The organism is Microtetraspora niveoalba, assembly GCF_001570405.1.
GTDB classification, from domain to species: Bacteria; Actinomycetota; Actinomycetes; order Streptosporangiales; family Streptosporangiaceae; genus Microtetraspora; species Microtetraspora niveoalba.
On the sequence record NZ_BBYM01000016.1, the window covers coordinates 54059 to 111729 of the forward strand.

The following is a 57671-nucleotide window of genomic DNA, read 5'->3' on the forward strand; positions in this document are numbered from 1 at the left end:
ACGAGCACCCTGATCGCCGCCGGGGCGCGGCGGCACAGCGGCACGAACGGCAGCGCCTCGGCCGCGATGTCGGCGACCAGCACCAGGAGATGGTGCCGCCCGCGCATGTGCGCGCGCTCATGCGCGAGGATCGCGTCGCGCTCGCGCGGGCCGAGCAGGGCCACGCCCCGGGTCGCCACCACCGCGCCGCCGCGCCCGCCCACGCTGTAGGCGACCGGGGTGTCCTCGTCCACCCACAGGACGGAGCGCTCCCGCCGGCAGACCGCGCGCAGCAGCGCGAGGTGCCGCCTCTGCCACCGCCTGCGCCGCCAGGACAGGCGCGCCGCCACCACGGCGCCCCATCCCGCCGCACCGAAGATCGCCGCCGCGCCCGCCGCCCGCGCGACGTGCTCCCCCACCATCCCGCCGCCCGGGCGCGCGACGTTCACGCAGGCGTGGCTCATCCCGATCAGGCCGTCGACGACGTACGCGCGGGGCGCCAGGAGCACCGCGGCCGCGACCAGGGCCAGGACGGCCATCAGGGCGATCGAGCTGACCCAGCCGGCCAGGGCGAGGCCGGGCCGTACGCTCGGTTTCACGGCGGCGCGCAGGTAGAGCGGGCCGGCGACGCCGATCACGACGGTGGCGACGAGCAGCCCGAGAGCGAGGGTCATCCGCGGCCTCCCCGCCGGTTGAGGGCGCGGCGCAGGATGTCGGACTCCTCCGGGGTCGCGGACCTGGCGAAGTGCAGCAGCACCCGCTCGGCGTCCCCGCTGGAGGCGAGCACGTCGCGCAGCAGCTTCGCGCCCGCCTCCTCGCGCGACTCGCTCGCGGTGTAGGCGTAGGCGCGGCCCGAGCGCTCCCGGCGGACCCATCCCTTCCCGTGCAGGTTGTCCAGCACGGTCATGACGGTCGTGTAGGCGAGGGTGCGCGGCGTGTCGAGCCGTTCGAGCACCTCGCGGACCCGCAGGGGTTCGGTCGCGGACCACAGGACGTCCATGACCTTGGCTTCGAGTTCGCCGAGACCGCGCATGACCTCTCATCCTTCCCGAACGGGACGCGACCGCGCGGCGGGCCCGCGCCTACGGGGGCGTGGCCGCCGCGCGGGCGGGCCGCTCCGCGCCGCCGCCGTCCGCCACCGACGACAGTAACGGAGGACGGCGACCGCCCCGCGGCCCGCCTTCCGGGGGTGGGAGCGACCGTGATGTGAGCGGACGAGCTTTTACCACGTCAGGGGAATGACGGGGAGGCGGCGGACCGGGTTCCCTGTTACGAAGGAGACATACCCCCACATTCATCCAAGCCGACGCACAGGAGGTCGTGATGGTGTGGCTGGACGTCGCGGTGGAAGCGGAGGGCCCGAAAACCGTCATCCATCCCTACGGCGAGATCGACCTGACGACCACGGGCATCTTGTGGGACACCCTCGACCGCGTCATCCAGCAGGCGTCGATCCCGAAGATCGAGATCGAGATCGACATGGAGGACGTCGCGTTCATGGACTGCGCGGGCCTGCGCGCACTGATCCCGATCAAACAGCACGTCAGGGAGCAGGGCGGCTCCTTCGTGCTGACCCGCGTCCCGCCCGTGGTCGAGCGGCTGCTCTCGGCCGTGGGCCTGGACCATGAGCTCGAACCGTGCCGGCACGCCGCCTGGACCCCGATCCGGTCCGCGCCGTCGGGGCCCGAACGGCTCAGCTGGCCCTGGACGCCCTCGCACCCCTGAGCGGCACGGGAGGCGTCGGCGGGCGGATATTGCGCGATCCGCATAATTACGGAGGAAGAAAGTTTGCGTGAAGCGCAAGAAATGGTAGGTTGCTCGGCATGGGCACCGAAGGTGAGCGTCTGGGGCTGCGCGAGCGCAAGAAGCAGGAGACCCGCATCGCGTTGAGCTGGGCCGCGATCCGGCTCGCCGTGGAGCGCGGACTGGACAACGTACGTGTCGAGGACATCGCCGCCGAGGCCGGGGTGTCCCCCCGCACGTTCAACAACTACTTCTCCAGCAAGGGCGAGGCGGTCGCCGCCCGCCACTTCGACCGGGCCCGGCGGATCGCCGAGGAGCTGCGGGCCCGGCCGGCGTCGGAGCCGCTCTGGGAAGCGGTCACCAACGCGGTGGTCGAGCGGTTCGCGCTCGGCCAGGAGGGCGCGGGCGAGAGCACGCCCGACCGGCAGTGGCTCGACGGAGTCCGTCTCATGATCAGCGACCCGGCGTTGACGGGGGCGTTCCTCGCCGCCGCGACCACCGCCGAGGCCGAGCTCGCGGCGGCGGTCGCGGAGCGCACGGGCACCGACGTCGCCGCCGACCTGTATCCCCGGCTGGTGGCCGGCGCGGTGACCGCGGCCATCAGAGTGGCGATGGAGCAGTGGCTCCGGGCGGATCCCCCCGTCTCGATCGTCCTGCTGCTCCGTGACGCGCTCGGCCAGCTCGCCGCCGGGCTGCCCACGCCGCCGCACGCCTCCTGACCCTCCCCGCCCCTCCCTGCGACACCCGGAAGCCGCCCCGGCGCCCCTCGCGCCGCGGGGCGATGGTGCCATGCCGCGCGCCCCTCACCGGCGGGCCGTCTCCGCCGCCGCTCTCCCCTCCGTCTCCCCCTCCGTATGGGAAGGACCACCGTGGACGTCGATGTCGTCATCGCCGGAGCAGGGCCGAACGGCCTGATGCTGGCCTGTGAGCTGAGCCTCGCGGGAGTCCGGCCGCTGGTGCTGGAACGCCTGCCCGCGCCCACCGAGGAGAACCGGGCCAACGGCCTGGTCGGCCAGGTCGTGCGGATGCTCGACCGCCGCGGCCTGCACCGGCGGCTCAGCGGCAGCCCCGAGCCGCCCCGCCCCGGGCCGTCCTTCGTGTTCGGCGCGCTGCCGCTGGACCTGAGCGTCCTTGAGGACAACCCGCTGTACGGGCTGCCCGTGCCGCAGCGCCGCATCGAGCAGGTGCTGGAGGAACGCGCCGTCGAGCTGGGCGTGGAGATCCGCCGCGGGCACGGCCTCACCGGGCTGACCCAGGACGCCGGCGCGGTCACCGCCGAGGTCGCCGGGCCCGACGGGCCGTACCGGCTGCGTGCCCGCTATCTGGTCGGCGCCGACGGAGGGCACAGCCTGACCCGCAAGCTCCTCGGCGTCGGCTTCCCGGGCGTGACGAAGGACGACACCGTCTCCCGCAACGCGCAGGCGGCCGTACCGGCCTCGATGATCGACCCGGTCACCGGCGGGCTGAACGTCCCGGGGCACGGGCACGTGCCGCCGTTCATTCACCACCGCACCGAGCACGGTCTGTTCGTGTACGCGCCGTTCCCCTCTCGGGCGCCGCTGGTGGGCACGACGGAATGGGTCCGGACCGGCGACGGCCTCCCGTCGGCCGACGAGCCGGCGACGCCCGACGAGCCGATGACGCTCGACGAGCTGCGGCGCAGCATCCACCGCGTCCTGGGAGCCGACCTGCCCATCGCCCCGCCCGACGGCCCGGGACCGCACATGCTGCGCCGGCTCGCCGGCGGCAACAGCCGGCTGGCCGACCGCTTCCGCGCCGGCCGGGTGCTGCTGCTCGGCGACGCCGCCCACGTGCACTCGGCCATGGGCGGCCCCGGCCTCAACCTGGGCCTGCAGGACGCCGTCAACCTGGGCTGGAAACTCGCCGCCGAGGTCCGCGGCTGGGCCCCGCCCGGCCTGCTGGACACGTACGAGAGCGAGCGGCGGCCGGTCGCCGAGCGGGTGGTCATGCAGACCCAGGCCCAGTCGGCCCTGGTCGCGCCGGGAGCCGAGGTCACGGCGCTGCGCCGCCTGTTCACCGAGCTGCTCGGCGACCCGCGCAACGTCCAGCGCATCGCGGACCTGATGGCGGGAGCCGACATCAGGTACGACCCGGGGCCCGGCGACGCGCATCCGCTGACCGGGCGGTGGGCGCCCGACCTGGACCTCGACACCGGGGACGGCCGGGTCCGGCTGGCCGATCTCACCGCGAACGCCCGGCCCCTGCTGCTCGACCTGACCGCCGGCGCGTCGCTCGCGGCCGAGCTGTCCGGCCGGCGTGACCGGGTGGACGCGCTGGCCGCGCGGTGCGCGGCGTCCCCGGTCACGGCGCTGCTGCTCCGTCCGGACTGCTACGTGGCCTGGGCCTCGGACGCCCCGGAGCCCGGCCCCGGGGAACGGGCGGCATTGCGCGCCGCGCTGGACCGCTGGTTCGGAACCGCCACCTGAACGGCCAGGGCAACCCGGCGATGCGGCCGGTCGGTGTCCTAGGCACGGGGGAGGAACATGCGCGTCACCCTAACAGCGCGACCGAAGCGCCGCCAGGCCCGGCCTTCGCCTCCTCCCCTGCCGCGGCGGGGGCGGACGAGACCGGGCACGGTGTCGAATGCGGCGTCAAACGCGGCGATCGTCACCCGATCCCGGGAAGGAGACCGGGCCCAGGCTCCGTTCGTACCGGAGCCCCGGACGGCCGTCCAGCACGGTCTCGCCGACGGCGACGAAGCCCGTGCGGGCGAGGACGGCCCGCGACCCGGCGTTGTCCAGTGTGGTGACCGCCCACAGGCCGGTCAGGCCGTACTCGGTGGCGGACAGGTCGCAGATCCGCCGGACGGCGCTCGTGGCCAGGCCCCGTCCGGCGGCCGACTCCGCGATCCGGTACCCCAGCTCGGCCGAACCGTCCGCGACGTCGACGAGGTTCACCCGGCCGACCACCGCGCCTCCGTCGTCCACGAGCACGTGGAAGTGGCACGCCCCCGTTTCCTGCTCCGCGAGCAGGGCGGCGTGCCGCTCGTCGAACCGGGCGAAATAGTCGTCGCCCCGGTCGGGAATCGACGCGGCGAAGTAGGCCCGGTTCTCCTTCTCGAACGCGAGCAGAGCGGGGGCGTGGTCAAGGCGGAGGCGCTGGAGCTCAGGCATCGGGCGATGCTACATCGGCGCCTCCAGGCCGCGCACTCGGGACGTCCCGGCTCGGACGCCACCGCGGCTCGGACGGCGCCGCCGGCGCAGGTCGTCGAGACGGGTCACACGTCCGTGCCCTCATAGGGTGACCACGTCGGCCTGGCTGTGGTGCTAGCCGAGTGACGTGCGCAGCGCCTCGAGGCCGTCGCGGTAGATGCCGGTGAACAGGGCGACGACCTCGTCGTCGCCGGCTCCCCGGGGCACGAAACGGCCCGACCACTGGACCTCGGCGACATCGGCGTTGCCGCTGACCTCATGCACTCGCAGGGTCGACAGGTAGTCGACGACCGGGAAAGGCGCCTGCAGGATCTGGTAGCTGTAGAAGCGCTGTTCTTCGTTGAACTCCATCAGGCGTTCCACAATGGTGTCGCCGTCGGGGTTCTTCAGGTGCCGTACCCGGCCGCCTTCGGAAAACGTGCTTTCAGGGATGTACGGCAGCCAGTCAGGCAGCGATCCGAACCCTCCGATCAGCTGCCAGACGCGTGCGGGCGAGGCCGGAACCACCCGGCTCACCGATGTCGATGCCATGACGTTCCTCCACGACTCGTCATCGGACAGTGGTCGACGGGCGGCCGGGCCTACGCTCCACCGGGCAGGGGCGCCAGCGGGCTGACCAGGCCGGAGGCGCGCAGGGCGGTCCAGAAGTCGGCCGGGATGTCCTCGCCGAGAGCGGCGAGGTCTTCGGCGATGCGGCTGGGCTTGGTGGCGCCCGCGACGACCGCCTTGGAGACGGGGTGGGCAAGGGAGAACTGGAGAGCCGCGGCCTTGATGCTCACGCCGTACTCGTCGGTGAGCTGCTTGAGCCGTCGGACCTTCTCCACGATCTCCGGCGGCGCGTCCTGGTACTCGAAGTGGGTACCGCCGGCAAGGATGCCGGAGCTGTAGGGACCGCCGACGACCATGCCGACGCCCTGCTCTTCAGCCATGGGCAGCAGCCGCTGCAGGGCGTGCTCGTGGTCGAGCAGCGAGTACCGGCCGGCCAGCAGGAACCCGTCGGGCCGCGGCTCGTCCAGGGCGAGTGCGAGCTCGATCGGCTCGGTTCGGTTGACGCCCAGCCCCCAGGCCTTGATGACCCCTTGGTCACGCAGTCTGGACAGCACCCGGAAGGCGCCCGTGCGGGCCTCTTCGAACTTCTGCAGCCAGGCATCGCCGTGGAAGTCCTGGGCGATGTCGTGCACCCACAGAATGTCCAGACGGTCGACCCCCAGCCGCTCGAGACTGCCCTCGATGGAGCGCTCTGTAGCCTCGGCCGTCCACTCGTGGACGATCTTGTTGGGGCGCCCGTGCTCGAAGAGGCTGCCCTTCTCGCCGAGGTCGCGGGACTCGCTCTCGACCTCGTCCAGGATGACGCGGCCGACCTTGGTCGAGAGCACGAACGAGTCCCGCGGCTTCTGGGACAGCAGCCCACCGAGCCGAATCTCGGAGAGACCGGCACCGTAAAGCGGGGCCGTATCGTAATAGCGGATTCCTTGATCCCATGCGGCGTTCAGCGTAGCCGCCGCCTCGTCGTCCGGAACGGGACGGAACATGTTCCCCAGCGGCGCCGAACCGTATCCGATGCGCCCGGGAAGGATCTGGTCGAGCTCCACGACGATTTCCTTTCAGGAGGTGCGTGAGCGGCCTGCCTGAGTGAAGCCAGATTCATATTACTACAGCCGGGATTTGTGATCTCATAATTCCGGATCACGGCCGTTCCTCTCACCGTCGAAAAACTCGCCAGGCCCGTCCAGCACGACCATGAACTGCGGCGTCCCAATGGAAGCGCCGCCCGAATGAGCGAAGTAATAGCAAATTTTATTTCGGATAAGAGCACCTGCCACGTGGAAACGTCGTCTTGCGCATGTCCGAGGGTCTTCCGCCGAGCGACGCCCAGGCGACGAGACCGCGTTCAGCATGACGGTGCGGCGACCCGAGGAACGCGGCAGTGGCGTCGCACGGAGCACGGCCTGTGCCGGCGCGACACCCTCCGACTCCGTTCCGGCCAGCGCATTTGACCTCAACCTCGGTTGAGCTGATGGGCTGCCCGCCAGAGTCCGAGGACCAGGGAAAGCGAGCAGTATGGACACCACCACAGATACGTCCCACCTCCCGCCCGCTGTGGACCGGCCGTCCCCGCTGACGCTCCCGGTGGTCCTGGTCGGCGTCGTCCTCGTGGCGATGTCCATCTCCGGGACCGCGGTCGCGCTGCCGAGCATCGGCCGCGATCTCGACACCTCGGGGGCCCCGCTGAACTGGGTCGTCGCCGGATACAACCTGGCCTTCGCCGCCATGACGCTCATCGCGGGATCGGCCGCCGACCGGATCGGCCGTCGGCGCGTGTTCATCGTCGCGACGCTGGTCTTCGCGGCCGGATTTCTCGCGACGGCGCTGAGCCCGTCGATCATCGTCATCGACATCGCCCGCATCGTCTCCGGCGCCGGCGGCGCCGGGATCATGGCCGCCGGTGGCGCAATTCTCGCCTCCAGCCACGAGGGCGCGGCCCGCAACCGGGCCTTCGCCCTGATGGGCACCATGGCGGGCATCGGCATCGCCGTCGGCCCCACCCTGTCCGGGCTGCTGATCGACGCCACGGGATGGCGGGGCGGTTTCGCGGTCTTCACCGTCGTCAGCCTGCTGGTGGCCCTGGGCGCCACCCGTGCCCGCGAGTCCCGGGCGAACGTCAGCGGCCCGGTCGACTGGGCGGGCAGCGCCTTGTTCGTCGCCGCGCTGTCCCTGCTCATGTTCGCGCTCCTGGAGGCGCCCGCGCTCGGCCGGCTCCACCCGGGCATCCTGATCACCGGGATCGCCGGTCTGGTCGCCCTGCTCCTCTTCGGCGTCGTCCAGCGGCGCAGCCCCGCTCCGGTGCTGGCCCCTGCTTTGGTCGCCAACCGGGGCTTCATGGGCTGGAGCCTCGCGACCCTGACCACCTCGATCGGATTCCTCGGCGTTCTGGTCTTCCTGCCCACCTACCTGCAGGCGGCGGGACTGTCCACCTCGGCGGCGGGGGTGGCGATGCTGCTGCTGACCGCGCCTGTACTGGTCGTGCCCATGGCCGCCGTGACCCTGGTGAACCAGGGCGTGCCGGCTCGCCTGCTGATCACGATCGCTCTGGTCCTCGTCGTGGCCGGGAACCTGTGGCTGATGGCGCTGAACGCCGACCACGCGGTCACGGCCGTCGCGGCTCCGCTGGTGATGATCGGCGTCGGCATGGGAGCCTCCTTCGGCATCACCGACGGCCAGGCCATGGCCCTGGTCCCGGCCGACGCCGTGGGCATGGCGGCCGGATTCCTCAACACCCTGCGCGGCGCGGCCGAGGCTCTCGCGATCGCCGCGTTCAGCGCGTCCCTCGTCGGGCTCCTCGCCGCGAAGCTCGGTGACACGAGCCGCGCCGCCGCGGTCGGCGCCGGACGCCTCACCAGCGGGGCCGAGACCGAGGAACTCAACGCGTTCACCTGGTCCTGGCACCTGACCCAGCTCGGTGTCGGGCTACTCTGCCTCGCATTGTCGGTCGTCGCGGTGACCCTGATCCGTGGCCGCGCCGAGACGCCCCGAAGCACCGCCTGACCACCACCGCTGCCTCGATCACGATGAAGGAGAGATGCCGTGCCCGCCAGGCCGGACGACCACCTCACGATCGGTGAGGTCATCCGCCGGACCGGCGTACCCGCCTCCGCCCTGCACTTCTACGAACGCAAGGGCCTGATCTTCAGTGAGCGCGGCAGCGGCAACCAGCGGATCTTCCCCCGGCACATGCTCCGCCGGATCTCCTTGATCATCGTGGCCAAGCGCCTCGACATCCGGCTGTCGGACGTCGCCGAGGTCTTCACCACCCTGCCCACCGATCGGGCCCCCACCCACAAGGACTGGCAGAGGGTCTCCCGTATCTGGAAGAAGCAGCTTGAGGAACGCCGCCGAGCCATCGAGAACCTCGAACAGGAGCTCACCGGCTGCATCGGCTGCGGCTGCCTGTCGATGAAGGCCTGCCTGCTCCTCAACCCCGACGACGCTCTCGGGGGCCGGGGCCCCGGTCCGGTGCGGCTCCAGAGCGCCCCGCCCCCTTGACGGAGGGTGGCGGGGCGCTCTGCCGTAGATCAGGCCGCCGGCTCCTGTAGCGGCCGGCAGGTCCGTTCGCCGTGGTCCATAGATGGCAGGAGTCAAGCGCTTCGTGGATGTTCAGGTTCTGCGGATCGGTACGCGTCCCTGCGCCGTTCCTCCTGCCGGCCTTCGAGTGCGGCGGCGGCACATGCCGCCGGCCGACTCGGTGGCCTTACGGCTGGGTCGCCCTGAACGGGATGGGCAGGTCGGAATCGGCGACGCCTGCGGCGTTGCCGTTGCCGCCGTTGCCGCCGTTGGCGTTGGAGTTGGTGGAGCCGGCGATCGTGCCCCCGTTGCCACCGTTACCACCGCGGGCCGCGATGAGCTGGGCGAGAAGGGCGGCAGCCGGGATGTCGAAGCCCCGCTCCTCCCTGACTTCACGCTCCCGCCGCACCTCCGGCTGGCTGACCCGGATGTTGTTGATCACATTCTGACGCTGCCGCTGGTGCTGGCGCTGGTCCTCGCGCTGGTGCTGGCGGTTGCGGTTGTGGTTGCGGTTCCAGTTGCGGTTGCGGCTGTTGCCGCCGACCCATCTGGTGACGCCGACCGCCGGCGCCACCGCGACCGGCTTCGCCGCCGGTGGGGGGATGTAGCCGCCGGCCTGGACGACGGCGGCGCTCGCCGCGGTGGCCGTGGTGGCGGCGCCCAGCGCGACCGCCCCGCCGGTCAACGCGGCGCTCACGGCGAGCAGCCCGACGAGACTCTTGAACTTGGACATAGCGATTCTCCCCCGAAAAGGAATCGATTCCTCTAGACGCTCGGGCATCTCCGCCATTCATGCCGAAGAATGCCCCGGATAACCCTCGATGGGGCCATTTCCGTACCGTGTGGATCTCCGGTACCGCGAGACCACAAACGCCGCCATACCGTTCTTAGGCAGCTCTTGTGGTGCCATTGATCACGCCTCGCGAGCCGGTCGTCACATCAGCGCTGCCGGATATTTCAGGCTTCGCCATCTCATGTCATAAAGAACCACTCTGGTGGCGAACAGCCGCACAGCCCGGCAAATCATGGGCGCACACGGTCGAGCGGCCGGCGCTCTCCGGGACGCGCGGCTCCTCGTCGACCGGAAGCACGGGAGCGGCCGGGACCTCCCCCTCGTCCTGCCGCTGGACAGGATCCGCACGGGCGTGTCGAGGCCGGCGGCGAAGCCCGGAAGCGCTCTCACCAGACCAACACCGATGATCGCAAAGAGTGTGCATTCGAATGCGGTCGGTAGTTCTATCTTGAGGGCGGCGAACGCAAGATCCGTAACCCTCAGACGGGAGAGTGCATGCACGCCCCTACCCCCGGCCCGGCCACCCGCGGACCTGTCACCTCATCGCCCGCACGGCAGGAGGGATCGCGGGAGCCGCGGCAGCCGCCGGGCTACTGCTGCTGGCCCTGGCCGCCCCTGCACCCGCCTATGCCGCGACGACGAAGGCGTACACCACAGCAGGGCGGCACACCTTCGTCGTGCCCGACGGCGTGTCCCAGATCAGAGTGACCGTGACCGGAGGCGGTGGCGGCGGAGGGGGCGCCCACCCCGGCGACGACACTGCACGCGCGTGGGGCGGCGGAGGGGGAGGCGGCGCCGCCACAGTGTCCTGCACCTTCAACGTCCGTCCCGGCAATGCGCTGCTCATCAACGTTGGCGCCGGCGGCGCCGGAGGCTCCATTTTCGACGAAAGCGCCCCTCAGGGAGGAAGGTCGACCGCAACCCTCCCCGACCGCGGAAGCAGCGCCGAAGGCGGCTACGGCGGTGAGGCAGGCCGCAGAACCCGCAGCGGCGCCGGCGGTGTGGGAGACACCCTCCGTCGAGTCGCGGCTGCCCGTCACGGTCACCGAACTCGAGGCCGCCGGTGAACGGGGCCCGGCCCGGTTCCGAACGCGGAACCGGGCTTCGTCGCTCCCTCTCAGTCGGCGACCACGGTCTCGTCCCGATTGACGGCTTCGTTGTCGAGCTCGGGCGAGGGGAAGAACTCCGACGGCGGCGGAGTGGCGGGCTCCTCATGCTCGCCCAACGAGTGGCGCTGCTGAGAGAAGGCCGCGCCCACCGTGGCGGCGAGGGTCAGGTAGGCCTCGTACGTCGCGGGGTTCAGCTGGTCCAGCTCGACTTCGGAGTCTTCCTCCAGATGCGGATCGAACGGGATGCCGATCACGGTGCGGCAACGCTCGTCGAAGTGGCCGCGGAGTGCGTCCGTGTCCACGGTGGACCTGCTCTCCTGGCGCACACTCGACAGGACCACGGTCGCCGATCGCGCCAGGTCGGCATGACCGTGGGCTTCCAGCCAGTCCAGGGTCGCACCGGCCGACCGGGCGGCGGCCACGGAGGGGATGGTCACCAGCACGATCTGGTGGGCCAACTCCAGGGTCGCGGACATGGCCGAATGCAGGAGACCGGTGCCGCAGTCGGTGATGCAGATCGAGTAGAAGTACTCCAGGAGCGTGGCGACGGTCCGGTAGTCGTCGGCACTGAACGCCTCGGAGACGGCCGGGTCACGGGAGGACGCCAGGATCTCCAGCCTGCTCGACGCCGACTGCGAGGTGAACGCGCGGACGTCGGCGTACCGCGGCTTGTCCATCGTGAGAAGCTCGGTGAGCAGATCGCGGACGGTCGCGGGCGTCTCGAGTCGAACCCGGTCCGAGAGGGTTCCGCGGTCCGGATTGGCGTCAAGCGCGATGACGCGGTCACCTCTGACGCTGCTGAGCATGGCCCCCAGCCCCACTGCCGTGGTGGTCTTGCCGACGCCCCCTTTGAGGCTGAGTACCGCCACGCGATGGTGACCGCCCGCCACCGGAGTCCGAGCGAGGCCGATCAGGCGGCGACGGTGCACCTCTTCCGGCGGCTCGCCGGGGTGCACGAGTCCTCCGGTGGCCTGGTAGACCATGCGACGCCAGCCGCCCTCGGGGGCGTTCCGCTTGGGCCGGAGAAGGAGCTCCGGGGTGAGGAGGTCCGTCAGAGTGGCGGTGGCTCCATCGTCCAGCGCCACCGATCCCGCTACTGAGCCTGGTACCTGATCCTGGACCACAGCTACCTCCCCGATGATTACCGTGCGTGCGTACCGGGTTTCCGCGTACCGCCGCGAAAGATCGACCAGCTCGGGCCCCCTGTCGCGGCCGGTCGACAGCAGTAGGGCGCGGCTGTGGAACTCCCGCTGGAATCGGCCCGAGACACCCTTGATCTCGTGTCGCGTCGTACACGACACACATACGCTACGAAAAGCACCTATATGACTACTAGTCGTGACAGGCAAGCTTCGTGGAGATTGCCGGTGATGATCGGCGGTGAGCGGGCATCGCCGTACGGCGTCGATCCCCCGGCTCCGCCGCGCGTACCGACACCTGTGGCTGACGCCTCTCGGCGGGGCCCGCTGAACCGGGACGGTCACCTGGAGGCCGGGCCGCTCCAGACCTCGGCGTCGGCGAGGAACGCGTGTGTCGCGTCCCCGACCACCGGGATGCCGCCGACGGCCAGCGTGCCCGCCGGGCAGGGCATGTAGACGTTGGTCAGCAGATGCGAGACCCCGCCGAGCTTGAAGTCCTCGACCCGGCAGGCGCGCCGCTCCAGCGGGGGCCCGTCGATGGTCACGGTCACGTCGGCCGCCGACGCCCTCAGGCCGGCGGTGAGGTCCAGCTCCATGTCCACCGGCGCGACGGTGACCTCGGGCTCGGACCAGGGCAGGCCCGCCACCTCGGGGAAGTGCCGGGTGAACTCCTCGGCCAGCCAGCGGGCCAGCGCCGGGTCGGGGCCCAGCACCCTGGTGTGGCCCTCGTGCCACAGCACGACCGCCCTGCCGCTCCCGGCCTGCGACCAGTCGGCGCGCCAGACGGAGGCGAACGCCACACGCCGCCCTCCGTCGGACACCGTCAGGCCGGGGTTGGCCCCGATCAGCCGAATCGACATCGACGCTCCGTCCTCCCGCGTTCGGTCAGTAGCCGCCCGGTGCGGCGGCCGACGACCGGCATTCGGCCGGGCGGCCTCAAGGACGGTACAACGGCCGGCCCGCGCGCGGGAGGCCCAGCGCGAACCGGGTCCGCGCGATCGAGCGCGGCCGTCCGAACTCCCCGGGCCGGACGTGGTGCCGGCCTTTGCCCGGCCGGGCCCCTCTTCGACAGGGCACTCCGACCACACATGAGGAGGAAGACGCCACTCGTCAGCGACATCGATCTTTCTGGGGCCGTCTGGCGTAGAAGCATCCGAAGCAAACCGAACGGGGTCCGCGTCGAAGTGGCGGAGCTCCCCGAGGGGCACGTCGGGGTCCGTGACAGTGAGGACCAGGACGGCCCCGTCCTGGTCCTCACGCCCGGCGAGTGGGACGCCTTCATCGGCGGCGTCAACGACGGTGAGTTCGACTCGTGAGAGTCGGCTTCAGCTTCTAATGGCCGCTGCGCTAATGGTGACGGTGGTGCTGACGATGGCGCGCCTCCCAGAACTCGCGTTCCCGCTCGGCGCGACGGCGATGCTGCAGGCGCTCGCGCTCGCGCTGCTCTCCGACGTAACCGCCGTGCAGATAGCGTTCACGTTCGCGCTCGGCGCGACGGCGATGCTGCAGCCGCTCGCGCTCGCGCTGCTCTCCGACGTAACCGCCGTGCAGATAGCGTTCACGTTCGAGCTTGGCGCGATGGCGGCGACGCTCGCGCTCCCCTGCGAGACGACCGCGCTCCCGCTCGCGCCTCCCTTCGCTGCAGGTGATCCGGACTGCCTGGCCGTTCTCCGTGCAGTACATGCAGCCCTTCCGCCACCAGCAGTCTCCGTCACTGGCGGTCGAGGCGGGGCGTGCCGCCGGGGGTGCGGCGGCGGCGTTCGCCGACTGGGCGAGTACGGCCGGGGGGACGAGCGCGGAGGCCACCAGCGCACCGGTGGCGAGTGCGTGTCTGAGCATGGATATCACTCCGTGCGTGACGGTTCCCCGGCCCTGCTCGGTGACGGGGCCGGCTCTCGTGGTGTCGGGTCCGCGGAGCGGCGCGGCGAGGCCGCGGGCGGGTGCGGACGGACGGAGCGTCGAATCGGTCTCCCGGGATGACGCCGAAACGGCGTGTCGACCTAACGCAACCGTAGGTGTGCGCATCACCGGTGGTCACCCGGAAGCGGCAAAGGGCACGGTCGGGGTGAATTACCGTTTGTTCGGTTCGCCTTCCCTGGCCTCGGCTCCCGGGCCGCGCCCATCTCAGCCCGGCCCGGCTGGAGGAATCGACCGCCTGAAGCCCGGCCGAGGCCGGGCGGAGCTTCGGTGTTCCGCCCGGCCTCGGGGTTGATCGGTTCAGGTGGGTCGGGTTACGGGCAGTTGCCGATGTCGCTTTCGGCGGAGGCCAGGACGACGTTGGTCTTGGCCAGGCCGAGGGCGTCGACGGTGACGTGGACGGCGTTGACGGTCAGGCCCTTGTCGGGGGTGGTGAACGCGGTCTGCTCGTTGAGGACGAGCTTGACGACGCCCACGTCGACCTTGGTGTTGGGTTGGATATTGGTGGGTTCTGCGATGACCACCGTGTTGCCGACCTTGAGGAAGGCGATCGTGGTGGTTCCGGTGGATCCGGCGCAGGTGGTGGTGGAGCTGGAGTTGATGGTCTTGACGGTGATCACCGGGATGCCGGTGATCCCGATGGTCGTGTCGTCGATGGAGGCGGTGGCCACGGATTTGCCGGGGAATTCGGTGGTGGCGACCTTGGCGCACAGGGCGTGCGCGGTGATCAGTCCGCTGAGGGTGGCGGTGCAGGGCACCGAGGTTGCGCCGGTCGAGGTGGTGGAGATGTGGCCGGTGTCGGGGATGGGTGCGATGTTGACCAGTTGGATGCCGGCCAGGGAGGCGTCGGCGGTCAGGCCGTAGGCCCGGCCGGTCAGCCGTTGCGGCGTGACGGTGACTTGTTCGGCGCTGCACGGTGAGGTGACGGAGTTGTTGTGGGCGTCGCCGCTGTAGGTGGCGGCCCACCGGTAGGTGCCGGCCGCGCCGATGGTCACGTTGCCGGATGCGGCGGTGCCGCTGCCTGACACCGTCCCGGTACGAGTCGCGATGGGCGTCGCGCAGCCGGTGTCACCGGGCTCGAACAGCTGGAACGTGACGGTGCCCGTCGGGTGGTACCCACCGGACAGGGTCGCCGTATCAGAGACGTTCCCGCCCGCGGGCACCGGGCCCGATGGCGTCGTGGCGATCGACGGGGTCGCCTTCGGGACGTGTTCGATGATCGTTTCAGTGAAGCCCGGTGACAGGGCGCCGTTGAGCAGGAAGTCCACCTTGCAGGTAACGGTGCTTCCCGGCACGGCTCCGGCGCCGACGGAGACGGTCTCAGTGAAGGTGGCATCGTCGCCGCTGGTCACCGTCCGGCTGGCCGGGGTCAAGGACACCGACAGGTTCGGGTCGCAGTCGCGCAGCTGGTGGGTGACCGTGACCGGCAGGTTGCGCAGGGCCGCCAGGATGGTGTCACTGACCTCCGAGGGGTTGAGGCCGGAGAACAGCCGGCCACCCGTGGCGTTGGTGATCGTGGTCGCCTGCCCGGTCGAGTCCAGCCCGGACAGGTCGAACGCGAGCACGGTGATGTGGGCTGCCTGCAGGGCGCTGACCGCATCGGCCAGCGTATGGCCGTTGCTGGGGTCATGGCTGGGGGCGTCCCCGATCAGCAACACGACCCGAGAGCTGTTCGGCCGGAAGTCGACCGCCCCGGACGCGACCTGGAACAGACCGTTGATGCCGCCCTCGGGGTAGTCGCCGCCGCCCGACGCGACCAGCGAGTTGAGACCGTTGGTGACGTCGGTCTGGTTGGCGGTGAGGTTCTGCGCCACCCGGAACGACGTCGCGTCCGACACGTCCTTGTACTCGGCAACCGCGAACTGCGCGTCCGGCTGCGCCGAAGCGACGTTGGACAAGATGGCGTTCGCATTGGTCTGCACGTTCGAGATGACCCCGCCCATGCTCCCTGTTGTGTCGATCAGGAAGGTGATATCCGGCTTGGGCGGGATCGCCGGAGTGGACACGGTCTTGGCGATCTTCGTCGATGCGCCCGGGGCCAGGTCCAGCGTCACCTCCGCCGGGGTGACCCCGGGCGCGGCGGACGCCGTCCCCACCCCGGCGACCAGCATCGCACCGGCCACCACCACGCACACGGCGGCCCGTAATCTTCGCGTCATTCTCACGGTGTCATTCCTTCCGGTGTGGCTTTACGCCATAACGAATTCGGGACAGTTGACCGTGCAGAATTTCTATGATTGCGCTACCTGGAACACCCTCTCCTCACGTGTCGGCGCGAACGGATACCAAATCGCATTGGTACAACCTCGATGCCCTTTTCGGCACCGGCCGCTGATCGAAGAGGCGGGGTGTGGCCACCGCCATATGGTGACCGGTCGACGAATAGATGTAAATAGGCCGCTTACGGCAAGTTCCTGGGCGCAGTCGGCCAGTCCTCGCCGACGAGAGGCGCCCGCGAGAAGCGGTCTTCGCCAAGATATTTTTAGGTGTGCCCGATAAAATTAGCGATCCGCACTTTGCCGCTTCGAAAAGAGCGACCGTTTCCAGTCCTCCGGACCGTCTGAATTGCGGTCATGAGCATCGCCGCATAGTCGGCCGACGGCGTCCCACGCCAATTCGGCATCGGTCAGATCCGACGGATACGCCGGCTTCCGGCCATGGCACCGGCACTCGGCGAGGCACAACCGCCGGCGTCCGAAGCCGCGGGCGTGTAAACAGACACCACGGGCTCCCGGATGCCGAGTTGCGTAGACGCGCGCGAACGATGCCCGGCCGCCTGCCGGGGCCGCAGCGGGTCGAACCGGACGTCGCGCCACAGGGCGCGGAGCCCGGACGTGTCGTCGGCGGCCAGGTGGTCGCCGGGGACGGCCCAGGACCTGACTGGCGTGGTGCCGGCGGTGACCGCCGGCCAGCCAGGGTCACCGGTGGCCGCGAAGCCGGCCCAGGAGCGGAGCATACGGCGGGACAGGGCACGGTCGTGGTCGTCGGGGGCACCCCCGATGAGGAAGTCGGCGCCGACGGCGTCCAGGTTGCCGAAGGCGAAGGGGATGTCCGCGGTGTGCCAGGGCCTGGCCTCTCCGCGCCTGCGGGCGAAGCGGGCCAGGTACGCCCGGCCGCCGGCCCTCGCGTGGTGCTCGGCGAGGCGGGTGGTGTACTCGCCGAACTGCGCGTCGCCGAAGATCGCGAGGTAGCGGTCGAGTACCGGGGAGTCCGGCATCAACGCACGGTAGCCGTCCACCAGGTGGACCGGGAGGTGCAGGGCCGCGGCGAAGTCCGTCAGTTCCGCCTCGGTGATGACCTCCCGTACGGCTCCCACCGTGTGGAGGAACCAGTGTTCCTCCAGCGTGTGGCACACCAGCAGGTCCACCTCCCGCGCCGCCCCGGAGGCGAGCGCGCTGAGCGGATCCGCGGCCAGCACCTCGCCGTCGACGACGGGTTGGAAGATCACAGGGTCGAAGGCGTGGATCGCCGCCACGGGGTCGGTCCCGCAGTTCGCGGTGGCCTTGTCCGAGGCGGCCACCAGCGCCTCGGGCGGCACGGACAGCAGTCCCTCCGCCGTCGGGGCGACCCCGGCCTCCGCCGCGATCCGCTCGGTGACCGCCGCGGCGAGCTCGACTGTGAAGAACGCACTGGGCACGCTGTGGGCGATGGCCCGCCGGAACAGCCCCCGTGCCTGTTCCATGGCCATCAGGCAGGCCACCGAGCCTCCTCCGGCAGAGTGCCCGGCGACGGTGACGTTCCCAGGGGCGCCGCCGAAGGCCGCGATGTTCTCCCGGACCCAGCCCAGCGCGGCGGCCTGGTCCAGCAGCCCGCGGTTGCCGGGAAACCCGGATACATTGCCGAAGCCCTCGAAGCCCACCCGGTAGTTGCAGCTGACCACGACCAATCCAGCGCGGGCCAGGGCTGTCCCGTCGAAGTCGGGCTGGGCGGAGGAGCCGAAGGTGTAGGCGCCGCCGTGGATCCAGAAGAACACCGGCAGCCCGCCGCCATCCGCACGCTCAGGCACCCACACATTGACGGTGAGGATGTCCTCGTCGCCGGGGCGCCATACCGGCGCTCCGGGCAGCTCCGCCGACTGCGGGGCGGTGGGGCCGAAGGCCGTGCAGTCCCGGACCCCGCGCCAGGCCGGCACCGGTTGCGGCTCCCGGAACCGGCGGGCGCCGAAAGGCGCGGCTGCGTACGGGATGCCGAGCACGGCGGTGACACCGTCGCCGGCCCCTCTGCCCCGCACACGGCCGCTCGTCGTCCGAAAGGCTGCTTCAACACCGCGAGGCTGCTCACTCATCGCGCGTCAGTCTCGCTCATCGACAGGCACCAGCGCGACCGGGTTCGGACTCCGCCGGACAGGCTGCCGGACGACAGGGCGCCGTACACGGCCGCAGGTGTCGGCTTCCGGATGTCCGGCCGAAGCATCGGCGTACACAGCCGGCCCCGGCGGTAGGGCCGCGCACACAGTCGAGCGCCCCGCCCCCTGACGAAGGGTGGCGGGGCGCTCTGATGTAGATCAGCAGGCCGGCTCCGATATGAGCCGGCGGCTTCGTTCGCGGTCCTCCGCTAGATGGCAAGAGCCGACCGATTCGTGGACGTTCGGGTCCTGCGGATGGATACGTGTCCCTCCGCCGTTCCTCCTACCGGCCTTTGAGTGCGGCAACGGCGCATGCCACCGATTTTCAATTGAGCGAGACCGACTATCTCAGCACCGCGTCCCCGATGAGCCCGTCGAACCGGCCTGCCGCGTCGCCGTTGGCGCCGTTGCCGCCGTTGGCGTTGGCGTTGGTGGAGCCGGCGATCGCGCCCCCGTTGCCGCCGTTGCCGCCGCGGGCCGCGACGAGCTGGGCGAGAAGGGCGGCAGTCGGGATGTCGAAGCGCCGGTTCTCCCTGACCTCCCTGTTCTCACGCTCCCGCCGCACCTCCGGCTGGCTGACCCGGATGTTGTTGATCACGTGCTGGCGCTGCCGCTGGTGCTGGCGCTGGTCCTCGCGCTGGTGCTGGCGGTTGCGGTTGTGGTTGCGGTTCCAGTTGCGGTTGCGGCTGCTGCCGCCGACCCATCTGGTGACGCCGACCGCCGGAGCCACCGCGACCGGCTTCGCCACCGGGACCGGCTTGGCCACCGGGACCGGCTTCGGCGCCGGGGCCGGCGGGGGGATGTAGCCGCCGGCCTGGACGACGGAGGCGCTCGCCGCAGTGACGGTGGTGGCGGCCCCCAGCGCGACCGCCCCACCGGTCAACGCGGCGCTCACGGCGAGCAGCCCGACGAGACTCTTGAACTTGGACATAGCGATTCTCCCCCGAAAAGGAATCGATTCCTCTAGACGCTCGAGCATCTCCGCCATTCATGGCGAAGAACGCCCCGGATAACCCTCATAGGGCTATTTCCGCATCATCTGGATCTCCGGAACCACGCGGCGACAAACACCGCCATACCGTTCTTAGGCAGCTCTTGTCGTGTCATTGAGCACGCCTCGCGAGCCGGTCGTCACATCAGAATTACCGGACATATCAGGCTTCACCGTCTCATATCACGAAAAACCACCCCGTTGCGAACAGCCGCACAGCGCGGCGCAGTCGCGGACACCCGCGTACAGCAGAGCGACCCCATGACCGCAATTCGTGATCATGGGGCGTCATTGCGCTGGACGGCGAGACGGTTGGGTCGCTGCGTGGCTATGAGCAGGGCCGGCGGAGCTACGACCCTTCTGGCGACCTTGTCGAGTCTGGTGCGGCGTGCTCCCAGCAATCTCGTCCTTGGACCGGTGGCGCCGATAGAGGCCGGCGATGCCGACTCCGGCGCACGCGGCGATCGACGCCACCGACGCATGCGCTACGCCCACGGCCAGGACCTTCTTGGCGGCCTCCAGCAGGGCGTGGTCGTTGCGTTCGGCTTCTGCGTGCCTGAGGGCTGTCCTCCCTTAGGCCGGAGACGAGTCCTCCCTTAGGCCGCAGATGATCACCTTCTGGGAGGAGTCCGGATCGCTGTCACTGGCCGAAAATCGGCAGTGCGGCATCGGAGATTATCGGGGCATCCGGTGGCCGCCACAGATGCAGGGAAGTAACAGGAAGGATCGTCATGCGTCACGCACGTCGCCTCGTCATCGCCTCGCTACTGGCCGCCGCGTGGATAGTCCCCGCCACCGCTCCCGCCCAGGCTGCCGCCCAGGCCGAGTGCTATCAGATCTACAACAACAACTACAACGTCCTCCGCAGTTGGGGCTGGAGTCACGAGAAGGCGTCCGCTGAGGCGCTCGCCGTCTATGAGGAGTGCCTGCGCCTCAACGAGAACCCCGCGACGGACACCCCGACGGACTGATACAACGGCGAACCACCCTGCGGCTGCTTCTACGGACAGCGGAGCGTGCGTAGAAGCAGCCTCTCCCGCAGTCCTTCTACTCCTTCCGATGAGGTCTGATGACCAATTGTGGCCGTGCGTGTGACGTACGGCAGACTGAAAACATCCACCTTGGTCACGGATAGGACATCGAAGATGCGCACGCTGATCTACACGGCCTTCGTCTCGCTGGACGGCGTCGTCGACTCTCCCGGCGGCGGCACCCGCTCGGAGGCCCACCGCAGCGGCGGATGGACCTACAAGGACATCGAGTTCCTGCCCGAGGCGTACGAGCTCAAGGGCCGGGAGACGGAGGAGGCCACCGCGCTGATGTTCGGCCGGGCCAGCTACGAGGCGTTTTCACCGTTGTGGCCGGACATGGAGGATTTCGCCGCCCTCAAGGAACTGCCGAAGTACGTCGTCTCGACCACCCTCGGCCAGGACGCCCTCGTCGACAACTGGGGTGACATCACGATCCTGCGCTCCCTTGAGGACGTCGTGAAGGTCAAGGAGACCGACGGTGGCCCCATCATCATCCACGGCAGCGCCACCCTCGCCCGCAACCTCTCCGACGCCGGCCTGATCGACCGCTACCACCTGCTGGTCTTCCCCGTGCTGCTCGGAGCCGGCAAGCGGATGTTCAGCGACACCGACAAGGACAAGCAGATGCTGAAGGTGGTCGAGTCCGAGACGTACGCCAACGGCATCACCAAGCTCGTCTATGACGTCGTCCACTGAGGTGCCCCCCGCGAATCGATGACGGCGGCCCTGCCTGCAGCGTACGAATGACTGCACGCATACAGGCCGGAGTTCGGCGGCGACGAGGAGGGCAACCACGGGATGACCAACCACGGTCCGATGACCGTGGAGGTCATGGTCCGGCGGAGGGGCGACATCGTCATCGCCCACTCCGACAAGGACCAGGTCATGACACCAGCCTGCGCAACCCGCCCGTGGGTGACTTCACCCAGAACGTCCACGGACGCTCCGCCGTGCGGCTCGCGCCGGGGCAGGGCGTCGTAGAGGCGTGGGACGGGACCCACCGGGTAAACCAGTCTGCCCAACGCCGAGCAGCTCAGCCGATGGGGCAGGGAGCGGGGCCGAGGCTGAGGTCGGCCCCGGCGACAACGATGCCCAGGAGGCCCAGGAGCTGGCTGGTGGGGTGGATGTGAGCGTTAGCCCTGACATCAGGGTCGATGCAGGCAGGCGGGGCCGCGGCCGCCGGGGTGCTGGCGATCAGAATGGCGAGCCGGCAAGGGCGGCTGCGGCCGTCAGTTGGAGTCGCGTCATGAGGTTCCTTCTTTCGGTACCGAGCGGCAGAACCGCTCGCCACGCCAGACACAAAGAGTGAAAGATATATTACGTTCAGTGGTGGGCCCGGCTGGCAGTGAACGATCAATGGAGGACCACGACCTGGTCTTCCCAGGGCCGACGGGCCGGCCCTCTTCTCCGGACTGGGTGTCAGAGCGGTTCAGGACCATCGCGAAGACGGCGGGACTGCCTGTGATCAAGCTGCATGAGGCGCGCCACGCGAGGCGGAGGTGCTCACCCTGGTCGCCCACGGCCTGTCCAACCAGGAGATCGCCGAACGGCTCGTCCTGTCCGAGCAGACGGTGAAGACCCACGTGGGCCGCATCCTGGCGAAACTCGGCCTCCGCGACCGGGCCCAGGCGATCGTCCACGCGTACGAGACGGGCCTGGTGCGCCCAGGTGAGTGAACCCGGCGGCACCGCCCGATCTCCGTGCTCCTGAACGGCCGGAGGTAGGCGCCGGTCGCGTGAAGTGACGACGCGCCGTCCCCGTGCCCGACGCCGTACGAGCCGTGCTCCGGCATCTGCACGATCGTGTCCGGCCTATCCCCCGGGGAAGGTGGGGTCACGTTCTCCCGTCGGGAAAGAGTGCATGTCCTGGCAGCGCTTCCACCGCGGTTTTCGCGCGGTTGCGCCACCAGGTTAGCTCGTTGTCTTCCGCCTGTCGGCGCAAGTCGGTGAGGTGCCGGACAGCGGTGTGGTGTTCGCCGCCCGCGGAGGCGAGCAGGGCCAGGTACCAGTCGACCGGGCCCATGCACATCACGGCGGACACCGCCGAGATGCGTCCGCTGTATGGCAGCAGGGTGGTGTACCCAGCCCGGCAGTCGTCCACGTGACCGATCGCCGCTTTGGCGGCGGCCTGCAGGCAAGTCGCCGACAGCCATGACCAGTCGTGTGGTGGCATCGGCCAGCCGTTCCGGACCAGGGCGCGGGCCTCGTCGCCACGGCCTTGGGCGTACAGGTGCAGGACGCGGGCGTCGTGGTCGAGGGTGGGGTGGATCCCGGTGATGGTGTCAATCAGCGGGCCTGCGTCTGCCATGGTTTCCTGTTGCATGCGCATGACGATGCGGCCCATGGCCACCAGCGCCCGCGCATGATACACGTCGAGCCGCTCGGCTTGGCGTTCGGCCTCGCCGCGTAGTGTCTCGGCCTCCCTGAACCGGCCGTCGAGGGCGAGGCGGTTGGACCGCCATAGGATGTGCTGGAAGCGGGGCCAGGGCAGCGGAAGCCGGTCCAGCAGTGCCTCGCACCGGGCAGCGGCGCGGTCGGCGCCGACGATGTCGAACAACTCCAGCCGGTTGTGGGTGTGCAGCATCTGTGCCAGCAGTTCGAACCCCGGAGCCTGCACGCGCGCCGCCAGCTTCTGCATCTCGTCGGCAATCCGTACCAGATCACCGATATGCAGCGGCTGGGGCAGCGCCAGGTGCCGGGCGTTGAGCAGGTGCATCAGCAGGTATGGGTCGCCCAGGCGGCGGGCCATCGCCACGGCCTCGGCGGACAGGGTGTCGCAGCGGGGGTTGTTGCTTCCGTCGTACAGTTCCTGGGCCAGGCAGCCCATTAGCCGGGCCTGCTCAGGGCTGTCCCCCTCCTTCAGGAGGCTCAGTGCAGTCTCGAAGCGGTGCACCAACCGCAGTTCCATGGCCTCATAGGGATCATGCAGCGACCACAGTGACGGAGCGTCCAGTGCCGTCAGTGCCCGGGCCGCCATCTGCGGGCGAGACGGAAACCGATCTGCCGCCCGGATGGCCTCGGCCCGGGCCTGCCGGGCCCCGATCTGGTCGCCTGCCTCCAGCAGGGCACGTACTCGTCGCAGCAACAGCTCCACGTGGGTGTCCGGGTCGCCAGCGGAGGCATTATGAGCCTCGATGGCTCGGTCCCACCATGTCGCCGCCTCCTCGTAGGCCAGACGAAGACTGGCCTGTTCGGCTGCCACGCAGGCCCAGCGCGCCGCCTCACCATAGGCCGCCGGACCGGCCTCGACCGCGTGATGGGCGATCACCGCCACATCGGTGCCGGGACGTGCGGACAAAGCTGCCATGACATCGCGGTGGATAACGGCCCTGGTCAGCGGGGCCAGGTCGCTGAGGAGCGTCTCCCGGACCAGATCGTGAGCGAAGGCCATCCGGGTCCCGCGGGAAACGAGCAACCCGCCCTGGGCCCCCTGATCCAGCAGGGCGTACACGTTGCCACCGCTCGACCGGCTCCCGGCGACCTCGACCACCACGGCAGGGTCGAAGTCCCGGCCGATAACGGCGGCAATGCCCAAGACTTCTCCCATCTGCGGACCATGGGCGGCCAGACGCTGGCGGACCAGCTCGGCCACCGCCTCCGGAACCATCTCCAGAGGCCGACCCTCGACCATCAGCCGGACGCTTTCCCGGACGAAGAAAGGATTGCCCCCGGTGCGGTTGGTCAGGCGGGCGACGACCTGATCGTCCACCTCCACCCCCATCTCCTCCGCGATCTCCCGCACCGCCTCGAAATTCAGCCCGCCCAGACGGATCCGGACCCGGTCGTAGCCGGCCAGGCGAACAAGCAGCTCATCCACTGGTAGGCCGCCGGCATCACCCGTCCACGGGCGCGGGGGCATCGTGTCGCGGAAGGCAGTCACCAGCGACAACGGCAACCCATCGGCCATCCCGCCGAGCAGCACCGTCACATCCTGCAGTAGCTCCAGCGAGGCTGGGTCTGCCCACTGCACATCGTCAAACACGATGACCACAGGCTGGACTCGTGCGGCGGTCACGAGCCACTGCGCGATCACCTGATTGCGTCGCAGCAACGCCGCGGCGGTCGAGCCGGTGGGCTTCTCATCGTCCAGCAGCCCCGCCAGCGCGGAGCGATCCGGCGGCGGGTAATGTTCCTGCAACGTTCCGAGCACCTGCAACCAGGGCCACAAGGCAGGCGTGCCCTGTGTGTCGTGACACCGCCCCCACACCACCAGGTGCCCCGCGGCGGCGCACCAAGCGGCGAAGGTCTCCAGCAGGCACGTCTTGCCTATGCCCGGCTCGCCGCTCACCGCCGCCAGCGTCACCCCCCGACGCGTGGCCGTACTCGTCAGCTCCAACAGCTCGGCCAGCGGCCCCTCCCGCCCCCGCGCCCTCCTCGGTGGAAGGGAAGCCTGCGAGGTCGTGAGCGCCACCGACGAGACGACCGGCCCCAGCGACTCGACGTGGCGCAGTATGCCGTCCTCCAGTTCCCGCAACTCCGGCCCGGGATCAAGCCCCAGTTGGTCGGCCAACAGTTCTTTGACGCGTCGCAGGACGGCCAGGGCGTCGGCCTGACGGCCGGTGCGGTAAAACGCCAGCGCGAGCAGACACCACAACCGTTCCCTCAGCGGATTGGCCGCCGTCTCGGCCTCCAGGTCGGCGATCGCCGCCTGCGGCCGGCCCAGATCGAGCAACGCCTGCGCCCGCCGCTCTATCGACACCAGTCGCAACTCCCGTAATCGGCCGACCTCAGCCAACGCCCACGGCTCATCACAGAACTCTCCATACGGCACGCCCCGCCACAACGCCAGCGCCTCCTCCACCGGCGCCAGCGCCTCCATCGGGGACAGGAACTCCGCGCGATTCACCAAGTCCGCGAACCGGACCGCGTCCACATTCTCCGCCAGCAGCGCATAACCCGACGGCCGCCCCACCAGGACCCGCGGCTCGCCACGCGCCGGCCGATCAGGCTCGATCGCCCGCCGCAGATGCGACACATACGACTGCACGGTCGCGACAGCACTCGCCGGCGGCGCTTCCCATACAGCTTCAATCAACGTCCTGCTGGGAACCAGCACTCCGTGCGCCACCAGGAGCCTTGCCAGCACGGCCCGCTGACGCGGCCCGCCCAGGTCGACGCGTGCCCCGTCATCGTCGTAGACCTCCAGAGAACCAAGAACTCGAAACTTCACCCCAACCTCCTCTGTGGTACAACGAACACCGCCAGTCGCCCCGGCTCGCCCCTGACAGTCTGTGGGGCCTGGGCGTCCGGGGAGCTGGGCCTGATCAGCCTCAACGCGCGGTTTCGGAAACAGTGTGGCCGGGCCTGCCAAAGCCCTGCTCGGGGCTACTTGGCGGAACGCCCGGCGGTCCAGCCAAACTCCCGCAGATCATGGCTCGTCTTCGTCACCTGAGGCGAGCGCCTACTCGCGGGGGACGTCCCCGCCGCCGCCCCGGCCATGGCCGCCGGGCTGGCCGAGATCAGCGAACTGGCCGACAGGATGAACCGGGCCTGGGCCACCGTACTCGGCGCCTGCCGCCCCCGACTCAGGTCGTCGAACTACCTCTTGCGAGGTTGCTCCTTCCGGAACTGCTCAGGTCCGGATGGCGCAAGCGAAGCCGTCAGCGAGGATCTCGGGATGGTCGGGAGGGAGCTGTTCATGTCCATCCTCATCTGTCGCTGCGTGGATGACGAAACAGTTGTCGCATCCCCCGCTTGGACCGTGCTTGCCCCCTGCTCAGCGGTCGCTCAAGAGACCTTCAAGCCATCCTCAAGGGATATCTCGCGCACGTTGGGGCGTTGTCTTCGCTCGTTGACAGGCGAGCTGCCCGCCGGAGAGTCGGGGACGGCCCGTCCGCCCTCACCCCGCCGGGCAGGCTGTAGCTGCGCGGGGTGCTCGCGCACGCGGGTGCCGGCGCCCTGCGCAAGGTGCAGGCCGCCCGCTCCCGCCTGTATGTGCTGGTCGACCTCGCCTATCCGGAGACCGCCTCCCCCTGGCGGGCCGCGGCCGACGGCACGACCGCAATCCGGATGAGTATCGCCTACTCATGACCGCAGCCCGGCGTTCGACGACGCTGGTCGACGACAGACACCAGCGGCACGCGACCCTCTGGTCCACATGGCCTGCTCGGATGATCGTTCCCCAACATGTGAGGAAGGTTCACGTGAAGAAAATCGCGGCATGTGCCGCACTCCTCCTGGCCGCCACCCTTTCACACTCACCCGCCGCGCTGGCCTCACCGCCCCCGTCCCAGCAAGTCACGGGCGCCTCCGCCGCCGACGCCCGGGCTGCCGCGATCGACGGCTACAAGCGCCACCTCGCCGAGGGGGTCGCCCGCCAACTGAGCGAGCGGCAGTTCCGGGACGCGCTCAGGCGCGAGCTGGCAGACGATGGCGAGGCCGACCTGGCGGCGCTGCTCGGCTCGGTACCGAACACGCAGGACCTGGCCGCGTACGCCCGCAATGCCAACAGCGAGATCCTCAAGCTCAAGGGCATGCAAGCCGAGGGATCGCTGCTGCAGATCCGGATCGACCCGCAGCTGGTCAAGCGCATCTCGGCGGGCGGGACTCTGGTGATGGCCACCCCCTCGGGTGACGAGAAGACGATCCGCACCGTCGTCGCCTTCGACGGCAACGGCCTCAGTCAAGAGCTCGATGCTTTCAAGATGCCCAAGCGCCCGGTGCTGATCGTCGGCCTCGACGAGCACAAGTCCGCAGAGCTGGCGCAGCAGACCATCCGGAAGTACCTGACCGAGGCTGGCATCGGCGGGACCGACCGGTCGGCCGCTAGCGAGCCCCAGCAGACGAACGTCCTGGCGTCGCGGCCGGTGTCCCAGATCTTCCGCATCGTAAACCGGAACGACCACGAGCCGTGGTACAAAGGCGGGCCGGAGATCTACGCCTGGGTCGCGGGCGCGGGGCTCGACGGTAAGGCCCGCGTCGACCAGGTGGAGATGCCGTACATCCAGGAGGAGGGCACCGTCTACTCCCCGGGTCAGACCCTGATCGACTGGTCCAACTTCAGCTGGACCTCCGTGGATGTGATCTTCATGGAGCACGACGACAACGCCAACCTGTCCGGGCTGGTCCGCGCCATCGTGGATGGCGTGCTCGTCGTGAGCGGCAACGGCCAGTATGTCCAGGTCGCCGACCAGATCGTCGCCAACCTGCCTACCGGCTGGGTCACGGATGACGACGACTGGGTCGACTCCTGCTACAACATCAACCGCCAGACCACCGACGTATACTGCGCCGCCATCCCCACCGGAATGAGCCTCGTCCTCACCTACCGCGTGGTCTGACGAAATCGGCTGCCGACCGTGACGCAAGCGCCAACGGCGGCCCGACCCTGTGGCGGCTCCGGCGACGCCGGGGCCGCCATTCGGTGAGCTCCCCTAGTGGGCTAGCCTCTCGCGCGGGCTGGTCCCCACTCGAATCTGGACCCCTTGCGGGGCGGCAGCTGCGTCAGCACCGCGATGAGGCCGTCACGAACGGCTTGCGCAACGCAGGTAGCTCGTCAGCGCGGCACGGTCAGCGAGCAGGCTCCTGACCGCAACCGGGTACTGGTAACCCCGTGCCTGGGCGAAGGCGTCGATCCGCCGCTGCACCGGCTCCAGCGGCTTCTGACCAGGTTCGATTTCCTCGCCGACCTCGCGACCTCGCCGGTGTCGCAAGATCTGCCAGTAGGCGACCTTCACTGAGGCCTGGTCGCTGGCGCTCACCTTCGGCAGCACGTTACGAGCGCGGCGATTCAGAAACCTCCGGCGCAGGGGCGCGCGGGAAGACTGCTCGACCGCTCCGACGAGACCGGGTGCGCCATCGGAGACGACCAGCAGCGGCGAGGCGAGCACGCGCATCACCAGGCCGGTCAGGAAGTCGTTCCAGGCATCGGTGGACTTCGATCCGGCGATGGCAGACCAACGAAGAGCGTCTTGCCCTCGGTGGTGATGCCCCAGGCGGCCAGCACCGGCTCGGGGCGGGCATCTTCGTGCAGCGCGCAAGAACCAGGCGATCACGCAGATTGCTCCCGGGCCGACGAGCGCGTCGCGGTGTCCGCATTTGCGTTCGGCGTCGGCTGCTTCCACGCGCTGCTCACGGGGTTGTCAACCTCGCTACGGCGCCGCTCACGGTGACAGCAAAAGCGCGTCGGCGAGCTGCCGTCGGTCGTGGATGCCAAGCTTGTGATAAGCCCTGCCCAGAAGGTTGGTCACTGTACGAACCGAAATGCCGAGATTGGCGGCGATGGCGGAGTTGCTGAGCCCCGCCGCCGCCAGCTCGCACATCTCTCGTTCCCGGCTGGTCAGAGACGGGAGATTCCCTGAGGAGGACGGCAGCGGCGCGGAGATGGGCGGCAGCCAGGGGGGACGGTAGCCGTCGCAGCGGTCGGCGAGATCGTTCAGGTAGCGCCTCGCTGCGTGGCCGCCCCCCGGCATCGCTTGGGCGGCCTCGAGAGCCAGCCCCGCGTAGCCGAGTTCGGCGAACCCCTCGGCGAGCTCGCGCAGCACAGGGCCATTCCGCGCGACCAGCGCATCACCGTGCGCAGCGAACAGCGCGAAGAGCGGGCTGTCGCACGCCTCTGCGGCCTCGCGAAGGCGGGCGGCCGCCCTGTGCGAGGGACGGAGCCGGACATGGTAGTAGGCGCACTCGACGCCGGTTGTGAGCCGCGACTCGCGTAGATAGAGGTCGGCGAGCCGGTTGGCCAGCTCGGCGGCGTGGGCCGGCCTGCCGGAGTAGGCGAGCAACCGGATCCGGCTGAACTCCAGCCTTTCGTGCAGGCTGAGACTCCTGGGGATGAGAGCGCGGATCTGGCCGAGCTCCTCAAACGCCTCCCGTGGGCGGCCGAGGGCGGCCAGGCATACGGCGTACTCGCAACCGATGAAGACCCGCAGCGGAAACGGCGTGTGCTCGTCGACCAGGGCCCGCGCTTCGCGGAGAGGGGCGAGCGCTCTACTGGGCCGCCCCTCCCACATCCAGCAATGACCGCGCATTTGCCCTGCAATCGCGACTTCGGACGGCTCCGCACGCTGTATGGCCTCCTCGTAGTAGATCTCGACGAGGGAGAACGCCTGGCGCAGCTTCCCCGCGAGTATGAGCGCGTTGACATGACAGGCCGCGGCCGACCCCCGCATGGCCGGCCACCGGGCGGGCAGCTGCAGCGACCCGCGGTCGAAGTCCTCGGCCGCCTGGGCCGGCCTGCCGCGGAAGGTGAGTTGGTAGGCCCTTAATACCGTGGCGGCATCGGCGACCAGCGGGTTCAGGGGGCCCTGGTTCATGGCCGGGCGCTGGGTCGTCTCGGCGAACGGCACGCTTTCGCGGGCCTGAGCGCCACCGGTGAGCGGGGCTGTTCTGGTGAACAGCGCCAGCCCGAGCTCGGCCACGCCGAGGTCGGCGGACCGGGCCGCGTCAGATGGGAGTGCGCGGGCCATCTCCTCCTGTGCCTCCGCGGGCCGGTTAAGTCCCCAGAACAGGTTCAGCGAGCGCAGCGCGACCGTCTCCGCACCGTCTCCGCCGTGGTCCGCCAGCAGACGCTCGGCCTCCGCCGCCCGGCCCTGTGCGATCAGGGCCTGGCCCCTGAGGGCTGACCCGGGTGAGCCGTGGACATGCTGGGCAAGATTTTCGGCGAGCACGGGGTCTCCCGAGGCGAGGGCGAGCCGGCTGGCGACGACCGCCTGTGACACGGGTACGTCCAGGCCGGCTTCCAGCCGCCACAGCACGGTTGCCGGGTCGTCGCGGTCGGGAACGCCGGTCTCGGCGGCGGCGGCCACCAGCTGCCGGTACCTCTGCCGGCGGCGCAGAAGGCCCAGCCGGGCCATCAGGGCCTCACGCTGAAGCGCATGGGACATGACGACCGCGTCCGCTCCCGCACGAGAGGTGATGGCGACGACGGCGCGGTCCACCAGCTCGCTGATAGTGGATGATCCGGCCAGGTGTTCGGCCGTCACCCGGGGGATGAGGCCTGTCAGGGCAACGTACTCCAGTGCCTCCGACTCTGCAGCGGAGAGCGTGGCGAGGTCGGCGGCGACCAGACCGTGCAGGCGGGGGGGCTTGCCGGGAGCCTCTCGCCAGGACCAGACGCCGCGCTCCGGAGAGAGGTCGCCGGTATCGAGGCCGATGCCGACGACACGCCGCAGCAGCAACGGGTTGCCCCGGCTGATTCGCCAGAGCACGTCTGCGGTGAGCCCGTCGACCGGCCCTCCCAGGACGCGGGTGAGCAGACGGAGAACCACCGCGCGGGAAAGGTTCGCCAGGCGCAGCACCATCAGTGGGGCCTCGCCGTACATGTGGGCGAGCCGCCCGTCGAGGCGCGATCCGGCGCGCGCGGTGAGAAGCAGCGTGACGCGCGTGGTCCTGACGAGGTCGCCCACAACGGCTGCCGAGGCCGCGTCGATGTGCTCGATGTCGTCGATGCAGAGCAGGATTCGCCCCGCCGTGGGGCACCCGTCGGAGGCGCCACGGCGGGCCTCGTCGAGAACGCGCGAAAGGCCGGAGAGACCGTGGCCAGCGGCGGCGGAGGATCGGCCGACGATGTGAAGGCCGGCGACCCCCAACCCTGAGATGTTCCTGGTGGCCTCGGTTGCGGCTCCCCGGACGATCAAAGTGCCCGCTTCCGCGCACCTGTCGAGGACGTGGTCCAAGAGGCGGGTTTTCCCCACTCCCGGTTCGCCGGTGATGAGCACCCCCGGTCCCAAGGGCGTCCTCAGCGCCGAGATGATCTGCCGCGTCTCTTCCTCCCGGCCGATCACGGGCCATTCCATGGCGTCCACCGAGTGGTCGACGGCAGTGTCGATCATGTCCTCTCCGAGGCTAAGAGCATCCTCCCGTTTCCCCTGGATCGCCTCCCGTTCCCCTGTCAGCAGATCTTCTGCCCATCGTTCTCCGGGCAGTTCCGTGACCGGACCGCCGTCCAGTTTCGTCGTTTTGACTTCAATTAATGGCTTTTGTCCCATACTCGTAACGCGTAGAGATCGGTCGGCTGGAGGTCCAACAGCGGGGAGGGTTTTGTGCGGCCGTACAGCGACGTGCAGGATGACGCCGACTTCAGCCGGATTCTTCGGCCCGCCTGGCCCTTCGTCGGGCGGACGGCCGAGATCCGGACCGCTGTGGCCCAGCTCAGACGGCAAGGCGAGCCTGGCATACTGCTCGTCGGGGAGGCCGGGGTCGGCAAGTCCCGCCTGCTGAACTCGATCGTGTCGTACTGCCAGGACGAGGACATGCACGTCGTCGTCACAGCCGGGGCCGAGGCGTCGCGTGGGCTGCCCTTCGCGACGATGGCGGCCCTGCTGCCAGAACAGGACGACCGGGACGCAGCGAACGTTTTCGGCGCCGCCGTGGGCGCGTTGCGCGAGGCTGCGGGCGGCCGCACCTGTGTAGTGGCCATCGACGACCTGGATCACCTTGATGACGTTTCCGTCGCTTTGGTCCAACATCTGGCCGTTACCGCCGGGGCCCGCGTTCTGGCCGCGGTCAGGGCAGGCTCCACGGACGCGCCTGCTGTCAAGGCGTTGCTGCGCCGGCCGTTCGTCCAGGCGTCGGTGGTGGAGACACTGGACCGCACGACGATCGGTGCCCTCCTCGACACGGCACTGGGCGGGCCGGTCGACGGACTGACCGTTGACAGGATGTGGCGCGTGACGCGAGGCAACCCCCTGTTCGTGCGGCATCTCGTGGAGGAATGCCAGGCCTCTGGCAACCTCCGCCAGGTCAGGGAGGTATGGCGGTGGAGGGGGCAGATGCCTGCCCGACGCGGGCTGCGCACCCTGGTCGCGGATCTTCTTGGCGGCCTCACGGATGACGAGGCCCGCACGCTTTCGTACGTGGCGCATGCCGAGCCGGTGCCGCTCGACGTGATCGAGGCGCTCGCCGACACGTCCGTACTGGTGCGACTCGAACAGCGCTCGCTCATCACGGTCGAGCGGGTCCGCCGCGAGCTGCTGGTGCGGATGGGGCACCCGTTGTACGGAGAGGCGGTTCGGGCCCGATCCGGCGAGGACAACCGTCGAAGCCTCTACCGAGCGCTCGCCCACGCGGTGATGCAGGCTCCCCCAGCGATGGACGGGATAGGCCTGCGCGCCGTGACGTGGCAGCTGTCCGCAGGCGACCCAGTGCCCGGCGGGCAAGTGGTGCACGCTGCCTCCGAAGCGCTGGCCCGGTGCGACGCTCCCCTGGCCGAGCAGCTGGCGCGCCACTCGGGCCTCGACGCCGCCGTCGATGTGCTGGCGCGGGCTCTGGTGGCCCAGAACAAGGCAGACGAGGCGGAGGACCTGCTGAGCGGACGCATGGACGGCGGGCCGGGTTCGCCGTCGGAGCTCGCCCAGGTCGCGGCGTTGCGCGCGCTCAACCTGTTCTGGAACCTGCGACGGCCCGCCGAGGCCGAGGAGGTGCTCCGGGCGGCTCGTGCCATCGGCCCTCTCACAAGCGACGCCGCCGCCGAGCTGGCCGTCGCCGAGCTGGCCCTGGCCGCCTTCGGCGCCGGTGCGACCGGCCTCGCCTCGGCTGGTTTGACCCACCTGCCCGCCGGGGTGCGGGACAGTGTGATCGCGAGCGTCAGCGAGCCACTCCGCGCCTACCTGAACATCTACCTCGGCCGGCCGGCTCTGGTCGCCGACGACTACGCCTCGGGACGGTTGGGCGCACCGCGGGTATGGAGCGCGATGGGGGCCGCCACGGCAGCCTGCCACGTGCAGGCTCTCGCCCTTGCCGGCCGCCTCGAGGAGGCCTTCGCCACGGCCCGCTCCGGCTACCGGGCGGCAATCGAGCAGGAGGACTGCGCCTGCGCCGCCCTGCTGTCCTTCGAACTGGGCATCTGCGAGGTGTGGGCGGGACGGCCGAGCCGAGCGCTGCCCCATTTCCGGGAGGCCCATGCGCTCCTCGATCACCATGTGCCCTTCCCGATCCAGGTCTACGTCTTCGCCGAGCACGCGACCTGCCTCGCCGCCGTGGGCCGGCTCGACGAGAGCCGCCGGATGCTCGAGGACATCGCTGGTCGGCTTCCCGATAGGTCGAACCTGCACCACCATCTGACTCTGGCGAGGATCCGCATTGACGCGCTGGCCGGCGTGGAGCGGGCGGAGGCCGCCGAAGCCGCAGCCTCGCTGGGCGAACGCTACCGATCGGAGGGGTGGCTCACCAAGGCGGTCGAGGCCTTTTACCACTCCGTGCGACTGCACCCCTCGCCTTCCGTCGCGGAAGCTCTGCACGAGGTCGCCGGCCGCTGCGACAGCGAACTGTTCCTGCTGTTCGACCGGCACGCCCAAGCGGTCGTCGGGGGAGACGCCGAGGGCCTGGCCGCGGTGGCCGAAGTTCTGGCGGAGCACGGCTACAACGGCCTGGCCGGTCAGGCCGTGTCGACCGCGGCCGAGATCGCCGCGGAACGGCGCGAGCGCCGCCTCGCGGCCCGCTTGCGGATCCGAGTCCGGGAACTGGCTCAGTTGTGCGAAGGCTACTGGCCGCCATGGACAGCGAGGCCCGAGCCCCAGGCGGTTCTCAGCCAGCGCGAGCGCGAGACATGCGAGCTCGCGGCCGGTGGCATGACCAACGACGCCATCGCCGCGCACCTGGGCCTGTCCAAGCGGACCGTCGCCAACCACCTCCAGCACGCCTACGGCAAGCTCGGCATCCGGGGCCGGCAGGACCTGGCCCAGGCCCTGGGCCTGCCCCGGCCGGTACCTCCCGTCGGGCCCGCCTGGGCCGCGGACAGTCCACCACGTGACGGTACCGGCGCGGTCGATCCGGATCAGTTGCACGGGACAGGGCCTCCGCTGTCGAGGATTTCGCCGTCGTCCCGCACGAACTGCCACGAGTAGCCGGTCGCCGCCAGATCGAGCTTGACAACTCCGTGCGCCAGCAGCCGCTTCTGACTGTTGACCCGGATCGTGCCGAAGGGCTTCAGCGATGAGCCCCCGGTGCCGACGACGAACTGCCGGATTCCCGACGCGGATGCCTCGGCGGTCGGTGTCTGCTTCGCGAACCGCTCGTAGTCGTGGTCGTGGCCGTTGAGCACCAGGTCCGCGCGGACGCCGTACAGGGCGTCCCAGAACGGCTTCATATTGGGGAAATCGCCGTGCTCGGAGCCGGAACTGAACATCGGGCGGTGCCAGTAGGCCAGCACGCAGGGTCTGGTGTTCCGGCTGAGGTCGTTTTGGAGCCAGGTGACCTGCTCGCTGCCTGCGTTACGGCTTACTTCGGAATTGAGCGACACGATGTGCCAGTCGCCCAGGTCGAAGCTGTACCAGCTCTTACCCGCTGGCGCGGCCGCGCCGCCGAAGTACTCCAGGTAGCCCGCAGCGCCGTCGCCGAGCGCGTACTCGTGGTTGCCCGGCGTTGGCTTCGTCTTCGACTTGAAACGGCCCCACGTCGGCGCGTAGTAGCGGGTGAACTCGGCATAGGCCCCGCTCTCATACTGGTTGTCGCCCAGGGCCAGCACGGCGGCGGGATTGATGGAGAGGACCCGGTCGGAGGTGCGCGTGTGCGGGCAACCGCTGCCCTCGCAGGCGGTGACGATGTCACCGGCCGCCACAACCACGTGATCGCCACCCTGGCCCGGATCGGGGCCGAGGGCGGCCGTCTCCAGAATGCTGCCCCAGGAGCCCTCCCGGCTCTGCCAGAACGAGATCCGCACGTAGCGGGCGCTCACCGGCGCGGCGTACGGGTAGCTCTCGAACCCGGCGGTGCTCCCCGAACTGCGGCCGGCCCAGACCACGGTGTAGTTCGTACCGTCCGTCGAGGTGTAGATGTTGAAGTCGTTCCACCGCAGGTCACCGCGGTGCCAAGCGATCTTCAGCCCGCACAGGCTGCGCGTTTGGCCGAGGTCCAGCACTAGGCTCGCGCCGAGCCCCTGCCCTGACCAGCGGGTGGTCATGTCGCCGTCGACCGCCTGTTGCGGCGGGTTCACCGCCTCCCAGGTGCTGGCCGTCACGGCCGAGACCGGCTGAGTCGTGGTGCATCCGGGAAAAGTCGGGACGACCGTCGAGGAGACATCGGCGGCTCGGCTGCGGGCACCTTCGTCGGCTCGCGCGGTGTCCCCGATGGCGAAAGTCGACAGCAGGAGGAGGGCACCGAGCGCGGCCCGCAGCGGTTTCTTGCGTAACATCTTTCATCTTCCTGTCGGCGTTGGACGGCGGTGAGCGTCCGGCCCGGACGGGTCAGCGGTGCTTGACGAGTGGTGCCAGGGGCGCGCCGAACGGCCCGGTCAGGACGCGCCGAACACGGCGGCCTCGGTGATGCTGGCCCAGCCGTTGCCCGCGGAGTTGTCCCACCAGGCGATGCGGAGGTATCTGGCCTGCCGCTGCGAGAAGCGGTACGGCTCCGGGTTCAGAGTTGTACCCGAGCTGCGGCCCTCCGCCGCCTTGGTGTAGGTCACGTTGTCCGTCGAGGTGTAGACGGTGTAGTCGTTCCACCGCACGTCGCCCTGGTACCAGGCGACGTTCACCCCGCACACTGGCCGCGACGCACCCAGGTCGAGTGTCAGGTACGCTCCGGACCCGCTGCCCGACCAGCGCGTCGCCAGGTTGCCATCTGTCGCGTTCGAGGGTGGGTTGATGTCCTCCCACGTGCTGGCGGTCACACCGGTGGAAGCCAGTTTCGCCGGGCAGGCGGCCTGGTTGCCCGGGGCGATCTCCCGGACGCTGAGCTTGGCCAGGTCGACCCTGGTGGCCTCGTCCCAGCGGAACGCCGCCTTCGGGCCGCCCCAGGTGACCCTCTCGTCGCGGGCGCCACCGCAGGGATTGGCCGTGTCGATGGACCACCCGCCGGTGTCGTCGCGGGTCGACACGAGGGTCCACGTGCCGTTGTTCGCCCGGTCGAGGTATGCCTCCAGCCGCACGCCGCCCGGGATGTTGTACATGACCATCTTGAAGCCGACCATCTGGCCCTTGATCGTGGCACCGCCGCCTTGGTAGGAGCCCTTCGCGTAGCCGGCCCCCCCGTCGTGGTAGATCTCCTTCTCGAACTTGACGCCGCCGTCGGAGAAGCGCAGGTCGCCCTTGTAGGCGGTGCCCCAGCAAGCCTCCGGGGCCACGCCCTCGCCGGTGTGCCGGCCACCGCGTGCGTACCAGGTGAAGGCGTCTCCGTCGTTACCACTGACGTAGCGGACATATCCGGTGATCTCAACGTCCCGCCAGTCGTTGGCATCGTGCATGTAGCCCTGGGAGCGCAGATCGGGCTGGCGCCAGGTGAGGAAGTCCTCCTGCGTGCGCTGATCGTAGGTCGTCGTGGAGATTCCGATCCGGGTCTTGATATCGCGGACGGTGAATGTGCCGTCCGGGTTGGACGTCATGGGTGTCCCGCCGAGGCGGGGATCGCCGGAGGGATTCGCCGACAGGTGCCAGACCTGCCCTCCTGGTTTGGTGGGATAAATCATGCCGACGCCGTCGACGGGGTCGATCCCCGCCGACGGGACCGAGGCCGATGCCGTGGCTGGGGTACGGGCACCGGAGGTGAAGCCGGTGACGCAAAAGGCGCCGGCGATGGCCAGCACGATCATCAGGTACGAGGTACGGCATCGTCGCATCGGGAACCGCCTGTTGTCGTGAGGAGGTCGTCGGAGGGAGGACCGCTCTCGTGCCACCCGGCGCGGCAGGGCGGCACAAGAGCGGCAGGACGATGAGGGGGCCGGTGTCAGGAGCCGAGAACGGCCGCTTCTGTGATGCTCGCCCAGTCGTTTTGGGGGTTCTGCCAGAAGGAGATCTTGATGTATCGGGCGTCGCGCGGGCCGTTCGTGAACAGCGCCTGCTCCAACCCGGTCGTCGTGCCCGAGCTGCGGCCCTCCCATGCCTTGGTGTAGGCCGCGCCGTCCGTCGAGGTGTAGGTGGTGTAATCGTTCCACCGCTGGTCGCCCAGGTGCCAGGCGACTCCCGTCCCGCAGACGCGGCGTACCGACCCCAAGTCCAGGATCAGCGAGGCGCCGAAGCCCTGCCCCGACCAGCGGGTGGACAGGTTGCCGTCGATCGCCTGCGCCGGCGGGTTGATCGCCTCGTAGGTGGTCGCGGAGGCGGACGCCACCGGGACGGTGGCCGTGCAGGATGATCCGCCGCCGGGTTTCACGTCGTCGTAGGTGGCCCGCTGGTCACCCAGCCGCAGCGAGTCGTAGAACATGACCCGCTCGTCGGTGTCGGACGGCTTCGTGGGGTCGTTCCAGTCCCACTTGTAGATGCCGAACTTGAAGTACGGCGAGCGCGGCCCGCCCGCGTGCGTGGCGCCGGTTCGCTGCAGGACAGGCTGTCCGTTGCGCCACACTTCGAACATTCCCTGGCTGTCGGTACGCCACTTGACATGGAAGACCCAGTCGGTCCACGTGCCCGTGGCGTAGGGGCCCAGGTCGATGATGTCCCCGCGGAAGTCGATCTTCCAGCGTCCCTCGTCCGTCAGCAGCGCCAGCGGCGGTGAACCACCCCCGCAGTCATCGCACTGGTGCCACTGGCTCACGATCTCCGCGGACACGTCGGGGACCCAGCTCGTGGGCAGGTTGACGCTGAAGCCGTACCACCGCTCGGCGTTGAGGGGCTGCTCGTCGCGCTGGCTGATCTCGGCGCGCTTGCTGCCGGACTGGATGGGGTCGCCGCGGTTGAGCTGGAACCGCGCCGCGTAGGAGCCATCCCGCACGGGGCTGGTCACGGCGGCGGCGCCGTGGTCCGCCACCCACTGCTTGAGGAAGTTGGGGGGAGCCGCCACCGGCATGGTCCGGTCGGCGGCGACTTCCCAGTTCAGGGTCCTGAAGACACCCGCCGGATCGGCGTGCGCGGGCAGTGGCGAACTCCCCAGTGCTGCCACCAGTGCCGCGGTCAGCGCTGCGGCTCTCTTCCAGATCATTGTCATCGACTCCCTGGCGAACGAGGCCTTCGCCACTCGGACGAGGGCCATTCCTGGTCTCCGTGTGGCGACAGCGTCTCGGAGCGCGGGCCGACGGTCATGAGTAAGCGATGCTCATTCGGATTCCGACCCCCAAGGCGACCGCGACGAGGGCACCATCGATGTCGCGTCGATCCGCATCTGGCTTTGAGACCCAGTCGCGTAGGGGGCGAAGGGGTTGACGATAACGGGTTCAGGAATGGCTGTGCCTGCTCAGGCCGTTCCGAGTGCAACGGCCTGAGCAGGCGTGGGGTTTGCCCGGGCGGGCAGGCGTCAGCCGCTGATACGCAGCACGCCGCTCACCGGAGACGGTGAGCCGGTGGGCTGGTTGTCGTAGATCCGCGTGCCCTTGTCATCCCAGACGACCAGGTGGAACTGGTCGGCCGGGCCGGCACCGGTGTCCACAGCGGTGATCTCGTAGGTGACTTTTCCGGCCTCCTTGGCCTTTCCGGTTCCGCGCAGGATCGCGGTTCCGTCGGCCGCGGACAGCACGGTGAAGGACGTGCCGTGCAGGGTCAGGCCGGGCGCCGTGTAGGTCAGCTCACCCGTGGGTGCCTTCCCCTTGCGCGGGTAGCGGGCCGTGACGGTGAAGGACGCCTTGCCCTCTTCCTTGGCGCACTCGCTGTTCAGCATGCATGCCTTGGCGGGGGTCGCGATCGTACCGGCCCCAGTCACCGACGCGGTCCGGTCATAGACCAGCACCCGCACCTTCCCGCCGCCGACCGTGTCGGCCATGGCACGGCCCCCATGATCATCAGCGACCGTGACCGCCACCTCATACAGGCCCGGCTCGGTGAACACGTGCGGCAAACCCACAGTGCCCTTGCCGCCGTGCTCGGCCACCGCACCGGCGATCTGCCGCTCCCCGATGGTCCAGGTGGCGGTGTGGGAGTCACCCCTGCCCGTGTCGGTGAACGAGGCGGACAACACCACCGGCTCACCCACCTCCACCATCGCCGGCGGCGCCTTCAGCGCCACCTGCGGATCGGCGTTGGTCACCTGGACCACCACCTGCGCACTACTGGCACCGCCCTTGTCGTCGGTGACCGTCAGCACCACCGTGTAATCACCCGCCGAAGCGAAGACGTGCTCCAGCTTCAACTGGTCGGCGGTCGGCGTCAGCGGCTGCGGCCCCAACCCGTCCCCGTAGTCCACCGTGTAGGTCCAGGAACTGGAATCGGGGTCGGTGAACGAGCCCAGCCCAACCCAGCTGGCTCCCGCCTCAACGGTCTCCGTCGTTGACCGCACCGTCACCTGAGGGGCCTGGTTCGGCGTCTGCGCATCCTTGACCGTCACGGTGAAACTCGCCGTGCCCTCCAGGCCGCCGTCGTCCTTCACCTTGACGATCACCGTGTAGGAGCCAGCGCCTCCCCACTGGTGCTCCAGCGCGATCTGCTTGGCAGCGGCGGGCGTGACCGGCTGCGGGCCGGACCCGTCGCCGTAGTCCACCGTCGCGGTCCAGGAGGTGGAGTCGGGATCGGTGAAGGTCACCGTCCGCTGCAGCGTCTCACCCGTGCTCACCTCCGCATCCGGCCCCGCCGACAGCACCGGAGCGGTGTTCGGCCCCGCCTCCTCGATCACATACTCGACGTTCGCCCCACCGACGTCCTTGCCGTCGCTGACCATCACGGTCGCGCGTCCACGCGTCGGAGCGGTGAACGTCTTGGCCTTCGACGTGACAGTCCCGCCACCCGGCCGTTGGGCCACCGTGGCCTGCTCCGGACCAGCACCCAACACCACCTGCGCCGTGTGCGTGTCACCGGTATCGGCGTCGGTGAACTCCACCGTCAATGTGAACGGCTTGCCCACCACACCCCGCACCGGAGCAGACGGCACCTCCACCACCGGCACGGCGTTCGCCACCGCCCCGGTACCGGTCAACGGCAGCGTGTAAGCCGGCTCAGCACCATCCGCCGTGGTGAACGTCAGCGCACCACTGGCCGGACCCTCCTGCGTCGGAGCGAAACTCACCTCCACCGTGCAGGTCTGACCGACCGCCAGCTCCACCGGGCAGGCGTTCGTCTGCGCGAACGGCCCGCTGACCGCGATCGCCTTCAACGGGATCGGGTCGTTCAACCGGTTGGTCAGCTTCACCGCGTACGAATGGCTGACCGACCCCACCTTCACCGGCACGGGCCAGTTGACACCCGGGGTGTTGAACAACGGCCGCACCGTCGCAGACGCCGTCGCGGTGTTGTCACCCGGCTTCGGATCGGCCACCGCCATGCTGTAGCCGTGGGCCTGAACCTTCAGCTCCGTCCCATCGGCCGTATCCGCCGGGATCGTCGCCGTCACCTCAACCCTGGCGCTCCACCCCGGCTCCAAAACCTTGACCGTGTTACGGAACCCACCCTTGATCGGCGCGCAGATCCCCCGGAAGGTCTCACACGCGCTCACACCGGCGGCCTGCGGCACGAGTACATCCAGCCGGACATCGGTCGCGGTGTCAGGACCGGCGTTGGTCACCGTCGCCGTCCAGGTCACCTTCGACCCCGGCCCCGGCTCAGACGCCGACACCTCGGTCGTGACCTGGAGATCCGCCTGCGCGGTGGTCGGGCTCAGCAGGAACGAACGGGCCGACTCGGTGAAACCATCCCCGTCCGGCGAGCGGTCACGCACGGAACCCTGGATCAGGATCTGACCCGAGGAGTTGACGTCCCGCACGTACAACATGGCCATACACGGCTGGGTCGTCTTGGTTCTGTCGTCCGGGCACCACGGCCGAGAGAGCAGATCCTTCAGCGGGTACTTCGTGCCGTCCACCCACATCACCGGCGACCTGTGCGAGGGGTTGAGACGAAGCCCCGACTCGAACCCGACGATCAGTTCGTTGTCGTTGACCGCGGCCGCCTCACCGATACCCAGATCAGTCGGCTTGCCGCCCCTCCACGCATAGGCGCGCTTGACCGTCTTACCCTCATAGGCGCCGCACCGCAGAGTGCCGACCACCAGGCCGGCGCTGTTGACATCGGAGGCCCGGCCGGCCGTCTCAGCGCATCCTTCAACCGTGCCCGGCAGCTTGGTGAGCACACCGTCCGTGTAAAGCGCCGGACCCGTGTCCCGAGCGGTACCGTTGGCATTCCGGCCGATCGCGTAGCTACCCGAGACCACGCCCCAGGCGTTCAGACGCGCGCCCCCCCAGTTCTGAAAGTCCTCACCGTCGTAGCTGCGACCTGTGACATAGTCCGGAGGCGCCGCAACCGCGGTCCCCCGATCCCACATCACAAACCTGCCCGGACTCGTATAACCGAACGTCTTACCGTTGTCGTTCAGGGTCTCGGCCATGCCATGCACCGTGCTATTGCCCGGCTGCAGGTCGGTGACCGACCCGCCATTGCGGTAGACGACAGCGTGCTCGGCGTTGCTGCCGTTCACCGACGCCACGGCCCAGCCGGACACGTCACCGGCCTCGTTGATGCCTATAGCACCGGACTCGCACTTGACCGCGCCATCGGTGCAGGCCAGACCACCCAGCTCGGTGAACGTCCCGTCCTGCCAACGCACCGCGCGCTTCTTACCGTCCTCGCCGGTCACCGTGGCGGCGACCTGACCGCGGTCGTTCAACGACCACACCTCGGTCCTCGAGGCGTCCCCGCCAGGCAGGGTGCCGATCTCGGTCACCTTGTAGGTCCCGAACCGGGCCTTCACCGTGTGCGGGCCGTCCATCGTCAGCGTCAGCGGCCCCGCGCCCCGCTCCTCACCGTCGACCACCCATCCGATCGGGACACGCCCGGCGTCCGGGGTCGCGGTCACCTTCACCTTCGTCCCGGCCCGGTAGCTGTCCTGCGCCGGCGACGCCGACACCGAACCCCCTGACCCCGCCGAGAGCGTCAGCACGAACTCCCGCGTGTCCGGCTGCTTCACCTCGATCACATCGAACGCCGTACGCAGCCCCTTGGCGGTGTCGACCTTCACCGTGACCGAATACACACCGTCAGGCAACGACTCAGAGGTGACACCGTACACACCGTCATCGGCGGCGCCGTCACCACTGTTGCCGTCATCCTTCAACGGCAGTTCGACGCGCGCGTTGCCCTCACCAATCACGATCGCCTGCACCGGCACCCCGGTCACCGGCTGACCCCCATCGGTGACGGTACCCGTCACCGTGATGCGGCCATCCTCCGACGGCTGCTCCACCTTCGCGGTCACCTTCACCGGATTACCGGCCACCCAGGCACCCAGATCGGCCGTAACCAGCTCCGTGGCCGTGTTGGTGATCTCCAGCTTCCACGCACCCGCCTGCGGCTTGGCCACGCTCAGCCCCTGAAACGGCTGCTTGGCCTCATCGCCGCCCGCCGCATACTGCGCGGCCGGCTTCCCCGATGGATCGCGCAGCACCAGCCCCACGGTCGACGGCAACGCCCCGGTCACACCGAACGCCGCGCCCTGCGGCACATCCAGCGGTACGCTCACCGTCTTACCCGGCTCGACCGCAGCAGACGGCGTGGCGAACAACGAACCACCGTCCACGCCATCGGCGTCGGCACCAGTGGCTGTGGCCTTCGCGGTCGCCAGAGCGTCGGCACCCGAGTTGCCGGCGACTTCCTTGGTCAGGCCGGGCAGACTCGGGCCAGCGGCCTTGCCCGGCACCGACGCGAGCCGAGGCTTGACATAGGCCTGGAAATCCGGCACCGAATCGGTCATCGACATGTGAACCGTTCCGGTCTTGGGGGTGTCGGGATAGAACTGCGCGCTCCAGAACGGAACAATCAGATCACCATCCCAGAACGAGGTGACGCCTTCCGCTATGTCCTTGTTCCACGGAATGGGTCCCATGCTGAAACAGGGCACGATCCTGCCCACACCCGCCAGATTAGCGGGCGACACACCCTTGAGGTTCATATAGTGCTCGTTGAACACACCCCGCACGAACGCCGTGGTGTTCTGCTCCGACGCCGGGGAGTACGGAACGGGAAGACCCCTGATCGCGGCCTGTTCCACCACCATCTCCGCACAGGGAGTCCCCCGATTCGGAGTCCCCAGCTGCAACATCCGGTTCACCACCGGCTTGTCATCCGGCGAGCTCGGCATGTCATCCTGAATGTACTGCCGAGTGATAAGACCACCCATCGAGTGGGCGATGACATCGACGTGCCACGCCCCCGTCCGCGTGCGCACGTTCTCGATATACTTCGCCATCTCGTTGGCGTTCTGCGTAAGCGTGTTGGTCAGCTTTAACGGATCCGTCAAGGTACCGGTGTTAAGGGTGCCGCCACCGGAACCGAACTGACCGTCACCCACAGCGAAAGACGCCATATTGGGGTGGAAGTCTCTGATAATCGCATGGGTGTATCCCCACGAAGACACCGCGTCGGTCTTATATCCGTGCACCAGAACCACGGGCTTCGGCTTGGTGAGGATGCTCGCCGACTCGGCGAAATCCTTCCTGGCCTCGCCGACGAAGAGCCGCGCCTTGACATACCGCGCCAGATTCGCCTCGCCCCTCTCCCAGGCGACCCCCGCGGTGTCCCAGTTCACCCGTACGTTGACGGTCTCGTTCGCAGCGAGCTCGACCTCGACCGGATCCACCTTGGGCAACGGCGTGTAGTCCACGGCCTCGCCCGGTTCCGGCGCCTGATACAGCTTGAGCCGCGCGGTGACGGGCACGTCGTCGGGATTGGTCACCGATACCATAATGCGCGCCGGGTTGCCATCGGTCACCGCCTCCGCCTCGGCCCACTCCCCGGACGGGTAACTCTTCGTCTCAAGCTTGACTGAATCGATGACGGGCCCGCTTGCCAGCTCGAGCAGGAAGCCGTGGTCCACGTCGGCTCCCTCAGGCCGGCCGACGCCGACGATCTGGTCGACATCGTTGATGCCGGTGGCCTTCTTCAGGGTCCAGCCCGAACCCGGCGGCAGCAGGCTGTTCAGATCGATTCCCACGCCATTTCGATACAGAGCGGCATGCTCGTAGTACATGCCGGAGTCGGTGTACATCACCCCGACGCCGATTCCGGACTCGTTGATCGCCTCCACCCTGCCGCCGTGAGGGGTGTCCTGTACGTGGAATCTTCCCTCCACATCCCAGATGATGGGGATATCACCGGCGTCCTCGTACGGATGCCCGTCCACCTGGCCTGCGACCACGCCCTTTTCATTGATGTCGTTGGCCCGGGTACTTACGGCGCCGGGGACCGCCAGGCGGTCTCTGTCGATGTCCAGGGGCTGACCGGGCCTGGTCCGGAAGGCTTGCATAGAGATGCGCGGACCAGGGTCCATGTCAGCCCAGCCGACAACCGAACCGGAATCGGCCAGCGCCGTGGGCTCCAGAACCTGCCCTTTGAACGATCCCAGCTTCAGTTCGGAACCGTCGGGATCGCGTATATAGCCACCGCCCGCGATTTGACCGCGATCGTTGATGGCTAATGCCCATTTACCCAAGGGAGTTATCTTGTCTTTTTTGACGAGCCAGGCTTTTTCCGTGTCCGAGCCGTTGGTGACAACCGCCACGCCGTTGTCGTTGATCTCCCAGGGCACGCTCGCGCCGATTTTGGGGTCGAGGCCGAGGAGCGCGTGAACGTCCGTGACCGACCCCTCGAAGAACAGCCTGGCCTGAGGACGTTCGCCCTGCTCGAGCCCGGCGACCCCGACCGCGAAGGTGACCTCGCCGTAGTTGTTGATGTCAGTGACTCTGCCACCCCTGCCCCCGAGGGAACCAAGATCGGTGATCTTCTTGACCTTTGGCCCGGCGGCCGCCACTTTCGTGGCCGGAGGCGATGTCGGGCCGGACGCGGCCAGCGCGGGTAAGGGCATGGCCAGAGAGGCCACGGTGGCGGCCAAGCCGACCACCCCGGCGGTCAGAGTGGTCGCGATCCGCCGAGCGGACACGCGACAGGTTGACGGGTTCAAATGTGTTTCTCCTCGACTACGAACGCGCCTTCCGGCGCGACAGTGAATCTCCGCGCAGGATTTGGTGTGCCGGAGCAACCGGTCCGCTCCCGCGGTTCGCCACCCATAAAGGCGGGATAAAGATCCGGTACGGATTCTTACCGAACCCCCCTGCAAATCGCATGAGCCGCCTTGCAGGACACTGGTAGTCGGACATCGTGTGAGCTGATCGCGGCGTCTCCATGCCGGGCGCACTACGACGTCGCGCGCAAAGCTGCTGCACCGTCGACTTCGTCGCGGCATCGGACGGGCCGCATAACCAGGTGAGAGCCCGGGCCCTCCCCCGGAGGCATGGACATCTTGACTGCCGGACGACAGACATCCGGCGGCAAGAAGTTCCGCGCGGCGATGAAGCCGTACTCGCCTGAGTTCAAGGCGGACGCCATCGCGTTGTAGCCGGCTGACCCGACACGGACGTACGTCGGCGCCCCGGGACCTGGGCATCAACAGCGAGACGCCGCGTCTTCGGGTGCGCCAGGCCCGCTCGGCTGAGACCCCCCGGTGAGTCACCGCCGGGGGTCGTCCGATAGGGGGTTCGGTACCGCTGGCCGCGCCGCCGATCCGGCGCACCCCAGCCGGGGCGGCGATCTTGTCTCGGTTCGCTCGCGTACGGCTCAGAAGAACGAGCGTTCCTTTGAAACGCACCACGATGTGGAGCTGATGGACACCTCGGGTCGGCGGCTAGAGCCAAGGCCCGGCTGCCGGAGCGCGTGGCGGGGATGACGCGGCTGGACACGCTGATCGCCGAGCAGCTCGGGGACCAGGAGACGAGGGCGAGGTGATCGTCGCGTACGCGGCCGGTTTCATGCCGACCACCAGCGGCCTCAATGAGCGCTTAAGGGCGGCCGTCCACACTGAGCAGCATTCGACGGCTCGCCATCCGGACGGGCCGCTGACGCGAGGAGATCCATATGTCCAATGACCGACCGACGGCCATGCACACGCGCGGGCTGTCCCTGAACCACAGCGAGCAGGTGCTCAAGGGCCTGTCCCTGAACCACAACGAGCAGGTGCTCAAGGGCCTGTCCCTGAACCACAACGAGCAGGTGCTCAAGGGCCTGTCCCTGAACCACAACGAGCAGGTGCTCAAGGGCCTGTCCCTGAACCACAACGAGTCCCTCATCGGCTGAACGAGTCACCGTGATCCGGCGAGGAGCTGATCCGAAGGGCGGCTGACCGCACCGAGCGGTCTCCGCCGGACGGGGAGCTCGCCCTGGACCGGGAAGACAGGTGGAACGAATGTCACTGCGCCGGTTAGTGCCGGACCTGCCTCGAGAGGCGTGGTGGATACTCGCCGGCGACGCGGTATCCGCTTTCGGCAGCGGCCTGACGCTGCCCTTCTTTCTGGTCTATCTGCACAACGTCCGGGGGATAGAACTCGGCCTTGCCGGGCCGATACTCTCGGCGGTCGCATTCGCGGGACTCGTCGGAAATCCACTGGGCGGCCTGCTCGCGGACCGTTTCGGTGCGCGGCAGGCCGCCGTCGCGGGCCTCGTGGTCGCGGCGGTCGGGACCATCGGGATGGCCGGTGTCCGGTCCGCCTGGCAGGGGCTGGTGGCGGCCATCGTGTACGGGCTCGGCGTCGCGGTCACGACGCCGTCGTTCCAGGCGCTCGTCGGGGTCTGTGTCCCCAGGGAGCGGCGGTCGCAGATGTTCGCGGTCCAGTACGCCATGATGAACGCCGGCTTCAGCGCCGGGGGCCTGCTGGCCGCGGTGCTGGTGACCTCGTCGCCCCGTAGCTTCGTCACGCTGTACCTTCTGGACGCGGGCACGTTTCTCGCCTTCGCCGTGTTGCTCGCCCGATCGTCCAGGGGCCGCGTCACAGGAGTCCGGTCCCCGGCTACCGCCCCCCGGGGCGGGTATCGCGAGCTCCTCTCCGACCGGCTGCTCATGCGGATCTGTGTGCTGGTGGTCGCAGTGTTCTCCTGCGGCTACGCGCAGTACTACAGTGCCTACCCGGTCTACGCGATGGAGGAGGGCCGGCTGGACGCCGCCGCGTTGCGGCTCACCTTCCTGGCCAACACCGTCACGGTCATCATCGTCCAGCTCCTCGTGCTGCGCCTGATCCGAGGCCGGCGCCGCACCCGGGGATTCGCCCTGTCCGCCGCACTCATGGCCGTCGCGTGGGTAACGGTGCTGTGGGCGGCGACCGCGGGAGGAGGAGCGGCCGGCATGGCTGGGTTCGCGGTCGCGATGGCCCTGTTCGCCGTCGGAGAGACGCTCATGGCTCCCACCGTGCCCGCCATCGTCAACGACCTGGCGCCCGACTCGGCGCGCGGCCGATACAACGGGGTCTACAGCCTGGCCACCACGCTCGGCTTCATCGCCGGACCCGCGGTCGCCGGCATCGCGATGTCCGCGAGCCTCGGAGCGGCTCTCTTCACCGCCATGGCCCTGGCGCTCGGGCTCGTCGCCGTACAGGCGCTGCGGCTCGAGCGGCACCTTCCACCCGCCGTGAACCTCGTCGCCTCGGCGGACGACCGCGCCGTCGGCGTGCGGCAGACGGAAGGCGCCGGCAATGGGTGAGGCCACGCCCGGAACCGGCAGCCGGACCGACGCGCTGCTCACGCTCTCCCAGACGCTGCGCGAGCAGGGCCGGTACCGGGAGTGCGACGGCACGCTGCGGCGCGCGCTGGACATCGCCGAGCGGGAGACCGGCCCCGATTCCCTCCTCGTCGCCCGCGTCTGCAACGACCTCGGCGTGCTGCATAAGTACACCGGCCGGTTCGGCGATTCGGAGCGGTTCTACCGGCGCGCTCAGGTGATCATCGAAGCGGACGTGGAGCGGGGCCATCCGTTTCTGGCCGACATCTACCACAACCTCGGCGGACTCAACCACGCACGCGGCACGTACGCGCAAGGCGAGCCCTTCGCCCGCCGTTCGGTGGAGATACGGCAACGAATCCATGGTCCCGACCATCCCAAGGTGGCCGCGGACAAGGCGGCGCTCGCCGCGATCCTGCAAGCGCTCGGCGACAGCGAGGCGGCGGAGCGGCTGCTGCTGGACGCTCTCGCGGTGTTCGAGAAGGTCCTCGGCCCCGAGGACTACGAGGTCGCCTCGTGTCTGAGCAACCTCGCCGCCATACGGTACGCGAAAGGCGACCTTGACGGCGCGGAGGCGGGATACGCCAGGGTGGTCGACCTCAGGGAGAAGATCCTCGGCGAGACCAACCCCGACCTGGCCGTGCCTCTGCACAACCTGGGGGTCACCGCCTCGAGACGGGGCCGGCCGGAGGCGGCTGCGGCGGCCTTCCACAGGGCGCTCGCCGTGCTCGGCGACGAGGTCGACGCCGAGCACCCCCTACGGCTCTCCTGCCTGCGCGAGCTGGGCGCCGTTCGCCGCGCGGCGAAGAGCGAGCACGACGGCGGGTGACCCGGCGCGGGGACGCGAGGCGAACGACGACTGCCACGCTGCTGGCGACTATGACGGGCTCAGCGTGCTCGGGCTGCGGTACCCAGACCTGGAGGTCGCTCATGCCGGGCCCGTACGGCTGGCCGGTGGCGAGCTCGCCCAGGACGCGCGCCCTGGCCGCTCGTGAGACTCTCGACCACCAGGCGCGAGGCGAGGTGTGATTCATGTACCGCTGTGACCTCGGCCCAGGCGTCGGCGTATGACACAGAGGGGACGCCGGTCGACGGGCGCCGATCGGGCACGGTCGACCGGCGTCCCGCGGTCCGGACGTGTGGCTACGCGACCGGGGAGCTCTCCCGGCCGAGACGGATCCGGGTGAGCTCGTCGAGCACGGCAGGGGCGACCTGCGCGGCGAGCCGCGGATGGTTGCCGAGCAGCTGCTCCGGCCGGCAGGCCAGCAGCTTGACCATGTCGCCCACCTCCGGCATCGGATGGCTGTCGGGCGAGGCCTCCCAGAAACCGAAGTGGCGAAGGATCGCGTCCTGTCCCGCGACCGTGCCGGCCAGCACCCAGATCAGGCTCCGCCCCAGCCGCTGCGCCAGGACGTTGCTGGCCACGACGAGGAGCTGGCCGATGTTCTGACGGCGGTGGTGCGGGTGGACGACCCAGCGGGCGCCCTCCAGGACATCCGTCCGGCGAAGCCGCTCCTTGCTCAGCAGGCGCGTCGCGCCCGGCTCGTCGAGCGCCATCACCTTGCTCGGAGCGAGCAGCTCGGCCGGGGCGAGCCGGGCCGAAGCGATCAGCTCTCCCGTGGAACGCAGCCGTGCCAGGACATGGTAGGCGTGCCGGTCGTGCTCGTCGGCGTCGTCGAACTCCCCGTCCTCCATCCGGAAGTGCGGAAAGCGGCCGTTCTCGTAGATCACCTCACCGCGGAATGATCTGATCTCGCGCTGCCAGGGCTCGCTTCCGAACGATGAGCTGTATGAGGACGGTGGCTGGATCTCGAGATGTACCGCCGCCGGAAGGCGTACGTCCGTTGTGTCGTTACGCATGGTGTTTCTCCGGGTGGCCGTGAAGGCGAATGGTGTGACGGTCCGTCTGCGTGTGCCGTACGCCTGCGGACCGATGACATGCGGGGCTGAGCGGTCGGGCTCAGCCGGGGTGAACCGCCTGACTGGTTAGGCCTGACGACGTTTTGTCGCGATGGCCACGTATACGGGTATGGCCATCAGGAACTGTCCGCGCGTGTCGGCCAGTTCAAGGGAGTCGAACCAGGCGGCCCGATCGGCCTCCGCGACCAGGTCGGCCTGCCGCCGGTCGAGGACGGGGATGACGGACTCGGCATCCGCCAGGCTGGTGGACACCGCGTGAACCGAGCGCACCGCCGGATTGATGAGGCCCGCTCGTACGAGCCGGCGGCGCAGCGTGCGGCCGATGGTCGGCTGGCGCACCTTGAGCTGGAAGGCGTCCAGGACCCGCGCTGTCATGGCCTCGTCGACTCCGTCGACGACCAGCGCGCCCCAGTCGACGTCGAGGAGGCAGGCGCGCCCTCCGGGAGCCACCGCGCGTGTCAGTGAGCCGACCGCCGCCTCGGGATCGGGGACATGCTGCAGGACCCGCTCGCACCACACCACGTCGAAGTCGCCGCTGTAGCCCAAGGAGGCCACGTCCGCTACCTCGTACTTCACTACCGCGTCCTCCGGCGCCGCCGTGTGCCTGTCCTGGGCCGCGGCCACCATGGCGGGATTGAGGTCGATGGCGGTGACCGATCCGTCCGGCCCTGCCATGGAGGCGAAGGCCCGCGACATCTCACCGAGCCCGCATCCCACGTCCAGGACGCTGCTGCCGGCCGCCACGGACAGCACCTCCACGGCCATGGCGCGGACCGCCCGTATCACCGTGTGCTTGGCAACCTCCGCGAGATACGTCTCCGCCGCCGTCTGTTGCGCCGACGTCGAACTTCCCTGAAACACCTTGCCGCCCACGGCACTACTCACCGCCCATCCCGTGGTCTTCCGAATTCATTCGGAAATTCATGTGTCCTCCTGACCGAACTGTCCTGGGTCCACAGCCGCCCTGAATTTTCCGCCGTCGACCTGTCGGGTGAATCCGTTGGACATGCGGAATTGGGCGACTCACCCCTAGCGTGTCCGATTCCCCATGAAAGATACTTGTGGCAGTATGCGGTGACCTTTGAATGGCTCGCCTGCCGGCTCGGCCGGTGGGCACAACCTGGCTCAAGTGGTTCTCAAGGCCGCTCGGACCGTGGCCCGGGCGTAGGGGACGGAAGGGTGAGCCGGACGCCCATTCAGCGGCCGCAAGTCTCCACAATCGCCTTCGAGTTCGCCACAAGAGGCGCCCGAATACTGATATTCGACCATGTCGATCTACATACTGAGGGCTGCGTAGCCTCGAAGGGGCCGCACAAGTCGATGGCGAACGACGCCGTCACGCCGATTCCCCGTACGGGCCTCCCGGGGCCCGTCATGCGCGCCAACAGATTCGGCCACGCAGTCTGCACAATTCCGCCTTCCAGGCATCCGTGAGCGTTTTCCAACCTGAAGTGGCAGGTCACAAGCCCCTTGCAGATCAGTCGACCAAGAGCAACACCACTCCAGGTAATGTAGGCCCAAGGCAGGGTAGTTAGCGTTTTGGCGGCTTTGGCAAGGGAACCGGCGAGTGCATAGCGGCGGTGTGAACCGCGCCGAGTTTCGTGGAGGCCGGGTTAGCTGGCTGGGGTGAGGATAGCCGGGCCGGTTTGTGTTTGGTAGTGGGTCTCGAATTCGGCTGGTGGGAGGTCGTTGCAGGCGCTGTGGAGGCGCCGGTTGTTGTACCAGTCGACCCATTCCATAGTGGCGATCTCCAGCTCGTCCAGGCCGTTCCACGGGCCGCGGCGGTGGATCAGCTCGGTCTTGCACAACCCGATGGTGCTTTCGGCCAGGGCGTTGTCGTAGCTGTCCCCGCGTGAGCCGACCGAGCAGACCGCCCCGGCACCCGCGAGGCGCTCGGTGTAGCGAATCGACAGATAGTGGCAGCCGCGGTCGGAGTGATGCACCAGACCATCCAGTCGCCGGCCGTCACCGCGTCGCCGGATGGCCATCTCCAGCGCGTCCAGTGCCAGGTCGGTGCGCAGGTGATCGGTCAGCCGCCACCCGACGATCATCCGCAAGAACGCGTCGATCACCAGCGCCGCGTAGACGAACCCCGACGCGGTGGGGATGTAGGTCAGGTCGGCGACCCACAGCCGGTTCGGGCGGGGGCGGTGAAGTCGCGTTTGACCAGGTCGGCGGGCCGGCCGGTGAGCGCTTCGGCGATCGTGGTCCGCGTCTTGTGGTCCCCGCGGGCCGCACCGGCCAGCCCCAGGCGCTTCATCAGCCGGGCCACCGTGCACCGCGCCACCCGGATGCCGCGCCGGTTGAGTTCCTTCCACATCTTGCGCACGCCATACACCTCGAAGTTGTCGTTCCACACCGTGGTGATCTCGGCCATGAGCTGCTGGTCCCGCACCTGGCGGGCAGACGGTGGGCGGGACTTGGCCGCGTAGTACGTCGATGTGGCCACCTGCAACACCTGGCAGATCGGCTCGACGCCGAAAGCGTCGCGGTGGACGTCGATGAAGGCGACTACCTGGGCGGCCGTGGGTCGAGTTCCGCCGCGAAAAAAGCGGCCGCGGCCTTCAGAATCTCGTTGGCGCGGCGCAGCTCGCGCACCTCGCGCTCCAGTTCGGCGATCCGCTGGGCGTCGGTGGTCGAGGTGCCCGGCCGCTGTCCCTCGTCGATCTCGGCCTGGCGCACCCACCCCCGCAGTGCCTCACGGTGAACGCCGAGCTGGTCGGCCACCCGGGCGATCGCGCCGGGAGCGCCGCCGGTCTGCCGACGGACCTCAAACACCATGCGCACCGCGCGCTCGCGAAGCTCTTGGGGGTACTTCCCCGGGGCTGGCATCGTTTCGTCGTTCTCCCTTCCGCCAGCAGATGATGCTGGCTTCAGGGCCTCCACGAAAGTCGGAGTGGTTCAGACCGCCCGCAGCGCGGCGACCAGGCCGGCGTGCGCGTCGGAGATGACCAGTTGGACACCGCCCAGGCCGCGGGCTTTCAGTGAGCGCAGGAACTCGGTCCAGAACGCGCCGTCTTCGCTGTCGCCGACAGAGAAGCCGAGGATCTCCCGGTGGCCGTCAGCCGAGACGCCGGTGGCGATGACGACGGCTTGGGAGACGACCCGGTGGTTCACGCGGGCTTTGCAGTAGGTGGCGTCCAGGAACACGTATGGGAAGGTCGTGTGCGATAGCGGCCGGTCGCGGAAGGCGGCGACCTCATTGTCGAGGTCGGCGCAGATGCGGGAGACCTCGCTTTTAGAGATCCCGCTGTCGGCGCCGAGGGCTTTGACCAGGTCATCGAGGCTTCTGGTGGACACTCCTTGGAGGTAGGCCTCCATCACCACCGCGAATAGTGCTTGGTCGATGCGGCGGCGGCGTTCCAGCAGGGAGGGGAAGAACGACCCGGACCGCAGTTTGGGGATCTTCAGTTCCAGGTCTCCGGCTGCGGAGGTGAGCAGCCGGTCGCGATAGCCGTTGCGGCGCGTGGTGCGCTGTTCGGTGCGCTCATGGGGTGCGGCGCCGATCACCGCGGTCGCCTCCGCTTCGATCAGCGCCTGGAGCATGGCTTGGAGCGCTTGCCGGATGACGTCGTCGGCGTCGGCGGCTTTCAAAGACTCCAGCAACTCGAGCAGGGCAGACTGGTCCAGAGCCATCGTGTGATGTCCTCCGCGAGAACCTTGGCGGGAACTCGCTGACCGTCACACGATGGCTCGCCCCATGTCCGGGACTTGCTTTGTCAGCTTGGAGTTACACCACCCGAGGGGACGTCAACTTTGCGGCAGCAAATCGGGGTTGGCCCGGCCGTATATCTGCCGCTTGAGCATCTTGATGCGGTTGACATGACCTTCGACCTTCCCGGAGCTGTGGGCCAGGGTCAGGCCGGCTTTGGCGGCGTCGAAGTCGCGGCGCAGCCCGGTCACGAAGCAGTGCAGTTCCGGCAGGTCGTCGGCCTCAACGGCGTTCATCCACTGCTCCAGGCCGTCACCACCGAGCCGGAGCATCATGTGGGCCAAGGCGCGGACGTGATCGCGGAGCGCGGCCAGGGCCGGGCATGTCGTGGTCAAGGCCTGCAGGTGCTGTAGTTCGTCAGTGTCGAGGCTGTCGGGGTTACGGAGGAACCAGCCGGTCGCCTGGCGGACGGTGGGCGGTGCTGGCGGTAGGGCGATGGTGGTCTGCGTCCTCCAGGGGCGGAGGTACTCGCGCACTGCGTTGCCTTTGCCGCGGTAGCCCATGGCTTTGATCTCCTGGTAGAGCTGCTCGGCGTTGGTGCAGCCCTGCTCCCAGCGTTGTTGCAGGTAGCAGGCGAACTCCTCGATCGCCCTGGGGCGTTTTCCGGTGCCGGTGTTCGCGAGCAGCTCCTCCGGGCTGGTCACGTGGGCGAAGCGTCGGACGGTGTTGCGGGCCAGGTCGAGCTCGCGGCCGCCGTCGCTGCCGGAGCCCGGCACGGCGCCCACGTCACCCGCGCTGTCGCCCCCGCCACCGACCATCCCCTCCTGGCCGACCTGCGCCTGCTCGGCCTCACCGCAGTGGACGCCATCTGCTACTACCAGGCGCCCACCAGCAGCGCACGCCAGTAGCCCACCGCCCGACTGCACCCGTACGCCTTCACCTGGCGGCCCCGACCGGCCCGCAGGTCCCTTCGCACCCCATGACGCAAGTCACCAGCTCGACGAAAGGATCCCCCGTGAAGCGCCCGCTCATCATCGACACCCACGCCAGCTCCTGCTACTTCCGCACCTCCGTCGAGGGCGACGAGCGTAAGGCCCTCGTGCAGATCACCGAACGGTGCAACCTGCACTGCGCCCACTGCTTCGTCTCCTCCGGCGACTGGGGCGACCACATGCGCCTGGAGGACCTCACCGAGAAGGTCTTCCCCCGCCTGCGGCGCGCCCCACCATCACGCGGGACCTGTACCAGCACGTGCGCCGTGCCGTGCAGGACGAAGCAGCTGAGAGAGTCGTGGCCCTCCTCCCCGAACGAAGGAACTCCACTGGGACAAGACCGTGACGCGCTGTTCCCCATTTGTTCCCCATCGGCCCCTCGGGGAGATCATTTCGGCGGGAAGCCGTGATCGTCTCTCACGGCTTCCCCGCGCGTTTTGCTTGGTAGCGGAGGCGGACGGGAATCGAACCCGCCAGGCCGAGATCCTCGGCCTCGACGATTTTGAAGATCGCGGGGGCCACCAGGCGCCCGGACGCCTCCAGGGGAGAACGTACCGGCGGGCGGGTAACGGCCGTCACGAAGCGCGCCCATGAACGCGTCCGCTTCCGTCCAGTTCGACACCCGGCCTCCTGCCACGATGCCGGGGCGAGCGGCTTGGCTCGGCGTTCCGTGGACGGTCCCGGGCGTTCCGGCGGAACGTGACGATGCCCTGCTCATCCCCTATGCGTAGTGCCGCCACATTCTCAGCGGCGGCCCCTCATCGTTACGGTCGCCACGCCATCAAGGCGCCGGAAACCCCTTGTCGGTCGCGGGCATGGCCGTACCCCCGGCCGGGTTGAGATCGTGACCGTGCTCCCGCCCCGCCCGGACCGTGCTGGACAGCCGTTCCGGGAGGGGGCGGAGAGCGCCTCCCCGTCATTTCCCCAGGCAAGAGAAAGGGACCACCGGCCTTGCGTACACGTCTCAGGACCGCACTCTCCGCGACCAGTCTCGGCGTCGGCGTCTGTCTCCTCGCCTTCCAGGGCACCGCCACGGCGTCCGCGTCGGCGATGCCCACAGGCAACGCCCCGTCCTGCGTCGCCGTCTGGCAGCAGACGGGCACCATCACCAAGACCGGCTACGCCCGCAACGACTGCGGCTACTCGATGAACCTGAAGATCGTCTGGTCGCACGGCGTGGACGGGAGCTGCCAGACCGCGCGGCCCGGCGACACCGTCAAGAGCAAGGTGCCGCGCGGTCCCAGGAACTTCGACGGCGCCAACCTCTGCTGACCGCACCGTCCCGTGTGTCCGGACGCGGCCGCACCGTCGCCGACCCCGCTGCCCGGCTCGGGACCGTCCGAACTCACCGACCGGGTACGGAGGCCGGCTCGGCCGCGGCGAGGCGTTCCCGCTGCGGCACCACCGTGTATTCGGGGTCGGCGGCGGAGGCGCGCCCCGCCTCCAGGACCCCGAACCGGGTGCACAGCGCCCCGGCGGTGAGGGCGAGACCGGACGCCGCGGTGGCGGCGCGGCCGCGCCCGGCGAGCAGCGCGAGCAGGCCGCCGGCGGCGGTCAACGCGCGGGCCGCGCCCAGCAGGCGTCCCGCCCTGCCCCGCCGGTACGGCTCGCCGACGAGGCCGAGCCGCCGTTCCAGGATCGTGGCGGCGGCGGTCTCGACGGCGGCCCCGAGCACCGCGACGGCGCGGGCGGGACCGGCCTCGGCGCGGGGCGTGGCGAGCATCGCGGCCGCTCCGGCGCTCGCCAGCGCGCTCCCGGCGAACAGGAACGGCAGCTCCCGGTAGCCCGCGTGCCAGGCCGGCACGGCGGTGTCGGCGACCAGCACGGCCGTGTACGTCGCGGTCAGCGGGCCGGTCACCGCGGTCGCCAGCGCGGCGGCGTCGCCGACGGCGGGCAGGATCCCGGTCACGTCGGACGCGGCGGCCGCCGCCGACAGGCCGCCCTGGGCGGCGAGGATCCAGGACCCGACGCTCATCGGGGACGAGGGTTTGAACACGCGGAGCATGTTCAGGAACCGGGCGGGCCGGCCCAGCTCGGCGATCAGGAACACGGACCCGGCGGCCGCGCCGGCCGCGGCGGTGATCCGGGCGGTGCGGGCCAGGCGCGGCCGTCCGGTGGCCGTGGCGAGGACGGCGGTGAGCGAGGAGGCCCCGGACAGCCCGCCCAGGTACAGGTAGGCCGGCATGTGCGGCACGTGCCAGATCGGCTGTTTGATCACCGGCCGCCCGTAGTACGACCGGAAGTCCGCCTCTGGGGTCGTCTCGGGTGTGGCCCGCTCGCGCGTGCTTCTGGTCATCGGCGCCTCTCTCGCGACCGCGTCATAGGAACCGGAACCCCCCGGGAACCAGGACGACCCCGAAGGCCGGGGCAACCTCGGAAACCAGGGTGGCCCTGGAAGCCAGGGCGCCCCCGAGGACCGGGGCGACCGGGGGAAGCCGGGAACGCGCGGGAACCGGGGGAACCGGGGGAACCGGGGGAAGCCGGGAACGCGGGGAAACGCCCCCGCACGGTCCGGCTCACCGCAGCCTCCAGGGGCGCGCGGCTCCGCCGGGGCGGCCGGACGCCGCGAGGAACGACAGGGCCACGGCGCCCGCCATCGTGAGCGCGGCCGCCCCGGCCCACCGCCACATCGCGGGCAGGTCGCGCGTCGGCACCACGGGGTCGGGCGGCAGGCCGTACACCTCGGGCTCGTCGAGGAGCAGGAAGAACGCGCCCATGCCGCCCACGCCGTCGTCGGGGCTCTCGCCGTACAGGCGGGCCTCGGTACGGCCGGCGGCGTGCAGGGTGGCCACGCGGGCGGCCGCCCGCTCACGCAGCTCGTCGAGCGGGCCGAACTGGATCGAGTCGGTCGGGCACGCCTTGGCGCAGGCGGGTTCGAGGCCACCGCGCAGCCGGTCGTAGCACATGGTGCACTTCCAGGCCCGGCCGTCGCCCTCCCTGCGGTCGATCACGCCGAACGGGCAGGCGGGCACGCAGTATCCGCAGCCGTTGCAGATGTCGGCCTGCACGACCACGGTGTCGAACTCGGTGCGGAACAGCGCGCCGGTCGGGCAGACGTCGAGGCAGCCGGCGTGCGTGCAGTGCTTGCACACGTCCGACGACATCAGCCAGCGTCCGTCCGGGCCGATCCCGAACGGGTCGCCGGTCTCGGCGCCCCGTTCCCCGGCTCCGCCGTCGGGCGTCCAGACCGGCTGCTGCTCGATGAAGGCGACGTGCCGCCAGGTGCTCGCCCCGAGCGCGCCGGTGTTGTCGTAGGAGGTCGCCTGGAACACGAACCCGTCGTCGGGGACGCGGTTCCACTCCTTGCAGGCCACCTCGCACGCCTTGCAGCCGATGCAGATGCTCGTGTCGGTGAAGAAGCCCATCCGCTCAGCCATGCCGGTACTCCTCGATCAGGCGGAGCAGGTCCGCTCCCCTCGGCCGGCGGCCGGGCCGCACGTCGCAGGTGGTCGCCTTGCTCTCCTGGATGAAGACGTTCGGGTCGAGCACGATCGGCATGAGGTCGTTGGCGATGTCGCCGGTGACCAGGCCGCCGCTCCCCCAGCCCCAGTGGTACGGCAGGCCGATC

The 57671-nt window shown here is 69.3% G+C and carries 44 protein-coding genes, 1 tRNA gene, 3 pseudogenes and 1 other annotated feature (1 of these 49 cut by a window edge); of the genes and pseudogenes, 19 read left to right on the forward strand and 29 right to left on the reverse strand.

Annotation, left to right across the window (positions count from 1 at the left end; genetic code table 11):
* Together AWQ70_RS16030 and AWQ70_RS16035 are read right to left on the reverse strand one after the other, a co-directional pair.
* On the reverse strand, nt 1-653 hold a 653-nt coding region (locus AWQ70_RS16030; protein ID WP_218004544.1), incomplete at its 3' end, for a M56 family metallopeptidase.
* The gene (locus AWQ70_RS16035; RefSeq protein WP_067176540.1) at nt 650-1012 is read right to left on the reverse strand and encodes a BlaI/MecI/CopY family transcriptional regulator; all 363 of its coding nucleotides are present in this window, start codon (nt 1010-1012) and stop codon (nt 650-652) included. The genes AWQ70_RS16030 and AWQ70_RS16035, both read right to left, overlap by 4 nt.
* A 290-nt stretch (nt 1013-1302) precedes the next feature.
* Between AWQ70_RS16035 and AWQ70_RS16040 the strand changes: the two genes are divergently transcribed.
* The 3 genes from AWQ70_RS16040 (at nt 1303) to AWQ70_RS16050 (ending at nt 4169) form a co-directional block, all read left to right on the forward strand.
* Complete coding sequence (locus AWQ70_RS16040; protein ID WP_067176543.1) at nt 1303-1704, forward strand: STAS domain-containing protein; 402 nt, start codon at nt 1303-1305, stop codon at nt 1702-1704.
* Between the two features lie 98 nt (nt 1705-1802).
* Nucleotides 1803-2441, forward strand: coding sequence for a TetR/AcrR family transcriptional regulator (locus AWQ70_RS16045; protein ID WP_067176546.1), 639 nt, complete (start codon nt 1803-1805; stop codon nt 2439-2441).
* Nucleotides 2442-2591: 150 nt separating this feature from the next.
* Nucleotides 2592-4169: an FAD-dependent monooxygenase gene (locus tag AWQ70_RS16050; RefSeq protein ID WP_218004545.1), complete on the forward strand. Its 1578-nt coding sequence runs from the start codon at nt 2592-2594 to the stop codon at nt 4167-4169.
* 165 nt (nt 4170-4334) lie between these two features.
* Here the strand turns inward: AWQ70_RS16050 and AWQ70_RS16055 are convergent, their stop codons facing one another.
* The 3 genes from AWQ70_RS16055 to AWQ70_RS16065 all read right to left on the reverse strand — a co-directional run bounded on the left by AWQ70_RS16055 (nt 4335) and on the right by AWQ70_RS16065 (nt 6487).
* A complete protein-coding gene (locus AWQ70_RS16055) occupies nt 4335-4856 on the reverse strand; it encodes a GNAT family N-acetyltransferase (protein ID WP_067176552.1) in 522 nt (173 codons plus the stop codon).
* A gap of 153 nt (nt 4857-5009) precedes the next feature.
* Nucleotides 5010-5426 carry an SRPBCC family protein gene (locus AWQ70_RS16060; protein WP_067176555.1) on the reverse strand — a complete coding sequence of 139 codons (417 nt, stop codon included), beginning with the start codon at nt 5424-5426 and terminating at the stop codon, nt 5010-5012.
* A 50-nt stretch (nt 5427-5476) separates the two neighbouring features.
* The gene (locus AWQ70_RS16065; RefSeq protein ID WP_067176557.1) at nt 5477-6487 is read right to left on the reverse strand and encodes an aldo/keto reductase; all 1011 of its coding nucleotides are present in this window, start codon (nt 6485-6487) and stop codon (nt 5477-5479) included.
* A 469-nt stretch (nt 6488-6956) separates the two neighbouring features.
* Here AWQ70_RS16065 and AWQ70_RS16070 point away from each other — a divergent pair, with 469 nt between their 5' ends.
* Both AWQ70_RS16070 and soxR read left to right on the forward strand, forming a co-directional pair.
* Nucleotides 6957-8441 carry an MFS transporter gene (locus tag AWQ70_RS16070; RefSeq protein ID WP_218004546.1) on the forward strand — a complete coding sequence of 495 codons (1485 nt, stop codon included), beginning with the start codon at nt 6957-6959 and terminating at the stop codon, nt 8439-8441.
* A 39-nt stretch (nt 8442-8480) separates the two neighbouring features.
* On the forward strand, nt 8481-8939 hold the full coding sequence (gene soxR, locus AWQ70_RS16075; protein WP_067176560.1) for a redox-sensitive transcriptional activator SoxR: 459 nt from the start codon (nt 8481-8483) through the stop codon (nt 8937-8939).
* Nucleotides 8940-9144: 205 nt separating this feature from the next.
* Here the strand turns inward: soxR and AWQ70_RS16080 are convergent, their stop codons facing one another.
* Complete coding sequence (locus tag AWQ70_RS16080) at nt 9145-9690, reverse strand: hypothetical protein (RefSeq protein ID WP_067176563.1); 546 nt, start codon at nt 9688-9690, stop codon at nt 9145-9147.
* 551 nt (nt 9691-10241) lie between these two features.
* Between AWQ70_RS16080 and AWQ70_RS42545 the strand changes: the two genes are divergently transcribed.
* On the forward strand, nt 10242-10817 hold the full coding sequence (locus AWQ70_RS42545) for a glycine-rich domain-containing protein (RefSeq protein ID WP_444543123.1): 576 nt from the start codon (nt 10242-10244) through the stop codon (nt 10815-10817).
* A 50-nt stretch (nt 10818-10867) separates the two neighbouring features.
* Here AWQ70_RS42545 and AWQ70_RS16085 read toward each other — a convergent pair whose 3' ends face one another.
* Together AWQ70_RS16085 and AWQ70_RS16090 are read right to left on the reverse strand one after the other, a co-directional pair.
* A complete protein-coding gene (locus AWQ70_RS16085; RefSeq protein ID WP_067176566.1) occupies nt 10868-11944 on the reverse strand; it encodes a MinD/ParA family ATP-binding protein in 1077 nt (358 codons plus the stop codon).
* Between the two features lie 395 nt (nt 11945-12339).
* Entirely contained in the window at nt 12340-12858 is a 519-nt protein-coding gene (locus tag AWQ70_RS16090) for a hypothetical protein (RefSeq protein ID WP_067176569.1), read from the reverse strand.
* Between the two features lie 228 nt (nt 12859-13086).
* On the opposite strand from AWQ70_RS16090, the gene AWQ70_RS16095 reads away from it, so the two are divergent.
* Nucleotides 13087-13314, forward strand: coding sequence for a DUF397 domain-containing protein (locus tag AWQ70_RS16095; RefSeq protein ID WP_067176571.1), 228 nt, complete (start codon nt 13087-13089; stop codon nt 13312-13314).
* Nucleotides 13315-13345: 31 nt separating this feature from the next.
* On the opposite strand, the gene AWQ70_RS38915 is transcribed toward AWQ70_RS16095, so the two are convergent.
* The 5 genes from AWQ70_RS38915 to AWQ70_RS41230 form a co-directional block, all read right to left on the reverse strand.
* Entirely contained in the window at nt 13346-13837 is a 492-nt protein-coding gene (locus AWQ70_RS38915; RefSeq protein ID WP_157530095.1) for a hypothetical protein, read from the reverse strand.
* Between the two features lie 392 nt (nt 13838-14229).
* Nucleotides 14230-16074: a vWA domain-containing protein gene (locus AWQ70_RS16105; RefSeq protein ID WP_084517176.1), complete on the reverse strand. Its 1845-nt coding sequence runs from the start codon at nt 16072-16074 to the stop codon at nt 14230-14232.
* 467 nt (nt 16075-16541) lie between these two features.
* The gene (locus tag AWQ70_RS16110) at nt 16542-18200 is read right to left on the reverse strand and encodes a carboxylesterase/lipase family protein (RefSeq protein ID WP_084517178.1); all 1659 of its coding nucleotides are present in this window, start codon (nt 18198-18200) and stop codon (nt 16542-16544) included.
* A gap of 403 nt (nt 18201-18603) precedes the next feature.
* The gene (locus AWQ70_RS16115; RefSeq protein WP_067176578.1) at nt 18604-19191 is read right to left on the reverse strand and encodes a hypothetical protein; all 588 of its coding nucleotides are present in this window, start codon (nt 19189-19191) and stop codon (nt 18604-18606) included.
* A 348-nt stretch (nt 19192-19539) separates the two neighbouring features.
* Nucleotides 19540-19776 (reverse strand): TetR family transcriptional regulator, encoded by a 237-nt coding sequence (locus tag AWQ70_RS41230; protein ID WP_306303404.1) that lies wholly within the window; start codon nt 19774-19776, stop codon nt 19540-19542.
* A gap of 206 nt (nt 19777-19982) precedes the next feature.
* Between AWQ70_RS41230 and AWQ70_RS16120 the strand changes: the two genes are divergently transcribed.
* From AWQ70_RS16120 to AWQ70_RS37645, 3 genes and pseudogenes are all read left to right on the forward strand, one after another.
* Nucleotides 19983-20222, forward strand: coding sequence for a hypothetical protein (locus AWQ70_RS16120; protein ID WP_067176581.1), 240 nt, complete (start codon nt 19983-19985; stop codon nt 20220-20222).
* Between the two features lie 174 nt (nt 20223-20396).
* The gene (locus AWQ70_RS16125) at nt 20397-20978 is read left to right on the forward strand and encodes a dihydrofolate reductase family protein (RefSeq protein ID WP_067176583.1); all 582 of its coding nucleotides are present in this window, start codon (nt 20397-20399) and stop codon (nt 20976-20978) included.
* Nucleotides 20979-21769: 791 nt separating this feature from the next.
* A pseudogene (locus tag AWQ70_RS37645) lies at nt 21770-21958 on the forward strand (response regulator transcription factor); the annotation flags it as partial.
* A gap of 157 nt (nt 21959-22115) precedes the next feature.
* Here the strand turns inward: AWQ70_RS37645 and AWQ70_RS16130 are convergent.
* Nucleotides 22116-25451 (reverse strand): ATP-binding protein, encoded by a 3336-nt coding sequence (locus AWQ70_RS16130; RefSeq protein WP_067176586.1) that lies wholly within the window; start codon nt 25449-25451, stop codon nt 22116-22118.
* A gap of 701 nt (nt 25452-26152) precedes the next feature.
* Here AWQ70_RS16130 and AWQ70_RS38920 point away from each other — a divergent pair.
* Nucleotides 26153-26311, forward strand: coding sequence for a hypothetical protein (locus tag AWQ70_RS38920; RefSeq protein WP_157530097.1), 159 nt, complete (start codon nt 26153-26155; stop codon nt 26309-26311).
* A 113-nt stretch (nt 26312-26424) separates the two neighbouring features.
* Nucleotides 26425-27561, forward strand: a complete 1137-nt coding sequence (locus AWQ70_RS16135; RefSeq protein WP_067176589.1) for a DUF3103 family protein — start codon at nt 26425-26427, stop codon at nt 27559-27561.
* A gap of 183 nt (nt 27562-27744) precedes the next feature.
* Here the strand turns inward: AWQ70_RS16135 and AWQ70_RS38925 are convergent, their stop codons facing one another.
* Both AWQ70_RS38925 and AWQ70_RS16145 read right to left on the reverse strand, forming a co-directional pair.
* Nucleotides 27745-28344, reverse strand: coding sequence for a transposase (locus AWQ70_RS38925; RefSeq protein WP_157530098.1), 600 nt, complete (start codon nt 28342-28344; stop codon nt 27745-27747).
* A gap of 39 nt (nt 28345-28383) precedes the next feature.
* Nucleotides 28384-31050, reverse strand: a complete 2667-nt coding sequence (locus AWQ70_RS16145) for a LuxR family transcriptional regulator (RefSeq protein ID WP_067176595.1) — start codon at nt 31048-31050, stop codon at nt 28384-28386.
* Between the two features lie 210 nt (nt 31051-31260).
* Between AWQ70_RS16145 and AWQ70_RS16150 the strand changes: the two genes are divergently transcribed.
* Nucleotides 31261-34062, forward strand: coding sequence for a LuxR C-terminal-related transcriptional regulator (locus tag AWQ70_RS16150; RefSeq protein ID WP_067176599.1), 2802 nt, complete (start codon nt 31261-31263; stop codon nt 34060-34062).
* On the opposite strand, the gene AWQ70_RS16155 is transcribed toward AWQ70_RS16150, so the two are convergent.
* The 4 genes from AWQ70_RS16155 to AWQ70_RS16170 form a co-directional block, all read right to left on the reverse strand.
* Nucleotides 33993-35348, reverse strand: coding sequence for a discoidin domain-containing protein (locus AWQ70_RS16155; protein ID WP_067176602.1), 1356 nt, complete (start codon nt 35346-35348; stop codon nt 33993-33995). The genes AWQ70_RS16150 and AWQ70_RS16155 overlap by 70 nt on opposite strands.
* Nucleotides 35349-35447: 99 nt before the next feature.
* Nucleotides 35448-36767 carry a discoidin domain-containing protein gene (locus tag AWQ70_RS16160; protein ID WP_157530099.1) on the reverse strand — a complete coding sequence of 440 codons (1320 nt, stop codon included), beginning with the start codon at nt 36765-36767 and terminating at the stop codon, nt 35448-35450.
* A gap of 107 nt (nt 36768-36874) precedes the next feature.
* Entirely contained in the window at nt 36875-38065 is a 1191-nt protein-coding gene (locus AWQ70_RS16165; protein WP_169808677.1) for a heparin lyase I family protein, read from the reverse strand.
* A 312-nt stretch (nt 38066-38377) separates the two neighbouring features.
* Nucleotides 38378-44887, reverse strand: a complete 6510-nt coding sequence (locus AWQ70_RS16170; protein WP_169808678.1) for a PKD domain-containing protein — start codon at nt 44885-44887, stop codon at nt 38378-38380.
* 1019 nt (nt 44888-45906) lie between these two features.
* Between AWQ70_RS16170 and AWQ70_RS16175 the strand changes: the two genes are divergently transcribed.
* The 3 genes from AWQ70_RS16175 to AWQ70_RS16185 all read left to right on the forward strand — a co-directional run bounded on the left by AWQ70_RS16175 (nt 45907) and on the right by AWQ70_RS16185 (nt 48368).
* On the forward strand, nt 45907-46125 hold the full coding sequence (locus tag AWQ70_RS16175; RefSeq protein ID WP_157530101.1) for a hypothetical protein: 219 nt from the start codon (nt 45907-45909) through the stop codon (nt 46123-46125).
* Between the two features lie 109 nt (nt 46126-46234).
* A complete protein-coding gene (locus AWQ70_RS16180; RefSeq protein WP_084517188.1) occupies nt 46235-47521 on the forward strand; it encodes an MFS transporter in 1287 nt (428 codons plus the stop codon).
* Complete coding sequence (locus AWQ70_RS16185; protein ID WP_067176622.1) at nt 47514-48368, forward strand: tetratricopeptide repeat protein; 855 nt, start codon at nt 47514-47516, stop codon at nt 48366-48368. The genes AWQ70_RS16180 and AWQ70_RS16185 overlap by 8 nt, the downstream gene beginning before the upstream one ends.
* Before the next feature lie 314 nt (nt 48369-48682).
* Here AWQ70_RS16185 and AWQ70_RS16195 read toward each other — a convergent pair whose 3' ends face one another.
* From AWQ70_RS16195 to AWQ70_RS16220, 5 genes and pseudogenes are all read right to left on the reverse strand, one after another.
* A complete protein-coding gene (locus tag AWQ70_RS16195; RefSeq protein ID WP_169808679.1) occupies nt 48683-49270 on the reverse strand; it encodes a GNAT family N-acyltransferase in 588 nt (195 codons plus the stop codon).
* A gap of 255 nt (nt 49271-49525) precedes the next feature.
* The gene (locus AWQ70_RS16200) at nt 49526-50344 is read right to left on the reverse strand and encodes a methyltransferase domain-containing protein (RefSeq protein WP_157530103.1); all 819 of its coding nucleotides are present in this window, start codon (nt 50342-50344) and stop codon (nt 49526-49528) included.
* Between the two features lie 728 nt (nt 50345-51072).
* Nucleotides 51073-52291 (reverse strand): annotated as a pseudogene (locus AWQ70_RS16205) (IS3 family transposase).
* Nucleotides 51902-52013, reverse strand: a sequence feature (AL1L pseudoknot). (Overlaps the previous pseudogene by 112 nt.)
* Before the next feature lie 72 nt (nt 52292-52363).
* A pseudogene (locus AWQ70_RS16215) lies at nt 52364-53095 on the reverse strand (IS256 family transposase); the annotation flags it as partial.
* 114 nt (nt 53096-53209) lie between these two features.
* On the reverse strand, nt 53210-53815 hold the full coding sequence (locus AWQ70_RS16220) for a transposase (RefSeq protein ID WP_169808680.1): 606 nt from the start codon (nt 53813-53815) through the stop codon (nt 53210-53212).
* Here AWQ70_RS16220 and AWQ70_RS39870 point away from each other — a divergent pair, their 5' ends adjacent.
* Together AWQ70_RS39870 and AWQ70_RS40540 are read left to right on the forward strand one after the other, a co-directional pair.
* Complete coding sequence (locus tag AWQ70_RS39870; protein ID WP_169808681.1) at nt 53816-54019, forward strand: hypothetical protein; 204 nt, start codon at nt 53816-53818, stop codon at nt 54017-54019. It abuts the gene before it with no gap.
* 107 nt (nt 54020-54126) lie between these two features.
* Nucleotides 54127-54513, forward strand: a complete 387-nt coding sequence (locus AWQ70_RS40540) for a hypothetical protein (protein ID WP_218004547.1) — start codon at nt 54127-54129, stop codon at nt 54511-54513.
* Nucleotides 54514-54551: 38 nt separating this feature from the next.
* On the opposite strand, the gene AWQ70_RS38935 is transcribed toward AWQ70_RS40540, so the two are convergent.
* Nucleotides 54552-54644 (reverse strand) — tRNA-Sec (locus AWQ70_RS38935).
* A 410-nt stretch (nt 54645-55054) separates the two neighbouring features.
* Between AWQ70_RS38935 and AWQ70_RS16230 the strand changes: the two genes are divergently transcribed.
* The gene (locus AWQ70_RS16230; RefSeq protein ID WP_067176641.1) at nt 55055-55375 is read left to right on the forward strand and encodes an alpha-amylase inhibitor; all 321 of its coding nucleotides are present in this window, start codon (nt 55055-55057) and stop codon (nt 55373-55375) included.
* Nucleotides 55376-55448: 73 nt separating this feature from the next.
* Here AWQ70_RS16230 and nrfD read toward each other — a convergent pair whose 3' ends face one another.
* From nrfD to fdh, 3 genes are all read right to left on the reverse strand, one after another.
* Complete coding sequence (nrfD, locus tag AWQ70_RS16235; protein ID WP_067176644.1) at nt 55449-56399, reverse strand: NrfD/PsrC family molybdoenzyme membrane anchor subunit; 951 nt, start codon at nt 56397-56399, stop codon at nt 55449-55451.
* A 220-nt stretch (nt 56400-56619) separates the two neighbouring features.
* Nucleotides 56620-57480, reverse strand: a complete 861-nt coding sequence (locus AWQ70_RS16240; protein ID WP_067176647.1) for a 4Fe-4S dicluster domain-containing protein — start codon at nt 57478-57480, stop codon at nt 56620-56622.
* A protein-coding gene (gene fdh, locus AWQ70_RS16245) for a formate dehydrogenase (protein WP_084517192.1) crosses the window boundary here: on the reverse strand, nt 57473-57671 show its 3' end. The gene runs 2993 nt beyond the window's last position; only the last 199 of its 3192 coding nucleotides appear in the window; the start codon falls outside the window, past its right edge — the gene reads right to left on this strand; its stop codon occupies nt 57473-57475. The genes AWQ70_RS16240 and fdh overlap by 8 nt, the downstream gene beginning before the upstream one ends.

Excerpts from the sequence above, each read along its gene's own strand:
- AWQ70_RS16035 (WP_067176540.1), bottom strand. The coding sequence starts at position 1,012 with ATGCGCGGTCTCGGCGAACTCGAAGCCAAGGTCATGGACGTCCTGTGG.
- AWQ70_RS16040 (WP_067176543.1), top strand. The coding sequence starts at position 1,303 with ATGGTGTGGCTGGACGTCGCGGTGGAAGCGGAGGGCCCGAAAACCGTC.
- AWQ70_RS16045 (WP_067176546.1), top strand. The coding sequence starts at position 1,803 with ATGGGCACCGAAGGTGAGCGTCTGGGGCTGCGCGAGCGCAAGAAGCAG.
- AWQ70_RS16055 (WP_067176552.1), bottom strand. The coding sequence starts at position 4,856 with ATGCCTGAGCTCCAGCGCCTCCGCCTTGACCACGCCCCCGCTCTGCTC.
- AWQ70_RS16060 (WP_067176555.1), bottom strand. The coding sequence starts at position 5,426 with ATGGCATCGACATCGGTGAGCCGGGTGGTTCCGGCCTCGCCCGCACGC.
- AWQ70_RS16070 (WP_218004546.1), top strand. The coding sequence starts at position 6,957 with ATGGACACCACCACAGATACGTCCCACCTCCCGCCCGCTGTGGACCGG.
- AWQ70_RS16080 (WP_067176563.1), bottom strand. The coding sequence starts at position 9,690 with ATGTCCAAGTTCAAGAGTCTCGTCGGGCTGCTCGCCGTGAGCGCCGCG.
- AWQ70_RS16090 (WP_067176569.1), bottom strand. The coding sequence starts at position 12,858 with ATGTCGATTCGGCTGATCGGGGCCAACCCCGGCCTGACGGTGTCCGAC.
- AWQ70_RS16095 (WP_067176571.1), top strand. The coding sequence starts at position 13,087 with ATGAGGAGGAAGACGCCACTCGTCAGCGACATCGATCTTTCTGGGGCC.
- AWQ70_RS38915 (WP_157530095.1), bottom strand. The coding sequence starts at position 13,837 with ATGCTCAGACACGCACTCGCCACCGGTGCGCTGGTGGCCTCCGCGCTC.
- AWQ70_RS16105 (WP_084517176.1), bottom strand. The coding sequence starts at position 16,074 with ATGACGCGAAGATTACGGGCCGCCGTGTGCGTGGTGGTGGCCGGTGCG.
- AWQ70_RS16110 (WP_084517178.1), bottom strand. The coding sequence starts at position 18,200 with ATGAGTGAGCAGCCTCGCGGTGTTGAAGCAGCCTTTCGGACGACGAGC.
- AWQ70_RS16115 (WP_067176578.1), bottom strand. The coding sequence starts at position 19,191 with ATGTCCAAGTTCAAGAGTCTCGTCGGGCTGCTCGCCGTGAGCGCCGCG.
- AWQ70_RS16120 (WP_067176581.1), top strand. The coding sequence starts at position 19,983 with ATGCGTCACGCACGTCGCCTCGTCATCGCCTCGCTACTGGCCGCCGCG.
- AWQ70_RS16125 (WP_067176583.1), top strand. The coding sequence starts at position 20,397 with ATGCGCACGCTGATCTACACGGCCTTCGTCTCGCTGGACGGCGTCGTC.
- AWQ70_RS16145 (WP_067176595.1), bottom strand. The coding sequence starts at position 31,050 with ATGATCGACACTGCCGTCGACCACTCGGTGGACGCCATGGAATGGCCC.
- AWQ70_RS16155 (WP_067176602.1), bottom strand. The coding sequence starts at position 35,348 with ATGTTACGCAAGAAACCGCTGCGGGCCGCGCTCGGTGCCCTCCTCCTG.
- AWQ70_RS16160 (WP_157530099.1), bottom strand. The coding sequence starts at position 36,767 with ATGCGACGATGCCGTACCTCGTACCTGATGATCGTGCTGGCCATCGCC.
- AWQ70_RS16165 (WP_169808677.1), bottom strand. The coding sequence starts at position 38,065 with ATGATCTGGAAGAGAGCCGCAGCGCTGACCGCGGCACTGGTGGCAGCA.
- AWQ70_RS16175 (WP_157530101.1), top strand. The coding sequence starts at position 45,907 with ATGTCCAATGACCGACCGACGGCCATGCACACGCGCGGGCTGTCCCTG.
- AWQ70_RS16180 (WP_084517188.1), top strand. The coding sequence starts at position 46,235 with ATGTCACTGCGCCGGTTAGTGCCGGACCTGCCTCGAGAGGCGTGGTGG.
- AWQ70_RS16185 (WP_067176622.1), top strand. The coding sequence starts at position 47,514 with ATGGGTGAGGCCACGCCCGGAACCGGCAGCCGGACCGACGCGCTGCTC.
- nrfD (WP_067176644.1), bottom strand. The coding sequence starts at position 56,399 with ATGACCAGAAGCACGCGCGAGCGGGCCACACCCGAGACGACCCCAGAG.
- AWQ70_RS16240 (WP_067176647.1), bottom strand. The coding sequence starts at position 57,480 with ATGGCTGAGCGGATGGGCTTCTTCACCGACACGAGCATCTGCATCGGC.